The following is a 54308-nucleotide window of genomic DNA, read 5'->3' as shown; positions in this document are numbered from 1 at the left end:
GGCGGCGCTGAAGGACGCGGGCGTCGACTACGACGACGTCGTGCGGGTCCTGGAGGAGGAGGGCGTCGAGAAGTTCGAGGCGTCCTGGAAGGAGCTGCTGGGCTCGATCGAGGGCGAGCTGAAGGACAAGAGCGCGTGACGTCGGTGGTGACCGCCGGGGGGATCTCGGTCACCATCCGCGGCACCGTCGTCGACGAGAGCGAGACGGTCCTGGACCGTCTCGCCTCCGACGGGGTGCCGAGCTCGCTCTCGTCCCGAAACGCCAAGCTGTGGGGCCCGGACGCGGCCCCGCTGGCCGCCCGCCGGCTGGGCTGGCTCGGCCTGCCGGAGATGTCGCGGTCGCTGCCGGACCGGATCGCCGGGCCGGCGGAGGAGTTCCGCGACGCGGGGCTGGACCGGATCGTGGTCGCGGGGACGGGCGGCGCCGCGATCGCCGCGGAGGCGATCCACCGGACCGCGGCCCGCACCGGGCCGGACGCCGAGCTGGTCGTGCTGGACACCACCGACCCGCACGAGGTGTCGGCGGTGCTCGCGGGCGACCTCGGCAGGACGCTGGTGGTCGTCGCGGGCGACGACGTCGGGACGCGGTCGCTGCGCCGCGTCTTCGGCCGGGCGTTCTCCGAGGCCGGGCTGGACCGGGCCGAGCTGGCCCGCCGGTTCGTGGCCGTGGCCGAGCCGGGGTCGGAGCTGGAGCGCGCCGCCCGCGAGGTCGGCCACCACGTCGTGCAGGCCGAGACCGACGTCGACGGCCGGTTCGGCGCGCTCGGCGTCGCGGCGCTGGCGCCCGCCGCGCTCGCGGGCACCGACCTCCTGGCGCTGCTGGACGAGGCGGACCGGCTCGCCGGCGTGCTGCGCCAGCCCTACGACAACCCGGCGCTGGCGCTCGGCGCCGCGCTCGGCTCGTCGGCGCTCGGCGGCCGCGACAAGCTGGTGATCGCCGACCACGGCTCAGGCCTGCACGGCTTCGCCGGCTGGGCGGAGCAGCTGGTGGCGGGGGCGCTCGGCAAGGACGGCCGGGGGCTGCTGCCGGTCGTGGTGGAGGGCGTGGAGTCCCCCGGGTTCGAGCTGACCGGCGACCTGCGCCGGCTGATCCTCGGCCGCCGCCCGGACGAGCCAGGACCGGGCCGCGAGGCGGGGGTGAGCGTGGCGGGCCCGCTCGGCGCGCAGTTCCTGCTGTGGGAGTACGCGGTGGCGGTGGCCGCGCGGGTCATCGGCGTCGATCCGTTCGCGGAGCCGGACACCGGCGAGTCGCGGGACAGCACCGCGGCGCTGCTGCGCTCGGAGGAGGGCGCGGCCCCGACGGTGGTGCGCCGGCCGCCCGCGCTGGTGTCGGACGCGGTGGAGGTGCACGCGCCGGAGGAGTCGCTGCGCGGCGCGAAGACGCTGGGTGAGGCGCTGGAGACGGTTCTTGAGGACGTCCCGGACCGCGGCTACCTCGCCGTCCTGGCCTACCTGGATCGCGCTGGGGACGCGGCGGCGGCCGGGCTGCGGCCGCTGCTGGCGGCGCGCGGCGCGCGGCTGCGCAGGAATCCGGTGCCGGTCACGTTCGGGTGGGGCCCGCGGTACCTGCACGCGACAGGCCAGTACCACAAGGGCGGCCCGCCCAATGGAACGTTTCTGCAGGTCACGGGCTCGGTTACGGCCGATGTGCCGGTGCCCGGACGGCCCTTCACGCTCGGCGAGCTGCAGCTGGCGCAGGCGTTCGGGGACCAGCGGGTGCTGCGCTCGCTCGGCCGCCCGGTGGTCCGGCTGCATCTGCGGGACCGCGCCGAGGGACTCGCGCAGCTGACCGAGGCGCTCAGCTGACCCGAGCGCTCACCTGATCTTCCGCGTCCGGTTCGCAACCGGTGGCAGAAGATCGAGGGAGATGGTCGCGGATGCCCTTTCTCTCCTGAAACGATAGGGGGCAGGAGGGAAGCGTGTCCGGATTCGACGTACTGACGCGCGGCGACGTGCTCGACTCGGCGCTGCAGGCGAGGGACTACCTCGTCGGCTGCGGCGTGCCGGGCGCGCTGGCCGCGAAGGACCCGCGGCTGTGGGGGCGGCGCGCGGTCGACCACAGCAGGCTCGGCTGGCTGGACCTGCCGTTCGCCTCGCGCGGGCTGCTGAAGCAGGTGGACGGGCTCGTCGCCGAGGCGCGCTACTCCGGCCTGGACCACATCGTGCTGATCGGGGTGGGCGCGGAGAGCCTCGCCGCCCAGGCGATCGTCGAGGCGCACGCGCCCGCCCTCGCCGGCGGGGGCGGCGCCCCGGCCGGCCCCGGCGGCGGGCTGACGGTGCTGGACGGCAGCGACACCGCCGCGCTGGCGTTCGCGCTCGAGCGGCTGGACCGGACGCTGGTCGTGCTGGCCAGCAAGGCGGGCGTGTCGCTGGAGGGCGACGCCTACCGGCGGATCTTCGCGGGCGCGTTCCGCGAGCGGGGGCTGTCGGAGCGCGAGATCGCGGGCCGCTTCCTGGTGATCACCGACCACGGCAGCCCGCTGCACGACTTCGCCCGCCAGTGCGGCTACCGGATCGGGCTCACCGACCCGTACCTGCCGGGGCACTTCGGCGCGCTGTCGGCGTACGGGCTGGTCCCGGCGGTGCTGGCGGGCGCCGACGCGGAGCGGCTGCTGGAGGAGGCGGCGTCGCTGATGCCGTCGCTGGCCAAGGACGAGGACAACCCGGGGCTGCTGCTCGGCGCCGTCCTCGGCGGCTGCGCCCAGCAGGGGCCGGCCGGGGTCATCCGCGACAAGGTGGTGCTGCGCGAGCCCGGCGGGTCCGGCGCGCTCAGCTCCTGGATCGCGCAGCTGCTCGCGGTCGGCACCGGCAAGCGGGGCCGCGGCGTGCTCGCGCTGGAGCCGCCCGGCGGCAGGGGCGGCTTCCCCGACCTGCACGGGATCTCGATCAACCCGCGGTCGGCGGCGCAGGAGGAGGCCGACACCTCGGTGTGGGCGCCGCTCGGCGCGCAGTTCGTGCTGTGGGAGTACGCGACGGCCGTCGCCGGGTGGCTGCTCGGCGTGAACCCGTTCGAGGCGGGAAGCGCGGCCGTCCAGGAGGCGGAGGACGACGCGGCGACGCTGCTGCGCTCGGCGGGCGGCGGGCCGCTGCCCGCCGGGCGTCCGGTGTACGTCGAGGACGACATCGAGGTGCACGCCGACTTCGCGTGGCCGCCGGGCGCCGACCTCGGGACGGTGCTGGGCGGGCTGATCGCCTCGGTGCCCGCCGACGGCTACCTGTCGGTGCTGACGTACCTGTCGGGCGACTTCTCGGGCCGCTACCTGGCGCCGTCGCTGTCGCGCGCGGCCGGGCGGCCGGTCGTGTACGGGCCGGGCCCGGCGTACCCGCACGCCACCGGCCCGATCCACAAGGACGGGCCCGGCAACGGCGCGTTCCTGGTGATCACGGGCGATCCGGCGCCGGGCGACGTGCTGGCGGCGCATCCGGTGCCCGGGCGGCCGTACGGGCTGGCGAAGCTGCAGCTGGCGCGGGCGCTCGGCGAGGTCCGGGCGCTGCGGCAGCGGCGGCTGCCGGTGGTGCGGCTGCACCTGCGCAACCCGGTCGAGGGCGCGGGCCGGCTGATCGAGGCCGTCCGGGCGGTTGCGGGGGCGGGTCCGCGGCCGTGAGCTTCACCGCGGTCGTCTCCGGGGAGACGGCCATCACCGCCCGGGGGCCGGTCAGGGCGGCCGCCGAGCGGCTGCCGGGGCGCCCGGCGGGCGGGAATGATCGGCCGGATGCGGGCGTATACCAGCAAGTGACGGGGAACGCCGACCGCGACGTCGCCGTCCCCGGCCGGCACCACCGGCTCGGCGTGCGCCGGCTCGCGCGGGCGCTCGGTGACGCGCGCGCCGCGCGCTCGGACGGCCGCCCGGTCGTCCGGCCGCACCTGCGGAGCCGCTGGGCGGGCCTCGCCCGGGGGCTCGACTCCGCCCGGGGCGGCTAGGACGCCGGCGCCGCCGCGGCGCTCCGGCGGCCCGGAGAGCGCCAGCGCGTCCGGGAGGGGCGAGACTGTCAGTACACGGGGTCGACACACAGGATGCGTGGTCTGATCGGATGCGAGTAGAAGTGAGGGTAGGCATCGTGCGAGAAGAGGGGGCCGCAACGTGACCGACGCAGCCAATCCGCTCCGGGACCCGCGCGACAAGCGCCTGCCGCGGGTGGCCGGGCCGTGCGTGCTCGTGCTGTTCGGCGTCACTGGGGACCTGTCGCGCAAGAAGCTGCTCCCGGCGATCTACGACCTGGCGAACCGGGGGCTGCTGCCGCCGGGCTTCTCGCTGGTCGGTTTCGCGCGCCGCGACTGGGAGAACGAGGACTTCCGGCAGATCGCCTACGAGTCGGTGAAGGCGCACGCGCGGACCCCGTTCCGCGAGGACGTGTGGACGCACCTGTCGGAGGGCATGCACTTCGTGCCCGGCGAGTTCGGCGACCCGGGCGCCTTCGACGCGCTGTCGATGGCGGTGAAGGAGCTGGACGAGAGCCGCGGGACCGGCGGCAACTACGCGTTCTACCTGTCGATCCCGCCGAAGTTCTTCCCGCAGGTGGTCGAGCAGCTGCAGCGCAGCGGGCTGGCCGACCGCGCGGACGGCGCCTGGCGGCGGGTGGTGATCGAGAAGCCGTTCGGCCGGGACCTGAAGACGGCGCTGGAGCTGAACGACACGGTGCACCGCGTGTTCCCCGAGGAGTCGATCTTCCGGATCGACCACTACCTCGGCAAGGAGACGGTGCAGAACATCCTGGCGCTGCGGTTCGCCAACGCGATGTTCGAGCCGATCTGGAACCGCTCCTACATCGACCACGTGCAGATCACGATGGCCGAGGACATCGGCATCGGCGGCCGGGCGGGCTACTACGACGGGATCGGCGCGGCCCGCGACGTCATCCAGAACCACCTGCTGCAGCTGCTGGCGCTGACGGCGATGGAGGAGCCGACGTCGTTCAGCGCCCAGGCCGTCCGGCTCGAGAAGGCGAAGATCCTGTCGTCGGTGCGGGTGCCGGGCGACCTGACCACCTCCACCGCGCGCGGGCAGTACGCGGCGGGCTGGCAGGGCGGCGTGAGCGTCAAGGGGTACCTGGAGGAGGACGGCATCCCGGCCGACTCCCGCACGGAGACCTACGCGGCGGTCAAGCTGGAGATCGACAACCGCCGGTGGGCGGGCGTGCCGTTCTACCTGCGCACCGGCAAGCGGCTCAGCCGCCGGGTGACGGAGGTGGCGATGGTGTTCCAGCAGGCGCCGCACCTGCCGTTCTCGCACACCGACACCGAGGAGCTCGGGCAGAACGCGCTGGTGATGCGGGTGCAGCCGGACGAGGGCATCACGGTGCGGTTCGGCTCGAAGGTGCCCGGCACCTCGATGGAGATCCGCGACGTGAACATGGACTTCGCCTACGGCGAGTCGTTCACCGAGGCGTCCCCGGAGGCCTACGAGCGGCTGCTGCTGGACGTGCTGATCGGCGACCCGCCGCTGTTCCCGCGGCAGGAGGAGGTCGAGCTGTCCTGGCGGATCCTCGACCCGATCGAGGAGTACTGGGCGAGCCGCGGCGGCGTCGACCAGTACACGTCCGGCGGCTACGGGCCCGACAGCGCCGACGAGCTGATGGCGCGCGACGGCCGCTCCTGGAGGAGGCTCTGATGAACATCGACCTCACCGGCACCACGACGCGCAAGATCCAGGACGCGCTGACCCAGTCGCGGCACCTGATGGGCGGCCCGGCGGTCGGCATGGTGCTGACGCTGATCATCGTGACGGACGAGTCGGCGCAGTACGACGCGGTCCGCGCGGCGACGGAGGCGGCCCGCGAGCACCCGTGCCGGGTGCTGACGGTGATCTCCCGCGACCCGCGCGGCAACTCCTCGCGGCTGGACGCCGAGATCCGGATGGGCGAGACCGGCCCGGGCGAGACGGTGCTGCTGCGCATGTACGGGCCGCTGGCCGAGCACGCCGACTCGGTGGTGGTGCCGCTGCTGATGCCGGACACGCCGGTGGTGATCTGGTGGCCGGGCGGCAAGGTGCCGAAGTCGCCGTCCAAGAGCGCGCTGGGCAAGCTCGCGACGCGGCGGATCACCGACGCCTACGCGGCCCGCGACCGGCTCGGCACGCTCGCGCAGCTGGCCGGGAACTACAGCCCGGGCGACACCGACTTCACCTGGACCCGGCTGACGTCGTGGCGGTCGCTGCTGGCCGCCTCGCTCGACCAGGAGCACGACGAGATCGTCTCCGGCGAGGTGATGGCCGAGCCGGACAGCCCGAGCGCGGAGCTGCTGGCGGCGTGGCTGTCGATCCGGCTCGGCGTCGCGGTGGGGCGGACGGTGTCGGAGGGCCCGGGGATCACCGGGGTCCGGCTGACGACGACCGGCGGCGACATCGTGATCGACCGGCCGGACGGGCGGGTCGCGACGCTGTGCCGGCCCGGCCAGCCGGACCGGCAGGTGGCGCTGATGCGCCGCCCCATGTCGGAGCTGCTGGCCGAGGAGCTGCGGCGGCTCGACCCGGACGAGGTGTACCGCGAGGCGGCGGCCCGCTTCGCCAAGGACCTCGCGGGCGGGGCCTCGGACGAGGGCGTCGCCGGCGATCCGCTGTCGGGCACGCAGGAGGCGGCCGCGACGAGGAAGGCGGAGAAGGAGGCCGCGAAGGAGGGGCTCCCCGCGGCGCCGGCGAAGGCGGGCGGGAAGAAGCCGTCCCGGGGCAAGCCGTCGGGGGACGCGTGACTCCCCCGGTGGTCCTGGTCCACCGCGACCAGGACCTGCTGGCCGAGGCGGCGGCGGCGCGGCTGGTGACGCGGATCGTGGACGCGCAGGCCGCGCGCGGCTCGGCGTCGGTGGTGCTGACCGGCGGCGGCGTCGGCACGGCGGTGCTGGCGGCGCTGGCCGCGACGGGCGCGCGGGACGCGATCGACTGGCGCCGGCTGGACGTGTGGTGGGGCGACGAGCGGTTCCTGCCGACCGGCGATCCCGAGCGCAACGAGACCGGCGCTCGCGCGGCGCTGCTGGACCATGTGGACGTCGATCCGGCGCGGGTGCACCCGATGCCGGCCTCGGACGGCCCGGACGGCGACGATGTGGAGGCCGCCGCCGAGCGGTACGCCGCCGAACTGCGCGCCGCCGCCCGTCCCGAGGACCACGGCCCCGTCCCCTCGTTCGACGTGCTGATGCTCGGCGTCGGGCCGGACGCGCACGTCGCGTCGCTGTTCCCGGAGATGCCCGCCGTCCGCGACGAGCGGCCGGTGGTGGCGGTGCACGGCGCGCCGAAGCCGCCGCCGACCCGGATCTCGCTGACGTTCCCGTCGCTGTGCGCCGCGCACGAGGTGTGGGTGCTGGCGTCCGGGGAGGCGAAGGCGAAGGCGGTGCGGCTGGGCCTGTCGGGCGCGGGGCCGGTGCGGGTGCCGTGCGCGGGCGCGCGCGGACGGCAGGGCACGCTGTTCCTGCTGGACCGCGAGGCCGCGGCGGAGCTTCCGCCGGAATTCGGGCGGACCGCCTCCCCCTGAGGCGTTGACCACGTAGAGGCCGGTGCCGTGCGGTGGAACGCCGCGCGGCACCGGCCTTCTCGACTTGGCGGGGCCATTGCCCGCCTGTGAGAAAGGTGGGAGCTTCCCTCGCATCGGCATGCCTCGCCGCGAGCTGCGCATAACCTGGCTCTGAGGTTCCGCGTGGCGAACGTGAGGAGTTCGGTGATGCGCAAGGGTCGGGCCGCGACGGCGGGTGCGGCGATCATCGGGGCTTTCGCCATCTCCGTCGCGGGGTGCTCGTCCGGTGGCGGCGGCGACAAGGCCGGCGGTCCGGACCGCGGCGGCGACAGCGAGAAGACCGCGAAGCTGGCCGTCACCCCGGCGACCGGCGCCAAGCAGGTGGCGCCCGACCAGCCCGTCATGGTGAAGGCCGTCGCGGGCAAGCTGACGAGCGTGACGCTCACCTACGGCAAGAACCAGAAGGCCGAGGGCACGCTGGCGCCGGACGGCAAGTCGTGGAAGTCGGCGTGGACGCTGCGGCCGTCCACGACGTACACGGTCACCGCGCAGGGTTCCATCGACGGCGGCCGTCCGGCCACGGTCACCTCGACCTTCACCACCCTCACGCCCGCCAAGAAGCTCGAGACGGGCATGTCGCCGCTGGACGGCGAGACCGTCGGCGTCGGGATGCCGGTGCAGCTGCTGCTGTCCAGGCCGGTGAGCACCAAGGCCGGCAAGCAGGCCGTGGAGAAGGCCCTCGAAGTGCGGATGTCCACGCCCGTGCAGGGCGCCTGGTACTGGATCAGCGACAAGGAGGTCGACTTCCGGCCCCGGGACTACTGGCCGTCCGGCGAGAAGGTGAAGGTCGTCGCGCACCTCGCCGGGCTGAAGGCGGGCGAGGGCCTCTACGGCATGAAGGACCGGACGCTGAACTTCACCGTCGGCCCGAAGCACATCACCACGATCAGCGACGACACGCACCGCGCGAAGGTCACCGAGAACGGCCGGCTGGTGCGGACGATGAAGGTCAGCCTCGGCAAGCCGGGCCACGACAGCTACAGCGGCACGATGATCGCGCAGGAGAAGGCGGCGCACATCGTCATGGACTCGGCGACGACCGGCGACCCCGGCGAGTACCGGATCCCGACGAGCTGGAACGTGCGGCTGACCTACAGCGGGACGTTCGTGCACTCGGCGCCGTGGTCGACGGGCGAGCAGGGCGTCTCCGACGTCAGCCACGGCTGCGTGAACGCCTCCCCGACCGACGCGAAGTGGTTCTTCAACTTCACCAACCGGGGCGACATCGTCAAGGTGACGGGGACGTCGCGGAAGCTGCGGTTCGGCAACGGGCCGACTCCGTGGGTGAAGTCGTGGAACGAGTGGCTGCAGGGCAGCGCGCTCGGCGCGCCCGTCACGGGCGCCCCGTTGAAGTGACCGGCCGCGCTGGCACACTGGTGCCATGCAGAAGCTCTCGCTCGACGCGCAGGTACGGGACCACCTCAAGCGGGCCGCCGCGGCGGCCACGGGACGCAGCGCCGAGACCGTCTACGGCGGCCACGAGCACGTCCTGCGGCAGACCCTGATCGCGCTGACCGCCGGCACGTCGCTGACCGAGCACGAGAGCCCCGGCGAGGCGACGCTGCTCGTCCTGCACGGGCGGGTGCGGCTGACGAGCGGCGGCGACGCGTGGGACGGCATGTCCGGCGACATGCTGATCATCCCGCCGGCGCGGCACGCGCTGGAGGCGGTCGAGGACGCCGCCGTGCTGCTGACCGTCGCGAAGCACTGACGGCCCGCGCGGGCGGGCCGTCCGGCCGGGGTCAGCCGGCGGCGAGGACGGCGACGCCGAGCGCGACCAGCAGGACCACCTTTACGCCCTCCAGCGCCACGTAGTACAGGTGGCCGCGGGAGCGGGGCTGGTCGTCCTCGCCCGCGAGCACCCGGTCCGACCGCTTGTTCAGGCGCGGGCGGACGACGCCGAGCTGCACCGCGAGCAGCACCACCAGCACGGCGGTGAGCACGGTGACGGCGACCGGCGGGCCGCCTGCGGCGACCGCGGCGACCACCGCGACGGCCAGCACGATCTCGGCGAGGTTGAGGGCGCGGAAGACCAGGCGCCCGATGCCGAGCCCGATCGGTATGGTCACGCCGGGCGCGCGGAACTTCAGCGGCGCCTCGAGGAACGAGATTCCGAGCACCATCCCGAGCCAGAGGAAGGTCAGGGCTCCTGCCGTGGCGGCGGCGGTCGCGTTCATGGTCGTCGAATACCTTTCGCGGGGAGTCGGAGGGTCAGCGGCGCCGGCGAACGCTCAGGTGCGCCGGAGGCGGGCGACGCAGGCGGCGGGCTCGGCGAACGGTTCGAGCCCTTCGGCCTCGACCGGCGCGTCCAGCTCGGCCAGCGCGCCCCGCATGATGCCGAGGTGGACGTCGCAGACCAGCGGCCCGTACTCCTCGGCCAGTTCCAGGAACGGGCAGTGCCGCAGCCGGACGGCGTCGCCGGCCGGATCGGGCGCGAAGTCGAGGTCGGCGAGCAGGCCGGTGAGCCGCGCGACCGCGTCGCCGGCGCCGATCCGGGTGAAGGGCGGCGGCCGGTCGACCAGGAAGCGGCCCCATTCGCGGCCGGCGCGCTCGGCCTCCGCGCGCCCGCCGGGCCCGGCCGCGAGCCGGCTGAGCAGGATCTGCGCGAGCAGCCGGTAGGCGCGGGAGCCGCCGCGGTCCATGCCGGGCCGGGCCGTGTAGACGGTGCGGGGCCGGCCGGGGCCCGCCGGCCGCTCGAGGGTCCGCTCGGCGGCGCCGTCCGCCACCAGGGCGTCCAGGTGGAAGCGCGCGGTGTTGGGGTGGACGCCGAGCCGCTCGGCGACGTCGGCGACGCCGAGCGGGGCGCCCGCGTCGCGCAGGGCGTCGAGGATCTCGCGGCGCCGGTGGCGTTCAGGGGCCATGGCGCTCATCCTTCCCCCGGCTTCGGCTGCGCCGCGATCAGGGGGTGGTCCCGGTCGAGCGCGCCGAGCTTGGACGCGCCACCGGGCGAGCCGAGGTCGTCGAAGAACTCGGCGTTGGCCGCCGTGTAGGCCGTCCACCGGTCCGGGACGTCGTCCTCGTAGTAGATCGCCTCGACGGGGCACACCGGCTCGCAGGCGCCGCAGTCGACGCACTCGTCCGGATGGATGTAGAGCGACCGGGCGCCCTCGTAGATGCAGTCGACCGGGCATTCGTCGACGCAGGCCCGGTCCTTGACGTCCACGCACGGCTCGGCGATCACGTAGGTCACGGCGCTGCCCCCTTCAGAGTTTTTACAAATAGTACATGTAATAATCGTGGCAGACGAGAGAGGGGCACCGATGTCCGACGTGTTCATCCAGGCCACCGAGACCGACCCGGCCGTCCGCGCGGCCACCGAGCTGCGGGCCGTGCACCGGCGGCTGCTCGACCGGCTCGCCGCGCTCGCCGAGCACGAACCCGGCCAGGACCACGCGGTCCTGGCCGGGTTCCTGGACGGCGAGCTGCGCCGCCACCTCGCCGCCGCCGATGAGGCGCTCTACGCGCCCGCGTCCGGCGCGCCGGAGACGCGGCTGCTCGTCCGGGCGCTGCGCGCCACCACCGCCGAGATCGAGGCGCTCGCGGGCGCGGTCGCCTCCGCCGCCGACCCGGTGCGCGCCGCCCGCGGCCTCGCCGCCGTCCTCGCCGTGCACTTCACCGTGGAGGAGGCGGTGCTGCTGCCGGCGCTCGCCGCGCTCCCCGGCGCCGACCTCGGCCTGCTGGCCGGCGACCTGTGCACGCTGCTGGACGGCGGGCGGCTGGAGCGGCCGGACGAGATCGACGTCCGGGAGATCCCGCGCGGGCAGCGGCATCCGCGGATCTTCGCCCGGTTCGCGCGGCTCGCGCCCGGCGAGTCGTTCGCGCTGGTCAACAACCACGACCCGAAGCACCTGCGGCGCGAGTTCGAGCTGGCGCACCCGGCCGCGTTCACCTGGGACTACGAGGAGTCCGGGCCGGAGCTGTGGCGGGTGCGCATCGGCCGTCCCGCCGGCTGACGCCGCATCCTCCCGCCTGGCACCCTGTCACCGCTCGCTCCCGTAGCGCGATTCGGCGCCGGTGAGCAGGAACGCGAGCTCCTCGTCCAGGTCCTTCGTCGGCTCGACGGCCCGGCCATGGCCTCCTTATGTTGCGGGTGCTGACGTAGGGCAGCTCCGCGCCGTTCGTCCTCGCGCAGCGGGCCGCCAGGTCCCGCGCGAACGCGACCGAGCGGCGGAACGAGCGGCGGCTCTCCCCCGCCGACCTGACCCAGGTGGCGCTGGCCTGTCGGCCTCGGACACGCACACCCCCGTTTCCGCCCTCTCATTTATAGGTGTATCAACCAAAACGAGGAGCCTCACATGTCATCCCCCAGACCGCCGCCCCGCGCGGCACCGCAATGCCCGTAACGCCCGCAACGAACGCACCGGACGCCCCCGCCCCGTACCCGCGCCGCTGGTACACGCTCGGCGTGTGCGGCATCTCCCCGGCCGCCGCTGATCCGGCGGGACCGTCGACCAAAGTCGAGGCCCGCACCGACCCCGGACCGCTCCGGGGCCGGCGCGGGCTCGCTAGCGTTGGCGGCATGGACTCCGCCGGCCCCTCCCCCGCGACCGGCACGTCCGGCCTCGCCGCCCGGCTCGACCTGCGGCGCCCGTGGCGGGACTGGCTCGGCGACCTGGGCGTCACCGCGGGGGCGGCGGCGCTGGGCCTGCTGCTGCTCCAGGGGACGCTGAACGACCCGACGCCCGGCCAGCGGATCGTGGTACCGCTGGACCTGTCGGCGGGCGCGGTCTCCCTGGTGTTCCTCCTGCTGTTCCGGCGGCGCTTCCCGGTGGCCGTCGCGGTGACGATGGTGTTCGCGCAGTGGACGGCCACGTCCACGCTGGGCACGACCGCCGCCGCCATGTACTCGCTGGCGATGTTGCGCCCCTGGCGGACGCTCCTGCCGATCGCCGCCGCGAACATGGCGCTGATCGCCGCGCTCTTCTGGCTCACCTCGCCCTGGGACCAGTTCCGCGAGGGCATCGTGATCCTCGGCCTGCTCTACGGAGTGCTGATCACGACGGGGATGCTGGTCCGGTCCCGGCGGCAGCTCATCGCCTCCATGGAGGAGCGGGCGCGCGCCGCCGAGGAGGGGCAGCGGCTCCGTGTGGAGGAGGCGCGTCTGCTGGAGCGCGAGCGGATCGCGCGGGAGATGCACGACGTCCTCGCGCACCGCATCTCGCTGCTGGCGGTGCACGCGGGGGCGCTGGAGTTCCGCCCGGACGCGCCCGCCGACCAGCGCGCCGCCGCCGGGGTCATCCGGCAGAGCGCCTACGAGGCGATGGAGGACCTCCGCGAGGTCATCGGGGTGCTGCGCGGCGGCCCCGGCGGCGCGGAGGCCGACCGCCCGCAGCCCGCGCTCACCGACGTCCCCGCCCTGGTGCGGGAGGCGTCGGGCGCCGGAGGCGAGGTGGTCCTGGACGACCGGGTGCCCGACCCGGCGGGGGTGCCGGTCCGGGTCGGGCGGCACGCCTACCGGATCGTCCAGGAGGGGCTGACCAACGCGCGCAAGCACGCGCCGGGCGAGCGGGTCCGGGTGATGCTCGACGCGCCCGGCGGGACGGCGCTGACCATCGAGATCGTGAACCCGATCCCGCCGGGGCCGCCGCCGGCGGCGCTGCCCGGCGCCGGCGCGGGGCTGGTGGGGCTCGGCGAGCGGGTCGCGCTGCTCGGCGGCACGCTGGAGCACGGCCGGACCGGGGACGGCCGGTTCCGGCTGCGCGCCCGCCTCCCCCTTCCCGGCTGAGCCGCCGCGCATGTCGCCGCAGGCCGGACGCATGGCGGCCGGAAGTTGCGGGCATGGCCGTGGACATGGCTTCTGACTCCGTGCATCCCGTCCTGGAGGAACTCGACCGTGAGGAGTGCCTGCGGCTCATCGCGCCGGGCGGCATCGGCCGGATCGCCTTCGAGGACGGCGAGGGGCCGACGATGGTCCCGGTGAACTACGCCGTCGACGGCGAGTCGGTGGTGTTCCGCACCTCACTGGAAGGGCGGCTGAACCGGAGCCTGCTGACCGCCGTGCCGGGCGGGCAGGTGCGGACCGCGTTCGAGGTCGACGCGTTCGAGGACGGCACGCACGAGGGGTGGAGCGTGCTGGTGCGCGGGGGCGCCCGCCCTCTGGAGGGCGAGGAGAGGGAGCGCGCCGTGCGGGTCGATCCGTGGCCGGGCGGCGAGCGGGAGGCGTGGTTCTGCCTGACCGCGAGGGAGGTCAGCGGCCGGCGGCTGCGGCGGACGTAGCCGCGGTGCGGCGGCTCTAGGGTTGGGGGATGGACTCGTCTCCCATCCGGGTGCTGATCGTGGACGACGACGCGCTCGTCCGGTCCGGTCTGTCGATGATGCTCGCGGGCGCCGGCGACCTGGAGGTGGTCGGGGACGTCGCGGACGGCGCCGAGGCGGTGCCCGCGGTGAACGCGCACCGCCCGGACGTGGTGCTGATGGACATCCGGATGCCGAGGGTGGACGGGCTCGCCGCCACCGAGCTGCTGCGGGCGCGCCGCGATCCTCCGGAGATCATCCTGCTGACGACGTTCGACACCGACGACCACATCCTGCGGGCGATGCGCGCGGGCGCGAGCGGGTTCCTGCTGAAGCACACCCCGCCCCCGGAGATCATCCAGGCGATCCGGCAGGTCGCGGCCGGCGAGCCGATGCTGTCGCCCGCGGTGCTGCGGCGGATGATGTCGTTCGTCGCCGACGCGGGGGCCGATCCGCGCAAGGCCCGCGCCCGCGAGCTGCTGGAGCGGCTGAGCGACGGCGAGCGGGCGGTCGCGGTGCGGGTCGGGCAGGGCAAGACCAACAGCGAGATCGGCCGGGAGCTGTCGCTGAGCGTCGCGACGGTGAAGGCGTACGTGTCGCGGCTGCTGACGAAGCTGGAGCTGAACAATCGGGTGCAGGTCGCGCTGCTGGTCAACGACGCCGACCTCGAGGTGAGGTAGTCACTCGCGGGGACCGAGGCGGACGTCCGGCAGCAGCACCGCCGCCGCCAGGCCGGCCGCCAGCAGCGGCAGCCCGGCGAGGAAGAGGTTCGGAGAACGCCTGCGCGAACGCCTCGGCGACGCCGTGCCGGACCGGCCCGGGGAGCGTGCCGAGCACCTCGGGCCGGACCGCGTCGCGGAAGGCGGGCACCTTCCCGGCCGGGACGCGGCGTCCGATCTCCTCGGCGAACCGGCTCGCGACGATGCCGCCGAACACGGCCATCCCGGCGGCGGTGCCGAGCATCCGGGACGCGAACACGCCGGAACTGGCCGGGCCGAGGTCGCGCTTCGGCGCCGCGTTCTGTGCGATCAGCATGACGACCTGCTGCGACAGCCCGGCCCCCAAGCCGAGGACGGTCATGTAGAGCCCGGCGGTGAAACGAGGCCGGTGCGCACGTCCATGGTGGCGAGCAGGGCGACGCCGGCGGCGCTGATCGCCGTGCCGGCGGCGGGCAGCCGGTGGTAGCGGCCGGTCCGCAGGCGAGCCGGTCCAGCCCGCCGAGGTCGCCGACGATCGTCGGCAGCGCGGTGCTGAGGACCGTCGCGTCCAGGGACGACATCAGCCCGGCGAGCATCAGCCCGCCGAACACCAGGACCCGGTGCCGGTGGCTCATGCCGACCGGCGCTTCGGTGACCGTCATGTGCACCTCTCATATATATGCTGAAAGCAACTAGATGCTATGCACACAGATATGAGAGACGCAACCGGACTACACTGGCCGGCATGACCGACGAGGCACTGCACGCCGTCGAGCGGAACATGGTCAAGCTGCGCCGCGGCATGTCCCGCCAGCGGCTCGGCAGGGCGGCGATCCGGGACCACAACCTGCCCGTGGACGTGCAGGTGCTGCACGTCGTGGACGTCGTCGACGAGGGCCCCGACGGCCCCGGCCAGGAGATGAGCGTCGGCCTGGTCGCCACCCGCCTCGGCGTCGACGCCTCGCGGGGCAGCCGCATCGTCGCCGAGGCCGTCAAGGCCGGGTACGTGCGCCGCGTCGCGTCCCAGGAGGACGGCCGCCGCATCCACCTGGAGCTGACGCCGGCGGGCCGGTCCGTCGTCGAGGCGACCCGCCGCACCCGCCAGGAGCACTTCGCCAAGGCCATGCGCGACTGGAGCGACGCCGAGCGCGCCGAGTTCGCGCGCCTCCTCGCCCGCTTCGTCGACGGCTACGAAGGCTGATCGCGGCGACGATTTGGCCGGTCCATGACCTTGCGGGAAACGGTTCGCTACCGTGCGTGACTAATGTCGGGAGTATGAGCTCCGACGCCGACCTGGATCGGATCATCGACGCCGCCACCCGGCTGTTCGCCGAGCTCGGGTTCGACGGGACGACGCTGCGCCTGATCGCGGACGGGGCGGGCGTCGACCCCGCCACGGTCGACCGGCTGACCGGCGGCAAGACCGAGCTGTACCGGCAGGTGATGCGCCGGGCCACCGACGCCGAGAAGAAGGCGGTCGGGGGCGCCGCGAACGGGTTCACCCCCACCCGGCAGGGCGTCGAGCGCCTGCTGGACCAGTACGTCGACTTCTACTCCGCGCACCCCGAGTATCTGGGGCTGTGGCTGCACCGGCGGACCGGCGACGCCGCCGACACCGCCGACCTGGAGGAGGTGTACGTCCGGCCGCGGCTCGGCGGGATCGTCGAGGCGCTGCGGGAGGTGGTCCCCGGCGACGTCGACCTCGACCTGACGGTCTGGACGATCCCCTGGGTCATCTCCGGTTTCCTCAGCCAGCGCGCGCTCGGCACGCGCGTGGACGAGGAGACCGACACCAGCGGGCCCTACCGGAACATCTCACCGGACGAGCTGGAGCGTTTCCGCAACCACCTGCACATGCTCCTCCAACGGATGCTCATGCTGCCCGACGCCCCTGACGGGTGATGTTCAGGGCCGGGTGGCCTCAGGGCAGGACGACCGGTTCGAGCCGGGGCCGTTTCGCGGTGCGGCCGTCGCCCGACGAGCGTCCGCGCAGCCGCCGGAGGACCCATGGGCCCATGAACCTGCCCGCCCACGCGGCCTCCGCGCCCGCCCGGCGCCATGCCGGCACGGGCGGCAGCGGCGGGAGCGGATCGGACCAGGACGCGCCGTCGCCCGGCAGCCCGAGAGCGTGCGCGGCCGCCGCGGCGATGCGCGCGTGCCCGAGCGGGCTCGCGTGGATGCGGTCGGGGCTCCACAGCCGCGGGTCTGTCGTCACGGAACGCGGGAAGGTGTCCACCACCAGGGCGCCGTGGTGGCCGGCGGCGGCCCGGATGCGCTCGTTGAGGTCGATCACCCGCGGCCGCAGGCGCCGCACCAGCGGCGCGATCTTGGCGACGTCGGGGAAGGTGAAGGTGACCACCCGGGCACCGGATCCGGTGAACGCCGCCAGCATCGCCTCCAGCTCGGCGGCCACGGCCCGCGCGTCGAAGCCGGGCCGGACCAGGTCGTTCATCCCCGCCATGACGGTGACGAGGTCCGGTTCCAGGGCGAGCGCGGCGTCGGTCTGCTCCGCCCTTACGCCCGCGGCGAGCCGCCCGCGCACCGCGAGGTTGGCGTACCGGAAGCCGGCGTCCCGCGCCGCGAGCAGCTCGGCCAGCCGGTCCGCCCAGCCCCGGTAGCCGGTCAGCTCGTCGCCGTCGTTGAGGCCCTCGGTCTGGCTGTCCCCGACCGCGACGTACCTGAGGTACGCCATCAGCCGACCCGCTGCCTCAGCACGGTCAGCGCCCACTCGCCCCACCGCTCGTTCTCGCGCTCGAACGCCAGGCCGCGCATCAGCGTCAGGTAGGGGCCGACGCGTTCGGCGTGCGCGAGGAACTCCTCCTCGGTGCGGCCGCCCAGCAGCCTCACCTGCAGCCGCTCGAAGCGGGCGATCTTCGCCCGCGCCCACTCCACCCGCTCCTCAAGGGCGGCCCGCACGCCCTCGGCGTCCCCGGCGTCGACGGCCTGCACCATGACCATCATCTCGTCGCGGATCGCGCCCGGCCGCGGCGGTCCGGCGGTGAACTCCCGCAGCTCGCGCCGTCCCGCCTCGGTCAGCGAGAACAGCCGCTTGTTCGGCCGCCGCTCCTGCTCGACGACCCGCGCCTGGACGAGGCCGTCCTCGCGCATCCGGTCGAGCTCCCGGTACAGCTGCTGCGGGGTGGCCATCCAGAAGTTGGCCACCGACGCGTCGAACCCCTTGGCCAGGTCGTACCCCGACGCCTCGCCCTCCAGCAGCGCGGCCATCACCGCGTGACGCAACGACATGCCCCGACGATAACCCCGAGTGATTACTCAAATTATTGAGTACCATCCGATGTGATCATCGCCACGCTCATCCACTCGCGCCGGTCGGGGTGCGGGTGGCGGTGACCGCGACGGTGGCGTAGGGCATGGTGAAGGCGCCGCCGAGTGCGTCGACGGCGGCGCCGACCTCGTTCAGCACCTCCGCTACCTGATCGGAGGGCAGCCCGGTGAGGGTCCCCTGGGTCGGCATCTGGTCCAGCCACTCGTCGCGGGTGTAGGTGCGCTCCCACTCGAACCGCCACTGCTCGGGGGCGGTGAACCCGCCGGCCTCCTCGATCCCGGCGGCGGACTTGTCGAGGATCGGCTGGTAGGCGTCCAGCCCCTGCCTGGCCACCCGGCTCACCGCCCGCATGTTGAACGGCGAGTCCGGCGCCACGCGCTGGTAGGCCGCGGCGAACGCGTCGATGACCTCGGCCCGCAACTGGAACGCGTGCCAGAAGACGGCGAGGCGGCCGGCGGGGCGCAGGACCCGGGCCGCCTTCGCGGCGCCGGCGACCGGGTCCACCCAGTGCCAGGCCGTGCCGGCGACGGCGGCGTCGAACGTCCGCCCGGCCGGGTCCCAGTCCTCGATGGTCGCGATCTCGACCTCGACGCCGGTGCGCCGCGCGAAGCCGGCCATCCGCGCGTCCGGCTCGACGCCGAGGACACGGCATCCGGCCGCCTGGAACTGCCGCGCCTCGATGCCGGTGCCGCAGCCGATGTCGAGGACGTCGCGGCCGGGGCTGCCCGCGACGATCCGCTCGATCAGCGCCTCGGGGTACGGCGGGCGGGTCCGGTCGTAGCGCTCGGTGTCGGCGCCGAAGGATTCGGCCACGTCCCGGTGCCGGTGGGGGGCGGGCGCGGGGGCTTGGTCCGGCGGTAGAGTGGTCATGTGCCCACTATAAATGGGCGGTCGCCCACTACGTCAACGGCGCACGGAGGGAGAGGTGCACTGTGCCGACCGGAGTGGCCCTGCGGGACGCGCGGCAGCAGCTGTTCGACGCCGCCGAGCGCGTCCTGCTCCGCGCCGGGCCGAACGCGCTGACCAGCCGGGCCGTCACCGCCGAGGCCGGGTGCGCCAAGGGCGTCCTGCACCGGCACTTCAGCGACTTCGACACCTTCCTCGCCGAGCTCGTCGAGGACCGCATCGCCCGCGTCGAGGCGCAGGAGGCCGCGCTGTGCGGGTCGGCCGGGACCGGGACCGTCACCGGCAACCTCGCCGAGGCCCTGACCACCGTGTTCGAGTCGGTCGCGGTGGCCATCGTCGCGCTCATCACCTCGCGGGACGAGCTGCGCGCCAAGCTCCGCGCGACCAGGCCGACCGGGGTCCCGCTGGCGTCCGAGGCGACCGCCATGATCGCCCGCTACCTCGCCGCCGAACGCGACCTCGGCCGCATCGCCGCCGGCGCCGACATCGACACCCTCGCCCCTATGCTGGTCGGCGCGGGGCACCTGGTGTTCGCCGACCGGACCGGCCCCCGCCCGGACGCCGAGGCCGTCCGCAGGGTCGTCACCACCACCCTCGCCGGCGTCACCGGCGAGCCGCGCGGCGCAGCAGCACCGGAGTGAGGACGAGCAGCGCGGCGGCCAGCGCCGCGATCGCCAGCATGGCGCCGCGCAGGCCCACGGCATCGGCCCACAGCCCAACGTAGACCGGCCCCAGGAGGAACCCGAGGTAGGACGTCGTCGAGACGATGGAGGTCGCGCGGCCGCGGTGGGACTCCTCGACGCCGCGGGACGCGACGCCGAGCAGGGTCGGGAACAGCACCGCCGTCCCGGCGGCGGCCACCGCGAGCCCCGCCCCGGCGACGAGCAGCGTGGGCGCCACCGCGATGAGGGCCGCGCCCGCCGCGGCGGCCGCCGCGCCGCCAAGGAGGACGGCACGGGCACGGACGGCTCCGAGCCCGCCGACGGCGAACCGAGTGACCGCGACCGCGCCCGCGAACACCGCGGGCGCGACGGCGCTCAGCCCGGCGCCCGAATGGAGCTCGTCGTGGGCGAAGACCGCGCTCCAGCTCTGATGGGCGTTCTCCCCGGCGAACCCGAGCGCGCCCAGCGTCCCGATGAGCACGAACGGAACCACCCGGCCCCGCCCTTGCGGGACATGCTCGGGCGCTCGGTCGACGGTCTCCGCGCCCAAGGCTCTGACCAGGGCGGCGCCGGCCGCCACGGAGGCGACGGCCACGGCGGCGAACGGGACCGCGACCGGTAGCGACGCGAACGCCCCGGTGGCCAGGCTCGCGAGGACGACGAGACCGGAGAAGACGCCGTGGGCGCGGGTGATGACGGGACGCCCGGCGATCTTCTCAGCGCGTCCCGCGACCGCGTTCATGGCCACGTCCGCGGCCCCGCTCGCCGCGCCGACGACGGCCAGCCCGGTGCACAGGGCCGCCAGGTTCACCGCGGTCAGCACCATCGCGGTGCCGGCGCAGCCGAGCGCGGCGATGGCCGCGCCCGCCACCCGCGGCCCCCACCGGTCGAGCGCCCGGCCCATCAGCAGCATCGCCGGGAGGGCGCCCGCGCCGACGAACAGCAGCGCGAAGCCGAGCCGGCCGTCGTCGAGGCCGGCCTGCTGTCGCACCCGCGGCACCGAGGCGCCCCACACTCCCCAGAAGGCGCCGAACGCCGCGAAGGCCACGATCGCCGAAGCGATCAGGCGGCGCGGCGACCGAACGGGCATATCCGACATATGTGTAACGATACACAGCCTCGCTAGGCTGGTCGCCATGGAATCGTCCGCGGGTTCGAAGCGGGTGACGCTCGCGCAGGTGGCCGAGCTCGCCGGCGTGTCGGTGATGACCGCCTCGTACGCCTACAACCGGCCGGAGCGCGTGTCGGACCGGGCCCGCTCCAAGGTGCTCGACGCGGCGGCCCGGCTGGGATACGCCGGCCCCGACCCGAGCGCCCGGTCGCTGCGCCGCGGCAGCACCCGCACGCTCGGCGTCGTCATGGGAGAGCACCTGAGCTACGCCTTCGAGGACCCGGAGGCGGCGTCCTTCCTGGCGGGCATCGCCGACGTCTGCGCCGACCGCGGGTACGGCATGACGATCCTGCCGATCACGGGCGCCGCCGACGACGGCAAGCGGATCACCGAGGCCGCCGTCGACGGGTTCGTCGTCTGGACCACCTCCGACGACGACCCGGTCCTGTCCGCCGTCCAGGCCGTGAAGCGTCCCGCGGTGGTGCACGGAGGTCCGGCGGTCCCCGGGATCGCGCTGGTCGGCATCGACGACCGCGCGGCGGCCCGCGCGGTGGGCGCTCTCGCCTTCGCGGGCGCGGAACGCCCGGCGGTGGTGAGCTTCCCGCTCTCCCGGGACCGGATCAGCACGATCACCACGGGCATCGATCCGGCGGACGTGCTGTTCCCGGTGACCCGCGAGCGGCTGGAGGGCTACCGGCAGGCGGCCCAGGACACCGGCATCGCCTGGCGCGAGGTGACGGTCGCGGTGTGCTCGCGCAATGACACGGCCGAGGCCGAACGGCTCGCGGCGGCCCTGCTGGCCTCCCCCGATCCGCCCGACGCGATCGCCGCGATGAGCGACCAGCAGGCGGCGGGGGTCGTGCACGCCGTCCGCGCCGCAGGCCGCACCGTCCCCGGCGACGTGGCGGTGACCGGCTGGGACGACGCGGCGGTGGCGGCCCTCCTGGGGCTGACGACCGTCGCGCAATCACTCCGCGACCAGGGCGCCACCTGCGCGCGCGCAGCCCTGGGCGACGAACCGACGTCTCTGACCGCGCCGTGGTCCATCGTCCGCCGAACCAGCACCCGCCCCGACCAGGAGGCGGCGGCGTCCCCCTGACGAACCGCTACCGCCTCGCGGTCAGACCACGTCCGCTAAGCGTCGTACCGGCCACGCTTGACGTCCCCAAGGGACACCGCCCACTCCCCCGCACTGAAAGCCAGCACAGGCCCCAACGGATCCTTCGAGTCTCGTTTAGCGATCATGTGCCGCCGCCCTGCGACCTCCACGCACTGTGTCGCATCGCCCCCGCTGTGGCTGCTCTTCCGCCACTGGATCCGCTCGCTCATACTTCTGACGCTACTCGTTCGATCATCGCGGGAATCCTCTTGAGAAAGCGGCATTCCCTGCAGTAGCTCGAACGTCCGCTTGTGGTGATCGACGTCGGATGGCTCATCCACATACCGGCTTCGGGTCAGACTGTCGATGGCCACGACTTCCGCCAAGGCATCTGGTCCGATCCCGAGTATCGTGAACGCGCCGTCCACGCCACGTCTGGGCCGACTTCCCGTCATTGCGCGGTGGGGGCTCGCCATGATCGCGCGGACGGGCCCTTGGCCATGTCGGTGAAGTAGCTGTCATGGTGGACGAAGAAGGCGGCCCGTTCCTCGTCGCTCATTCCGGCGAGGTCGCCGACGCCTTCGAAGTAGCCTTCCCGGGCCGCGCCGGGCGAGAACAGCATCAGGAATTCGACGGGCTCGCCGGACTCGTTCCCGAAGGAGTGCAGGCCGCGCGGGGGCATGTAGAGGAAGTCGCCCGCCGACGCGTTCGACCACCGGTCGCCGTCGTAGACGCGCAGCGTTCCGGCCACGACGTAGAACGACTCGGAGATCGTTCTGTGGAAGTGGGTGCTGGTCCCGGCAGCCTCGGGCCCCATCCGGACCCGGTACAGGCCGAACTCGCCGCCAGTCGACGCCTTGGTGGCGAGGTAGCCGGTCCGCGCGCCGGACGGCGCGACGAGGTCGGCCGGGGTCCCGGCGGGGCGGAACAGCGCACTGACCTCCCCTTCTTCCTCGTGGTACCGAACCGGCGGATAGTCGTCGTCCAGCCAGGCCATATCGTTCCCCGTCTACCGGAGGGATCGGCAAGGAGACCGCGCGGGCGGGCGGGTGGGCGGCGAGGAGGTGCCGCCAGCCCTGGAACCCGTCCGCGAAGCGCTCCTCGGCGAGCGCAACGGGATTGGTTTCTGTAAGGCGGTTCACAACGACCCGCCCAGAAGTTGGTGGCGGGGTTCATTCCGCGACGGGCGGGCGTAGGCGACAGTTTCCGGCAACCACCCCGAGGCCGGAGGTCCTTCCATGAGCACGCTCAGCCGCCGTTCGTTCCTGCAGATGTCCGCCGGGAGCGGGCTGGCCGTCGCGTTGGGCGGCTCGCTGGGGCGCCCGGCCTCCGCGGCCGAGAGGACGGACTACCAGGCGATCGTGGTCGGGTCCGGGTTCGGCGGCTCCATCAGCGCCTGCCGTCTCGGACAGGCCGGCGTGGACACCCTCGTCCTGGAACGCGGCCAGGAATGGGTGACGGACCCGCAGAAGGCCGTGTTCGGGTCGCAGCTGAACTACAGCGAGAAGATGTTCTGGTTCCGCGACTACGCGGACTGGCCGATGGTGCTGCCGTTCCCGATGACGCCGTACGCGGGCGTCATGGAGGTCTCGAACGAGAAGAACCTCAACATCGCGTGCGGGGCGGGGCTCGGCGGCGGGTCGCTGGTGTACACGTGCGCGACGGTGGCGCCGCCGCGGAAGTACTTCGAGAAGCTGTTCCCGGCGGACATCACCTATCAGGAGATGGCGTCGAAGTGGTACCCGAAAGTGCAGTCGGTGCTGAAGCCGAGCGTGATGCCGGACGACATCTACGGGTCGGCGCCGTTCACGCATTCGCGGGTGTGGGACCAGCACGCCGCGAGGGCCGGGTACGCGTCCGAGAAGCTGATGTCGATGTTCAACTGGGACGTCGTCCGGAAGGAGCTCGCCGGGACGGTGCGCCCGTCCGCCATCGCGGGCGAGACGGACTTCGGGTGCAGTGACGGCGCCAAGAACAGCCTGACGGTGAACTACATCCCGGCGGCAAAGGCCACCGGGAAGGTGCAGTTCCAGACGATGAGCGAGGTCACGTCGATCGGGATCGGGACGGACGGAAGGTACCGGCTGGCCGTCCGGCATCTCGACACGGCGGGCAAGACGCTCGACACCGTCGAGTACACCTGCGACATGCTCTTCCTGTGCGCCGGGACGCTCAACACCAACCGGCTGCTGGTCGCGGCGCGGGAGACGGGCGCGCTGCCCGACCTCGACGCGTCCGTGGGGACGGGGTTCGGCGACAACGGCGACCAATACGTGGGGTACAGCTACACGGGGCAGGCGGGGCCGAGCCAGGGGTCGCCGAGCGCGTCCACGTTCTTCGTGGACGGGGAGTTCGAGCTGCCGATGCGGGTGGAGAGCTGGCAGCTCATCGAGGCGCAGGGGCTGCCGATCGTGCAGACGCTGGTGATGACCGCCGATCTGGAGAACCGCGCGACGTTCGGTTACGACAAGGCCAGCAAGTCGGTGAAGCTGTCCGATTTCGCGGGCAAGGCGGACGCGGCGGCGAAGTCGGCGACGGACTGGGTGAACAAGGTCATGCACGCCAACTCCGACGCCATCCCGATCTCGGTGACGTGGCCGGCGACGCTGACGGCGCATCCGCTCGGCGGCTGCGTGCTCGGGAAGTCGTCCGACCTGTACGGGCGGGTGAAGGGCTACAAGGGCCTGTACGCGCTGGACGGGTCGATGGTCCCGGGCAGCGTCGGCGGCGCGAATCCGTCGTTCACGATCGCCGCGCTCGCCGAGCGCGGCATCGCCGACATCATCGCCAAGGCCGGCTGACGCCGCCCGGGCGCCCGGTCAGGCGTTCGGCGGCAGCGCGGTGCCGGCGCCGCGGCGGCGGACGGCCACGGTCTCGGCGCGGCGGTGCTCCGGCATGCTGGGCGTGCCGGCGCCCTCCACCTCGAAGCCGAGGTCCTCGATCATCTCCAGGTCCGCCTTGCCGGCCTGGCCCTCGCTGGTCAGGTAGTCGCCGAGGAAGATCGAGTTGACGATGTGCAGGGCGAGCGGCTGCAGGCTGCGCAGGTGGATCTCGCGGCCGCCGGCGAGCCGGACCTCGGCGTCCGGATGGACGAACCGGACCATCGCGAGGATGCGCAGGCAGCGCTGCGGGGTGAGGGCCCACCGCTCGGCGAGCGGGGTGCCGTCGAAGGGGATGAGGAAGTTGACGGGGACCGAGTCCACGTCGAGGTCGCGGAGCGCGAACGCGACGTCGACGAGGTCCTCGTCGGTCTCCCCCATCCCGGCGATGAGGCCGGAGCACGGGGACAGGCCGGCGTCCTTCGACTTCTGCACGGTGTCCTGCCGGTCGCTGAAGTCGTGGGTGGTGCAGATGTCGCCGTACACGCCCTCAGAGGTGTTGAGGTTGTGGTTGTAGGCGTCGGCGCCGGCCTCGGCGAGCCGCTCGCCCTGGCCGTCGCGGAGCAGGCCGAGGCAAGCGCAGATCTCCACGTCGCCGCGCTCCTTGATCGCCGCGATGGTGTCGGCGACGCGCTCGACGTCGCGGTCGGACGGGCCGCGGCCGCTGGCGACCAGGCAGACGCGCTTGGCGCCCGCCGCCATCCCCGCGGCGGCGGCGTCGGCGGCCTCCTCGGGCTTCAGCCAGCTGTACTTGAGGACGTCGGCCTGCGAGCCGAGCCGCTGCGAGCAGTACGAGCAGTCCTCGGGGCACAGCCCGGACTTGAGGTTGACCAGGTAGTTCAGCTTGACCCGGCGGCCGAACCAGTGCCGGCGGACGCGGCCGGCGGCGGCCACCACGTCGAGGATGTCGTCGTCGGACGTCGCCAGCACCGCCAGCGCCTCGTCCCGCGTCGGCGGCTCGCGCCGCAGTCCCTTGCCGGCCAGGGTCTCGAGAAGGCTCATGCGGACGATCCTTGCAGAAGGCCCTCGAGGCGGTCTTGAGCAGGTCCGACAAACCGGACCGCTCAGGCTTTGTACCGCAGGACGGAGCAGAGCGCGTCCAGCGCGGCCGGGTACCCGGACTGGAGCGGGGTGCTGTATCCGACGACGAGGCCGGGCGGGCGCCCGTCCGGCCGCTGCCAGAACTCGCCGAGCGGCTGCAGCGCGAGGCCGCGCGCCGCCGCCCGCGCCATGATCTCGTGCTCGCCCGGGCCGCCGTCCGGAAGCAGGAGGAGGGCGTGCAGCCCGGCCGCGACGCCCAGCACCCGGACGTGCGGCGCCCGGCTCCGCAGCGCCTCGACCAGCGCGTCCCGGCGGCGCCGGTAGCGCAGCCGGGCGGCGCGCACGTGCCGGTCGTAGGCGTGCCCGGTGATCAGGTCGGCGAGGACGAGCTGCCCGAGCGACGGTGTGTGCGCGTCGGCGAGGCGCTTGGCCTCCGCGACCGGTTCGACCAGGGCGGCGGGCAGCACCAGCCAGCCGAGCCGCAGCGCCGGGGCGAGGGTCTTGGACGCGGTGCCCGCGTAGACGACGTGGCCGGGCGCGGTGGACCCGGGCGAGCAGGCCGAGGCTCTGCGCATACACCACGGGTTCCTCGCCGACGAGACCCTCGACTGGCTGGACGGCGTGCTCGGCGACCGGCGCGAGGCACCGGCGTTCGTCTGCTTCCACCATCCGCCGGTCACGCTCGGCGTCCCGTACGTGGACGAAATCCGGCTGTTCGGCGAGGACCGGCTCGCCGCCGTCCTCGGCAGGCACCCGCAGGTGGTGGCGGTGCTGTGCGGGCACGCGCACACGGCGGCGGCCACCACCTTCGCCGGACGGCCGCTGCTGGTGGCGCCGGGCGTCGTCTCCACGATCCGGCTCCCCGGGCAAAACGGCGCCGTCGCCGACCACGCGGCGCCGCCCGGCGTCGCGCTCCACACGCTGGACGACGAGCGGCGCCTCACGACGCACTGCCGGGCGGTCACCGGTGGGTCGTCCACGTCCGCGTGATCTCCTCGGCGGCGCCGCGGACGAGCGCCCGGTACCGCTCCACGGCCTCCGGGGTGAAGCGGTGCCGGGGGCCGCAGACGCTGATCGAGCCGTGCACCTCGCCGTCCGGGCCGAACAGCGGCGCGGCGACCGACCCGGCGTCGGCCTGCCGCTCCCCCAGCGAGACGCCGACGCCGTCGCGGGCCGTCTCGGCGAGCTGCGCGCGCAGCGCCGCCACGTCGGTGACGGTCCCGGGCGTCAGCGCGGTCAGGGGCCGCGCCAGCAGGGCCTCGCGGCGATCCTCGGGCAGGAAGGCGAGGATCACCTTGCCCGAGGAGCCCGCGTGCAGCGGGAACCGGCGGCCGACCTCGACGGTCATCTTCACCTCGTGCGGGCTCTCGAACTGGTCGAGGTAGACCCGCTCGTCGGCGACCAGGCCGGACAACGTCGTCGTCTCGCCGGTCTCGTCGCGCAGCCGGCGCAGCACCGGCGCGGCGGCGTTGCGGACGTTGAACCGGCGCAGCGCGCTGACGCCGAGCGCGACGGCGGCGGGCCCGAGCCGGTACCCGCCGGGGTCGGCCTCCAGCATCTCCCGCGACACCAGCGACTGCAGGATGCGGTGGACGACGGCCTTGGAGATGCCGAGCTCCCGGCTGATCGCGCTGACGCCGAGGTACTGCGGCCCCCCGGCGAACAGCAGCAGCACGTCGGCGACCCGGCCGGCCACCTCGGTGCCGGACGACGGCCGTTCCGCGGTCTGGTTGGTCACCCGATGATCCTAGGGAGCCGTCAGCGGCCGCGCCGCAGGTACTTGCCGACCGGGTCGCCGAGCACCTTCCCGCCGGAGTACACGTGGTTGCCGCGCACGAAGGTGTCGGTGACCTTCGCGGTCATCGGGAAGCCCTCGAACGGGGTGTACTCCTGCGTGGACTCGGAGTCGGCGGCGCGGACCGTCCAGGACACGTCCGGGTCGACCAGCGCGATGTCGGCGTCGTAGCCCTCGGCGATGGCGCCCTTGGTGAGCAGGCCGTAGCGGCGGGCCGGGTTCCAGGAGGTCAGCTGCGCGACGCGCTGCAGCGGCAGCCCGCGCTTGATCCCCTCGCCGACCAGGCCGGGCAGCAGGTACTCGGCGCCGCCGAACCCCGACTTGGCGAGGAAGATGTCGTCGCGGTCGGCGCCGAACTTCATCTCGTCGCGGCAGCAGGCGTGGTCGCTGACGACCCAGTCGACCTCGCCGGCCAGGACGTGCCGCCACAGCGCCTCGACGTCCTCGCGGTCGCGCAACGGCGGGTTGACCTTGCCGCCCAGGCCGTGCGCGGTGTCGACGTCGGCGAGCAGGTGCCCGATGGTGACCTCGCGGCGGAAGTCGATGTGCGGGAACGCCGACGCCATGGTCAGCGCCGCCGACAGCGCCTTCTCCGACGACAGGTGCAGCAGGTTGATGTTCGGCAGGCCCGTCTCGTGCGCCAGGTACGACGCGATGGTGACGGCCAGGCCCTCCGAGTGCGGCGGGCGCGACGCGCTGTAGGCGCGCAGGCCGGTCAGCTCGCCCTCCTGCTCGACCATCTTGGTGTACGCCGTCATGATCTCGGCGGTCTCGCAGTGCAGCGACAGCGAGATGTGGTCGGCGTAGTCGGACAGCTGCTCGCGGGCCTTCTGGATCCCGCGCATGACGAACTCGAAGTGCGCGATGTCGTACCGCTCGTCCGGCGGCGTCATCAGGAACTCGCTCTGGCTGGTGGAGCGGCCGTGCAGCCCGTGGCTGCCGTAGAACATGAAGATCTTGAACGAGGTGACGCCGTGCTCCTCGACGAGGTAGGGGATCTCGCCGATGTGCTCGGCCATCATCGGCGCCAGGTGGAACGCGTAGTCGACGTAGGCGTTGCCGCTGGCGGCGCTCAGCACCTCGGGGAAGAACTCGCGGTACGGGCCGCCCTTGTTCAGGTAGTACTGCCCGGTCCGCATGTAGGTCAGCGAGGTGGTGACGCCGCCCTGCGCGCTGGCGCGGCTCTCCGAACGGGTGTCGGCGGCCAGCTCGTTGTAGATGCCCCAATGCTGGTGGGCGTCGACGACGCCCGGGAACGCCAGCTTGCCACCGCCGTCGACCACCTTCGCCGCGTCGTCATCGGGAAGGTCGGCCGCAAGGCGGACGATGGTGCCGTCGTTGACGGCGATGTCGAGGCGCTCGGGCTCGGCGCCCTCGGGGGCGTCGGGACGGACCACCCGCACGTTCTTCAGCAGCAGCTCGGTCGTGGCCAATTCATCTCTCCTCAGTGTCGTGGGGTGGTCGCTGGAAAATGGTCAGGTGCGGCGGCGGGCGACGTCGCCGGCGGCCAGGTAGGCGAGCCCGAAGGCGGGCAGCAGCCCGTTGCCGGGCAGGTAGCCGTCGGCGCCGTGGCCGGAGATCCCGGCCGCCGCGCCGCCCGCCGCGTACAGGCCGGGAATGGGGCGGTCGTCGTGGTCGACGACGGCGGCGTCCTCGTTGACGATCAGCCCGCCCTGGGTGTGGAACAGCGCCGGGACGACCCGGACGGCCGCGTACGGCGCGGCGAGCGGGCGCTCCCAGTTGGTGCGGCCGTGCTCGTCGGCGCGCTCGCCGCGCGCGACGGCGGCGGCGGTCTCCAGCTCGGCGGCGAGGGCGCCGGCGGGCAGGCCGGTGGCCTTGGCGAGGCCGTCGGCGTCGTCGGCCCAGACCAGCACGCCCGACTCGACGGTGTCGCGGAAGTCCTTGAACGGCTCGCACTGGTGGAAGATCGTCTCGTCCAGGACGATCCAGCCGGTCGCGCCGGGCCGGGCGGCCAGCTCGGCGGCGTACTCGGAGTAGCCGCGGGTCTCGTCGCCGAACCGGCGCCCCTCCAGATCCACCATGATCGCGCCGTGGATGATCGTCGCCCAGCCGACGAGGGTGCCCGCGCCGGCGGCGACGGCGCCGTGGCCCTGGTAGGCGTCGAGGTAGCCGGTGGCGGCGCCGAGGCCGCCGCCGATCCGCAGCGCGTCGCCGAGCGACTGGTCGCTGCCCTGGTAGAGGGCGTCGGCGATCTCCGGGAGGTGGCGGCGGACGAGGTCCCGGTCGGCGCCGAACCCGTTGGTGGCCAGCAGCACGGCCCGGGTCGGGATCTCCTCCTCGGTGCCGTCGGGGTACCGGACGACGGCCGCGCGGACGGCGCCGTCCCCGCCGGTCACCACGTTGGTCAGCTTCGCGGGGACGAGCAGGTCGATGCCCGGGTGCGCGCGGGCGCGGCGGGCCAGGTGGTCGATCACGCCGGAGCCGTGCCGTCCGGGGACGGAGTGGCAGCGCGTGACGGAGTGGCCCGGATAGTTGAAGTCGGTGACCAGGTCGAGCGGCAGCTCCACCGCGTCGGCGAGCCACTCGACCAGCGGCGCGCTCACCCGCGCGAGCGTGCGGGCGAGGCGGGCGTCGGCCTTGCCCTTGGTCTTGGCCATGATGTCGTCGACGAACCGGTCCGGCGAGTCGTCCACGCCCTGCTCGGCCTGCCAGCGCGAGCCCGCGCCGGGGAACATCGCGGTGGACATCGACGTGTTGTTGCCGCGCCGGAAGTGCTCGCTGGACTCCACGACGACCACGCTCAACCCCAGCTCGGCGGCGCGCAGCGCCCCGGCGAGGCCGCCACCGGCGCCCGCCACGACGAGATCGATGTCGCTCATGCGCACCTCCTGCGCTCCTCGGTAAGAACGCCGGTCACGCTCTCGCTTTGCCCGGTCATGACGCCCTCCCGGCGACGAGGACCCGCAACGCGAGCGCGGTCGGGTCGACGACCTCCGCCCGGAACCGGCCCTCCTCGACGTCCACGGCGGAGCAGCCGTTGATCACGGCGGCGGCGCCCTGCGCGGCGAGCGCGTCGACGGCCGCGCCGAGCGCGGCGTTCCACGACTCGCCCTCGGCGACGGCGTCGAACGGCAGGTCCAGCACGGCGATGCCGGCGACGTAGGCGTCCAGCCCGTAGGCCTTGAGGCGGCGGCCCAGCTCCGCGCCGATCGCCTCGTTCCGCACCACGGCACCGAAACGGACATTCTTCGCAGCAAGCGCCATGCTACTCAGCTTCAGCAGTCCGTTGACCGGAACGCGCTGGTCAGCGGGCCCGTCCGGGACGGACGGGTCGAGCACGCAGTCGGGGAAGACCACGTCCCAGTCCCCGTCGGCGGCGGCCACCGCGGCGGCGACCTCGCGCTCGGAGACCCGGATCGACTCCTCGTCGTCCAGCGATCCCGGGGCGCCCGGCCCGACGTCGCGCAGCTCGATCGCCAGGCCGGGCGGGGCTAGCCGGTCGTAGCGGGCCTGCCGCCGCGTGATCTCCTCGGGCGGCAGGTGGATCGGCGTCACGGACAGTGCGCGCATCAGCTCGGCTCCTTCTCGGCGGTGTCGCCGGCCAGCCCGCGCAGCGCGCCGCCGACGCGGGGCAGTGCGGGCAGGTCGCGGGCGACCGCGGCGGCGCGGTCGACCAGGGCGGCGCGGCCCGGCAGCCACGCCTTGAGCATCCGGACCACGTCCGGTCCGGTGAGCGGCTCGTGGTCGGCGTCGCCGACCGGGTTCGGCTGCTCGCGGGTGAGGGACGTGCCGTCGTCCAGCTCGATCGTCACGCGGGCGGCGCGCTCGGCGGGCAGCCGCGCGGTCAGGTCGTCGGCGGCGGCCAGGCGGACGCGGCGGGCGAGGGCGCGCAGCCCCGGGTCGCCGAGCCGGGCGGCGCCGGAGGCGCCCGGCCCGACCTCGCCGTCCAGCAGCGCGGTCGCGACGACGAACGGGGTGGAGAACATCGCCGACAGCCGGTTGTCCCACTCGGGCGACCCGAGCCCGGAGCCGAGCGCGTGCGTCTCGACGAGGATCCGGGTGATCCTCGACGGGTCGACGTCCGCGCGCAGCGGCAGCACCGCGTCGGCGGCCGGATGAGTGAACGAGCACGACGCGTGCCGCTTGAAGTAGCCGCGCGTGATGTCCCAGCGCTCGCCGAGCCCGCCGGTCAGCCCGGCGGGCTCGAACGCGCCGAGCAGGTCGCCGAGCGAGCCGCCCGCCGTGCCGGTGCAGCGGGCGATCCCGGCGGCGGCCATCCGCGCCGCGACCAGCCCGGACATGTTGGACGCGCCCATCCACGCGTCACGGACCGGGTTCCCGTCCGTGGCGGACGAGAAGTGGCCCGCGACCGGCAGCCCGGCGCCGGTGTCGATCGCGGCGGCGGTCGCCTCGGGGCCGAGGCCGAGCAGCCGGGCGCAGCCGGCGGCGGCGCCCGCGACGCCCCAGCTGCCGTGCGGGTGCGCGCCCGGCCGCAGCGCCGTCGCCCGCCCGAACCGGGACGCGACCTCGTAGGCGACGAGCAGCGCCGCCGCCGTGTCCGGGCCCGTCGCGTCCCGCTCGGACGCCAGCGCCAGCACCGCCGGGAACCCGTGCGCCGCCGGATGGCCCTTGGCGTACTTGTTGCCCTCGTCCAGCTCCAGCGAGACCAGCGCCATCGCGTTCAGCCAGGCGGCGGCGTCCGCAGTGGCGGTCCGGCCCGCGCCGATCAGCGGGGCGGGGCCGTCCGGAGCGTTCCACGCCGACCGCAGCGCGGCCTGCTCGTCCAGCGCCGCGCCGAGCGCCGTCACACCGAAGGTGTCCAGCAGGACCAGCGACAGCCGGTCGAGCACGGGGCGCGGCACGTCCGCCGCGTCCAGCCCGGCGGCCCACTCCCCCAGCCTCTCGGCGGCCTTCTTCGCTTCCTTGTTCACAATCCCAGGTAGGCCTTCCTGACCGCGGCGGATCCGGCCAGCTCGGCGCCCGTCCCGTGCAGCACGGCCGAGCCGCTCTCCAGCACGTAGGCGCGGTCGGCGATGCCGAGCGCCTGCTTGGCGTTCTGCTCGACGAGCAGCACCGACACGCCGGTGTCGCGGATCGCCTTGACCGCGTCGAGCACCGCCCAGGTGAGCTTGGGCGACAGGCCGGTGGACGGCTCGTCCAGCATCAGCAGCTTCGGCCGGGCCATCAGCGCGCGGCCGATCGCGAGCATCTGCTGCTGCCCGCCGGAGAACGTCTGCGCGATCGTGGAGCGGCGCTCGGCGAGCACGGGGAACAGCGCGAAGACCTCGCGCATGTCCTTGTCGATCTCCGCGACCGGCCGCGTCCAGGCGCCCATCCGCAGGTTCTCCTCGACGGTGAGCGTGCCGAACAGCGCCCGGTCCTCGGGGACGTGGACGAGGCCGTCGCGGACGAGCTGGTCAGGACGGCGCCCGGCGGTGGACGCGCCGCCGAACGTGATCGTCCCGGACGTCGCCCGCAGCTGCCCGCAGATGGCGCGCAGCGTGGTCGTCTTGCCCGCGCCGTTCGCGCCGACGAGCGCGACGATCTCGCCCTCGCCGACGCGCAGGTCGATCTCGTGCAGGATCTGCATCCGGCCGTAGCCGGCGCAGAGCTTGTCAATCCTCAGCATCGCCGGGCTCCTCTCCGAGGTAGGCCTCGATCACGCGCGGGTCGGAGGTGACCTGCTCGGCGGAGCCGGCGGCCAGCACCCGCCCCTGGTCGAGGACGAGCACCCGGTCCGACAGCCGCATGACGGCCGCCATGATGTGCTCGATGAACAGCAGCGTCGTGCCGTCCTCCTCGCGCAGCGCGGCGAGCAGGTCGAGGACGGGTTCGCGCTCGGCGGGGACGAGGCCGGCGAGCACCTCGTCCAGCAGCAGCACCTTCGGCCGCATCGCCAGGGCGCGGGCCAGCTCGAGGCGCTTCAGCCCGGCGGTCGGCAGCTCGGTCGCGGGACGGTGCGCCCACGGGCCGAGGCCGACGCGCTCCACCACGTCCATCGCCTCGCCGCGCAGCCTGCGCAGCGGCTGCCGGCGGTGCTGCGCGGCCAGGCCGACGTTCTCCAGGACGCTCATGCTCCCGAACGGCCGCATGAGCTGGAACGTGCGGACCATGCCGGCGCGGGCGATCCGGTGCGGGGCGGCGCCGGTGACGTCCTTGCGGCCGAACACGACCCGGCCGGTGTCGGGCGCGATCGCGCCGCTGATCACGTTGAACAGGGTGGTCTTCCCGGCGCCGTTCGGGCCGATGATCCCGAGGATCTCCCCCGGCTCCACCGCGAACCCGACCTCCGACAGGGCGCGCAGCCCCCGGAAGTCCTTGCCGACGCCGTCGACGTCCAGCAGCTTCACCGCCGCCACCTCGCTTGGATCGTGCCGACGATGCCCTTCGGCAGCACCCGGACGATGAGGATCAGCAGGACCGCGTACAGCGCGACGTCCAGGCCGCTGCGGCCCTGCAGGAAGTTCAGGAAGTCGGGCGGCGTGCGCAGCAGCGTCGCCGTCAGGTCCGACAGCGACCCGAGGATGATCGCGCCGACCACCGGGCCCCAGATCGTGCCGATGCCGCCGATCACCACGGTCGCGATCGCCTGGATCGACACCGAGGAGCCGAACGCCAGGTCCGGGTTCACGAACAGGTAGTACTGCGTGTAGAAGGCGCCGGCGACCGCGGTGATCGCCGCGGACAGCGCGACGGTGATCAGCTTGTAGCGCATCACCGGGGTGCCGAGCGCGGCGGCGGCCACCTCGTCGTCGCGGATCGCGGTGACGTATCGGCCCGTCCGCGAGTGCAGGAACAGGATGCTGACCAGCGCGGCGATCCCGGCGAGCGCGAGCGCCACCCAGAAGTAGGCGGGCGAGTCCGCGGCGAACTGGATCTTCCAGAGCGAGGAGCCCTGGATCAGCGGGACGCTGAACCCGACGGCCTTGTTGGTGAAGTCGGTGGTGGTGGCGATCAGCCGGAGCATCTCGGCGAACGCGAACGTCGCGAGCGCGAAGTAGGCGCCGCGCAGCTTGTAGCGGAACGCGAAGTAGCCGATGACCACGGCGACGACGGCGGCGACCGCCATCCCCGCGAGCATCCCGATCCACGGCGACACGTCGTGCTTCACCAGCAGGTACGCGCTGGTGTAGGCGCCGAGGCCGAAGAACGCGGCGTGCCCGAAGCTGAACATCCCGCCGAACCCGCTCATCACGTTCCAGCCGACGGCCATCAGCAGGAAGATCAGGATGCGGACCGCGACCGCGCCCATCGCGGGCGGCAGCACCAGCGGCAGCGGGATCGCGACGACCAGCAGCACCGCGAGGACGATCAGCTGCCGGTTCTGCGGGCGCAGCGGCGGTGCCTTGACCGGGCGGGCCGCGCCGCCCGCCTCGCGCCCGCCGGCGATGGTGAGGTCCGTCATACCTGCTCCCTGCGGGGGGACGACCCCCCGCACCCCCCGGTTCGCTCCGCTCATGACTTCCTCCCGAACAGGCCCTCGGGCCGCAGGAACAGCACGACCAGGAACACGACGAACACCCCGAGCAGCGAGCTCTGCCCGCCCATGTAGATGGTGGTGAGCTGCTCCACCAGGCCGATCAGGAGCCCGCCGACCAGCGCGCCCGCGACGTTGCCCATGCCGCCGAGCACCACCACCACGAACGCGGTGATGTTGAACTGGTCGCCGAGCGTCGGCGTCACGGTGACCAGCGGCGCGGCCAAGACGGCGGCGGCGCCGGCGCAGGCCGTCCCGATCGCGAAGGTAAGGGTGTGGACGCGGCGGACGTTCACGCCGACCAGTTCGGCGCCCTGCCCGTTCGCGGCGACCGCGCGGATCGCGGTGCCGAACCGGGTGCGGCGCAGCAGGTAGAACAGCACCGCGCCGATCAGGATCGCGCCGATGAACGCGTACAGCCGGCCGCCCGTCACCACCGCGCCGAACAGCGAGAACTGGAAGTCGCCGGGCAGCGCGACGGTCTTGGGCTCGGCGCCGAAGAACATCAGCAGGCCGTTCTCCAGCAGCAGCGACAGCCCGAGGGTGATCAGCAGCTGGTTCTCCAGCGTCGCGCCGCCGGAGCCGCTGAGCAGGCCGCGGTGCACGAACGCGCCGATCAGGAACAGCGCGGGCACCGCGATGACGAGGGTGAGGTAGGGGTGCAGGCCCGTGCCCTGCACCACCCCGAAGGCGATGAACATCGCGACGGCCAGCAGGGCGCCGTGCGCGAAGTTGACGATGTCCAGCACGCCGAAGATCAGCGTGAGGCCCATCGCGATCAGCCCGTAGAGGCCGCCGGTCAGCAGGCCGGTCACCACCGACTGCCAGACGACCAGGCCGCTGCCGGAGCGGATCAGCGCGACCGCGATGGCGATCGCGACCAGGCCGCCGGTCAGGGCGGCGCGCTTGAGGACGGGGCCGCGCAGGGCCGCCGCTCTGATGTTCGCAGTTGTGTCGCTCATGGCCGCCACGTCACCGAGTAGTTGGGCTGGGATTCGGCCTTGTCCTGGGGATAGACCTGCTTGATCTGCCCGTTCTGCACCTGCATCAGGACGGGCAGCGCGTTCTTGTTGTCGCCGTTGGGCGCGAAGGAGATCGGCCCGGTGCCGACCGTCAGCGGCTGCACCTGCGACCCGGCGATCGCGGCGCGGACCTTCTCCGGGTCGGTGCTCGCCGCCCGCTCCACGCCCTGCGCGATCACCTGGACGGCGTCGTAGGCGAGGACGGCGCCGGTCCGCATCGGCGCGCCGTACCGCTTCTGGTACTCGGCGCGCAGCTTCACCGTCGCGGGGTTCTTCGCGTCGTAGTGGTAGTTGGTGCTGAAGTAGCGCTCGCCGAGCGCGCCGACGTCGCTGACGAACTTCGGCTGGTCGAACGCGCCGTCCGAGACGCCCCAGACCGCGTTCAGATTCGGCTTGACCGCGTTGATCGCCTTGGCGGCGAGGAGCCCGTCGCGGTAGTAGCCCGCGACGGCCAGCACGTCCGCGCCGGACGCCTTGACCTGGGTGATCTGCGCGGTGAGGTCGGACGCGGTGACCGCGTCGTAGCTGATGTTCGGGCCGACCTGGATGCCGAGCTTCTTCGCGGCCTTGGCGAACGCCTCGGCGGCGCCGGTGCCGAAGTCGGTCTGCTCGTGCAGGAACGCGACCTTCCTGACGGGCTTGCCCGCCTTCTCCGAGACCTCCTTGAGGTAGCGGGCCGCCGCGCCCGCGATCGCCGCGCTGCCCGGTTGCACCCGGAACGAGTACTTGTAGCCGTGCGAGAAGATCGCGTCCGAGGCGGTGACGTCCATGACGAACGGGACGCGGTTGCGCTCGGCGACCACGGACACGTTCGTGCTGACCGCGCTCTGGTAGGTGCCGACGAGGCCGACCGCGCCTTCGGAGATGAGGCGCTGGGCCTCGCTCTGGCCGACCTCCGCCTTGCCCTGGGTGTCGCCGGTTTCCAGCTTCACCTTGCGGCCGCCCAGTGACCTGATGCCGCCGGCGGCGTTGATGGCCTCGACCGCCATCTGCGCGCCGCGCCGCATCTGCTGGCCGTCGACCGCGTTCGCGCCGCTGACCGGGTGCAGGGCGCCGATCTTCACCGGGCCGCTGTCGCGCCCGGCCCCGGCCCCGGCGGCGCCGGAGGGCGCCGAGCCGCCGCAGCCGGCGGTGGCGGCCAGCAGGGCCGCGCACGCGCCGAGCCCGGCGACGAGCTTTCGAGCCGACATTCACCTCTCCTGCCCGCCCGGCGCAGGCTCTCCGCGATCGTTCCGCTAAGAGGAACGCCGGGCCACTGATGCGTCATGGTGGCATCCATCACGTGATCCGGTCAATATCTAGGTGAAACTTGACGGAACTCGACAGCCGGTGCCAACTTGAAGACGGCCGGCCCGGACACGGCGCCGGAACACGGACGTAACATTGTTCCGCTTAGAGAAACGATCAGACCGAAGGCGGTACCGCCCATGCCCGACGCCCTGTCCGGAGTCCGCGTGCTCGACGCGGCGACCTTGTTCGCCGGGCCGCTGGCGGCCACGCTGCTCGCCGACTTCGGGGCCGAGGTCATCAAGATCGAGCACCCGAAGGGCGACCCGGTGCGCAGCCACGGCGCCCGCCGCGACGGGGTCGGGCTGTGGTGGAAGATGCTCGGCCGCAACAAGAAGGCGATCACCCTCTACCTCGGCTCCCCGGAGGGCCAGGAGCTCTTCCGTCGGCTCGCCGCCGACGCCGACGTGGTGATCGAGAACTTCCGGCCCGGCACCCTGGAGCGCTGGGGCCTCGGCTACGACGAGCTGAAGAAGATCAACCCCGGGCTGGTGCTGGCCCGCGTCACCGGGTTCGGGCAGACCGGCCCCTACGCGCGGCGGCCCGGGTTCGGCACGCTCGCCGAGGCGATGAGCGGGTTCGCCGCGATCACCGGCGAGCCGGACGGGCCGCCCACCCTGCCGCCGTTCGGCCTCGCCGACGGGATCGCCGCGCTGACCACCGCGTTCGCGGTCATGACAGCGCTGCGTGCGCGCGAGGCGACCGGCGAGGGCCAGGTCATCGACCTGGCGATCATCGAGCCGATCCTCACCCTGCTCGGCCCGCAGATCATCACCTACGACCAGCTCGGCGAGCTGCAGGCCCGCACCGGTAACCGGTCGCACAACAACGCGCCGCGCAACACCTACCGGACCCGCGACGGCGGCTGGGTCGCGATCTCCACCAGCGCGCAGTCCATCGCCGAGCGGGTCATGCGGCTGGTCGGCCGGCCCGAGTTCATCGACGAGCCGTGGTTCGGCACCGGCGCCGAACGCGCCGAGCACGCCGACGAGCTGGACGAGGCCGTCGGCTCGTGGATCGCGCGGCGCGACCGCGACGAGGTCGTCAGGGCGTTCGAGGAGGCCGAGGCCGCCGTCGCGCCGATCTACACCGCCGCCGACGTGATGACCGACCCGCAGTTCGCGGCGCTCGGCACCATCGCCACCGTCCCCGACGACGAGCTCGGCCCGGTGAAGATGCAGAACGTGCTGTTCCGGCTGTCGCGGACGCCCGGGCACATCGACTCGGCCGGGCCGCCGCTCGGCGCGCACACCGCCGAGATCCTCGGCCGCTACGGGGTAGGCGAGGCGGAGCTGGACGAACTGCGCGCCAAGGGGGTGGTCAGGTGACCGGCCCGGAGCATCCGCACCGGACCTGGCTGTACGTCCCCGGCGACCGCCGCGACCGCATCGGCAAGGCGCTGGACTCGGCCGCCGACGCGGTGATCCTCGACCTGGAGGACGCCGTCGCGACCGGCGCCAAGGAGACCGCGCGCCGCACCGTCGCCGCCGTCCTGGCCGAGGGACGCCGCGCCTACGTGCGGATCAACGCGCCCGGCACCCCCGACGGCACCGCCGACATCGGGCTGCTGGCGTCCGCGCCCGGCGCGCTCGCCGGGGTCCGGATCCCCAAGTGCGAGGACCCGGACGCGCTGCGCCGCGTCGCCGACGCGCTCGGCGTGCCGGTGTTCCCCGTCCTGGAGTCGGCGCTCGGCGTGGAGAACGCGCTCGCCCTCGCCACCGCGCACCCGCTCGTCGCCGGGATCTCGCTCGGCGAGGCCGACCTGTCCGCCGACCTGCGGGTGACCGGCGGCGACGCGCTGGCCTGGCCGCGCTCGCGGGTGGTCGTCGCCGCCCGCGCCGCCGGGCTGCCGTCCCCGCCGCAGAGCGTGTGGACCGCCGTCCGCGACCTGGACGGCCTGCGCGCCGACACCGCCGCGGGGCACCGGGCCGGGTTCTTCGGCCGGTCGGTGATCCACCCCGCGCAGATCCCCGTCGTCCACGAGGCGTGCGCGCCCGACCCCGGCGACGTCGCCTGGGCGCGCGACCTCATGGACCGGCTCACCGCGCGCGACGGCACGGCCGGCGCCGCCGCCTGGATCGACTCCGCCGGCCGGTTCGTGGACAAGGCGGTCGTCGAGCGCGCCCGCTGGATCCTCGCCGTCGCCGCGTCCGCCCACCGCCCTGCCGCGCCCCAGGAAGCCGCCCCGCAGAAAGCCGCACCGCAGAAAGCCGCACCGCAGAAAGAAGGCTCCCCGTCATGACCACGCAGGATCCGCTGCTCGCGGCGGTCGCCCGCGGCGTCCGCCTGATCGAGCTCGGCCAGCCGTTCTTCACCGGCATGCCCTGCTCCCCCAACCATCCCGGGTTCCGGATGACGCTGATCCGCCGGCACGGCGACATGCGGCGCCCGGACGGCGGCTCGGCCGCCAACGAGATCATCGTGACCGGCGGGCACGTCGGCACTCACATCGACGCGCTCTCGCACGTCAGCCACGACGGCGCGCTGCACGGCGGGGTCGACGCCGCCGAGGCGCAGCGCGGCGGGGCGTTCACCAGCCACGGCGCCGAGAACCTGCCGGGGCTGCTGCGCCGCGGCGTTTTGCTCGACGTCGCCGCCGTGCACGGCGTCGCGACGCTGCAGCCCGGCTACGGGGTGACCGCCGAGGACCTGGACCTCGCCGCGAAGCGCGCCGGGGCCGAGCCCGGCGAGGGCGACGTCGCGCTGATCCGCACCGGCTGGTCGCGCAACTTCGGCGACACCGCCGCCTACCTCGGCAAGGAGACCGGCGTGCCCGGCGCGACGCCGGACGCGGCCCGCTGGCTGGCGGACCGCGGGATCGTCGCGACCGGCGCCGACACCACCGCCTACGAGCAGATTCCGGCGGGCGCAGGCCACGCGGTGCTGCCCGTCCACCGGATCCTGCTGGTCGAGTCGGGGATCTTCATCATGGAGCACCTGAACCTGGAGGCGCTCGCCGAGTCCGGGCTGCACGAGTTCGCGTTCGTGCTCGCCCCGCTGCGGATCACCGGCGGCACCGGCTCCCCCGTCCGCCCGCTCGCGGCGGTGTCGGCATGACCGCGCCCACGCCGGTGCAGCGGCTCGCCGCGCTCGCCGCCGACGCGCGCGCGGACGGGCTGCCCGCCGACCTGCGCGCCGACGCCGCGCGCCGCGTCCTCGACGCCCTCGGCAACAGCCTCGGCGCGACCGGCGAGGCCCCGGCCCGCGCGGTCGGCGAGCTGGTCGCCGAATGGGGCGGCGCGGGACGCGCCACCGCGATCGGCACCGGCGCCCGGCTGCCCGAGCCCAGCGCCGCGCTGCTCAACGGCACCCTCGCCCACTCGCTGGACTTCGACGACACGCACCTGCCGTCGGTGCTGCACCCGTCCGCGTCGGTCGTGCCCGCGTCGCTCGCCGCCGCCGAGGCGCGCGGCGCCACCGGCGCGGCGCTGCTGGACGCGGTGGGCGTCGGCGTGGAGATCACCGTCCGGCTCGGCATGGCCGGGTACGACCGGGAGCTGGGCAACTCGGTGTTCTTCGAGCGCGGCCAGCACGCCACCGCGATCTGCGGCGCCGTCGGGGCGGCGGCGTCGGCCGCGATGCTGTCCGGCCTGGACGCGGGCGGGATCGCCGACGCGATGGGGATCGCCGCCAGCATGGGCTCGGGAATTTTGGAGGCCAACCGGACCGGCGGGACCGTCAAGCGGATCCACTGCGGCTGGGCCGCGCACGCCGCCGTCACCGCCGCCGGCCTCGCCCGCACCGGCATCACCGGCCCGCCGACCGTGTTCGAGGGACGGTTCGGGTTCCTGCAGGCATGGTGCGGCGACCAGGTCGACCTGGACGCGCTCACCGACCGGCTCGGCGAGCACTGGGAACTGCCCGGGATCTTCTTCAAGCCCTACCCGTGCAACCACTTCACCCACGCGGGCATCGACGCCGCGCTGCGGCTTCGCGCGCGCGGGCTCGACCCGTCCGACGTCGAGGGCATCGAGCTGGGCGCGCCGACGGCCGTCCTGCGGACGATCGGCGAGCCCCGCGAAGACAAGGTCCGTCCGAAGTCCGGCTACCACGCCGCGTTCTCCGGGCCGTACACGGTCGCGGCGGCGCTGCTCGGCGGCGGCGGGCTCGGCGTCTTCCACGAGGACTTCACCGACGAGGCTGCGGCGGACCCGGAACGGCTCGCGCTGGCCGCCAAGGTCCGGTGCGTGCCGGACGCCCGCTGCGACGAGATCTTCCCGCACCAGTTCCCGGCCGTCCTGCGGGTGGCGACCCGCGGCGGCGCCGTCCTTGAGGAGCGCGTGGACGCCAACCGCGGCGGACCCGGCAACCCGCTGTCCGCCGAGGAGCTGGCGACCAAGTTCCGCCTCAACGCCGCCCGCCGGGTCTCCGCCGAGCAGGCCGACCGGATCACCGACCTGGCCTACGGCCTGGCCGGCCTGGAGGACCTGAGCGCCCTCACCGCCCTCCTCGCCTGACCCGCCCGACGTTCACTTGCGGCGAGTCGTCGTCATGGCAGCGCCCATAACGACGACTCGCCGCAAGTCGACGGTCAGGTGTGCTCCATGATGAAGGTCGCGGCGGTGCCGGGGGCGAGGGCGCGGAAGACGTGCGGGGCGTCGCCGGGGTAGGCGACGTAGTCGCCCGGGGCCAGTTCGACCGGGTCGTCCGCCGGGCCGGCCAGGGCGCGGCCCGCGCTGAGGACAACGTGCTCGGTCGTCCCGGGCGAATGAGGGTCCGACAGGTGCGGCTCCCCCGGCTCCGCCGTGACGCGGTAGACGTCGCGGCGGGCGTTCGGCGGGCTCGACGCCAGCAGCGTCGCGGTGTAGTCCGCCTGCCGAGAGCGCGTCGCCGGGCCCTCCCCGGCGCGGACGACCCGCACGCCCGCCCTCGGCGGGTCGACGAGCCGGCTGAACGGGACGCCGAGGGCGTCGCCGAGCGCCCACAGCGTCTCGACGCTCGGGTTGCCGGTGCCCGCCTCCAGCTGGGACAGCGTTGACTTGGCGAGGCCGGCGCGCCGGGCCAGCTCCGTCTGGGTGAGCCCGGCACGGGCGCGCTCGCGCCGGATCGAGGCGGCGATCTGCGCGATCAGGTCGAGGTTCCCCACGTGTTCGCTCCAGACGTCCGAGTGTTCAATTTGACGAACAGTCCTGCCGTTGTTCATTCTAGTGGACAGATGTTCGGCACATCGGACTGGAGCGATCATGGAGCATCTCGGCATCCTCGCCCACAGCGCGGAGGGCGCCGCGCTGTGCTTCCGCGCCTTCTGCCATGAGGGCTTCCGCGAGCTCGGCCCCGACGACCATCCCGACGTCACGCTCGACCTGATCGCGCTCGCGCGCAGCATGCCGTCCTGGGACGCGGGCGACCACGACGCCGTCCGCGCGATCCTCGCCGAGAGCGTCCGGCGCCTCGCCGCCGCCGGGGCGACGTTCTTCGCCTGCCCCGACAACACCGCCCACCTGGCCCTGGAGCGTCCCGGCGACGACCTGGCGCTCCCCGGGCTGCACATCGCCCGGGTCGTCGCCGACCGGGCCGCCCGCGACGGGCGCGCCCGCGTCGGCGTCCTCGGCACCCGCTACACCATGGACGGTCCGGTCTACCCGCGCGAGTTCGCCGCCCGCGGCATCGAGGCCGTGGTGCCGGACGCCGCCGACCGCGCCCGCGTACACGAGATCATCTTCGGCGAGCTGGTGAACGGCGTCGTCACCGAGGAGTCGCGCCGCGAGTACGTGCGGATCATCGAGCGGCTCGCCGGGCGCGGCTGCGACGCCGTCGCGCTCGTCTGCACCGAGATCCCGCTGCTGGTGACCCCGGAGGCGGCGCCGCTGCCGACGCTGGACTCGACGCGCCTGCTCGCGCGCGCCGCCTTCGAGGCCGCGGTGGGCCGCCGCCCGGTGCCGTCCTGGCGCGGCGGGCCGGCCGTCACCGGCTGAGGCGGCGGGCCAGCCGCGGGAGCAGCCGGAGGGCGTTGCCCCGGTCCACGGCGGCGTGCGCCCTCCGGTCCAGGGACGGGTCGCGGTCGAGGAGCGCCGTCGTCCCGTCCGCCTCGGGACGGGCGACCTGCGGCCAGTCGGTGCCGAACAGCAGGCGCCCGGCTCCCGCGGCGGCCATCACCCGCCGCCTGCTCGGGCCTGCCGTCCGCTCGTCGTTCTGGACGCGCATGCGTCTCTCCCCGCTCTCACCGAAGCCGCCCAAAGTAGGAGTATGCGAGAACGTCTCGACTGAGACTATATCGCCGGCGCTTAAAATCGCTGGCGTGCAGACCGAACCTCCTGACCGGGCCGCCGTCGGCGACCCGCGCGCCGACGACACCGCCCTGGGCCTGCTGCTCGCCTCGGCCCACCGCGCCGCGCGCGGCGCGCTCGGCGACGAGCTGCGGCCGCTCGGCATCGAGACCCGGCACCACGCCGTGCTGGCGGCGCTCGACCGGCTCGGCCCCACCAGCCAGCGGCGCCTCGGCGCGCTCCTCGGCCTCGACAAGTCCGCCGTCGTCCGGGTCATGGACGAGCTGGAGCGCCTCGGCCTGGCGGAGCGCAAGCGCGACGCCCACGACCGCCGCGCCTACGCGATCGAGCTGACGGACGAGGGGCGGCGGCGCGCCCGGGCCTCCGCGCGGACGGCGGCGGCCGTGGGCGCCCGGCTCTTCGGCGCGCTCGGCCCCGGCGACCGCGCCCGGCTCGTCGAGCTGCTGACCGGGATCACCGAACGCGCCGCCGGCATCTCGACCGGCGGCGGCGCATCGACCGGCGCCGACACTTCGGCCGGCGGCGAAACGGCTTCTCCCTAGATTCGGGGGCATGGCGAACACCGGCCCGGTCATCACCCGGTACGAGGGCACGCCCGACGACGTGGAGGCCGTCCGATGAACCATCCGCAGACGTTCCGGGACCTGCACCACGGCGACGGCCCGCTGCTGCTGCCCAACGCATGGGACTTCGCGAGCGGCGCGGCGCTGGCGCAGGCGGGGTTCCCCGCGGTCGGGACGACCAGCCTCGGCGTCGCCGCCGCGGCCGGGAAGACCGACGCGACCGGCGACGCGCGCGACGAGACCCTCGTGCTGGCGCGCGACCTCGCCCGGCTGCCCGTCCCGGTGACCGTCGACATCGAGGGCGGCTTCTCCACACGGGTCGCGGACGTCGCCGAACTCGCGACCGAGCTGGCCTCCTACGGGATCGCGGGCCTCAACCTGGAGGACGGGCGCTCCGACGGGACGCTCGCCCCGCTCGACCACCAGACCACCGTCATCGCGGCGGTGAAGCGGGCGGCTCCGCAGCTGTTCCTCAACGCCCGCACCGACACGTTCTGGCTCGCGGGCGGCGAACCCGACATGGCCGAGACGCTGCGGCGGGTGCGGGCGTTCGCCGAGGCGGGCGCGGACGGCGTGTTCGTCCCCGGCATCGCCGCCGACGGCGACGTCCGCGCCGTCGTCGAGGCCGTCGACCTGCCGCTGAACGCGCTGTTCATGCCGGGGAAGACCGAGGTCGGGCGGCTCGCCGGCCTCGGCGTCCGCCGCATCAGCACCGGATCCCTGCTGTTCCGCAAGGCGCTCCAAGCCGCGGTCGGGTCCGCCCTGGAGGTCGCCGGCACTACCACCGAGGCTCCCGCCTTCTCCTACGGCGACGTCCAGGCCCTGGTCTCGCGGTGAGGGGGCCGGGCAGCCGAGGGCCCGGCTCGGGACAACGGATTCTAAGGAACGGCGTCGATCCCACGACGGGATCCGAGCCAACCGGACCGGTCGGCGGCATAGTAGGCCGCGCCGTCGGGCCCGTCCGGGCCGCCGCGCCACGGCCGCATCCCGAGGCTCGCGGCGACCTCGGCGGACACCGCGCTGTCCGGGTCGAACTCGGCGGTGACGCGGCGCAGCCCGACCACCCCGAACGCGTAGTCGAGCACCGCCCGCGACGCCTCCGCCGCCAGCCCCTGCCCCCACCGGTCCGGTTCGAGGCTGTAGAGGATCTCCACGTCCACCCCCCGGTCGAACGGGCCCTCGTGGCCGCGCAGCCCGGCCACCCCGATCAGCGGCGCGCCCGGCCGCGGCTCCGCCCGCCCGAGCCCCCGGCGCAGCGGCCGCAGCGCCCACAGCCCGTAGCCCTCGGTGGCGAAGTCCCGCTCGCTGGTCTCGATGATCTCGGTGACCTGGACCGGCGAGATCGACGCGCCGTCGAACAGGTGCCGCCGGACGACCGGGCCGGTCCAGTGCGTCAGCAGCGCATGGTGGTCGACCATGCCGATGGGGTGCAGGGCAAGGCGTCTGGTCTGCAGCGTCTCGGTCATGCTCGCCTCACTCGCCGTGCGCCGCGCCGTCCGCGGCATCGGGCCCCGGCCAGGACGGGGCGGGCTCGCCGTCGGGCACGCCGACCCGGAACACCCGCAGCTGCGTGGCCAGCGCGGTGTAGTAGCCGACGAGGGTGACGAGCTCGACGAGCGCGGGCCGGCCCAGGGTCGCGACCGCCTCGGCGTAGACGGCGTCCGCGAGGTCGCGCTCGGCGACCAGCTGCCGGGCGGCCTCGTGGACGAGGCGTTCGCGGGCGTCGGCGAGCATCGGGGCGCGGCCCTCCCGCAGCGCGTCGAGCTCGTCCTCGCGCAGGCCGGCGCGGCGGCCGAGCCGCTCGTGCGCGTACCACTCGTAGTCCGAGCGCAGGCAGGCGGCGACGACCAGGGTCGCGATCTCCCGCTCGCGCTTGGTGAACGCGGTGCGGAACCGCAGCGCGGCGCCGAGGTCCTGCAGCGGCATCCCGACGGCCGGGCTGTACAGCATCGCGTTGAACGGGCCGAGGAGGCGGCCCTCACCGTCCATGAAGCCCAGCGCGCGGGCCTTCGCCCGGGAGTCCGCCGGGTCGCCGCCGGCCGCGCGGGGGCCGCCGGTCAGGGCGTCGTACACGGCCTGCTGCTCGGCGCCGAGCGAGCCGGGCGACAGCAGGGGCAGGCGGGCCGCGAGCGGCCCGCCGCGGGGTAGGTCGTTGACGTGCTCACCGCTCACGGGGTCGATCACCCACCGCACGCTAGGCCGTCGCGGCGGGCGTCTCAAGCCCTCGTCCGGAATGTGAAACCGCGCGCTCACGGTGACGTAGCGCCCGCGTAACAGCCCTCGGCCAGAGTGGCCGCGTCCGCACCGGACACCGTCCGGGCCCGGATCGCCCGCGACCGGGCCGGCGGCCCGCGAAGGGAACGTTCCATGCCGTTGCTCCGCATCCGCACCGAGATCGAGGACCGGCCGGGCCGGCTGGCCCTGCTCACCGCCGCGCTGGCCGGCCGCGGCGCCAACATCCTCGCCCTGTCCGTCCAGGTGGACACGGGCGGCGTCGTGGACGAGTTCCTCGTGGACGTCCCGCGCGGCGCCGCCGGGCCGCGCGAGCTGGCCGAGACGCTCGCCGCGGCGGGCGGCGCGCGCACGGCAGTCCGCCCCGCCCGGCCGCACGAGCTGGTGGACGAGCCGACGCGGGCGCTGGTGCTGGCGTCCCGGCTGCGCGCCGAACCGCACGCGGTGCCGGAGATCCTCGCGGAGCTGCTGCGCGCCGACGAGTCCGCGTGGGCGCGGCTCGCCGACCGCGAGGGCGAGGGCGACGACCGCGTCCTGACCGTCCCGCTGGGGCACGGCCGGGCCGTCCGGCTCCGGCGGTACGGCATGCCGTTCACCGCGACGGAGGCCGCGCGCGCCGACGCACTCGTCCGCGCGGCGCTGCCCGCCGAGCCGCCGCGCCCGGCGTCCCGCGGCCTGCCGCTGCGCGACGGCACGCGCGTGACCGTCCGCCCGATCGAGCCGCGCGACGCCGGCGCGGTCCGCGAGCTGCACGAGCGCTGCTCGCTGGACAGCCGCCGGATGCGCTACTTCAGCCCGAAGCCGTACCCGCCGCCGCGGGCGATCGAGCGGTTCTGCGACCCGGCGCACGGCCTGACGCTCGTCGCCGAGGGCCCGGACGGGTCGCTGCTCGCGCTCGCGCACCTGATCCACGTGCTCGACCCCGGCGTCGCGGAGCTGGCGTTCCTGGTCGAGGACCGCTGGCAGGGCCGCGGCCTCGGCCGCGCGCTCGCCGAGCTGCTGCTGCGGCTGGCCCGCGAGCGGGGCCTGGTGGAGCTGCGCGCGACGGCGCTGAGCGAGAACGTGCGGATGCGGCGGCTGCTGACCTCGCTCGGCGGCCGGACGCGGCGCACCGAGGAGCCGTGCATCGTGGAGATCAGGCTGCGCGCGGACGGCCGCCCCGCCGGCGGCGCGCTGGCAGGATGGCGGAGTGACCGGCATCTATGACGACCCCTGGGCCTACGAGCTGGCCTGCTCGTTCCGCGACGTGGGCGCCGAGACCGGCGTGCTGCTCGGCTGGTGCGCCGAGCACCGCCCGGACACGGCGGGCCCGGTCCGGACGGTGCTGGAGCTGGCGGCCGGGCCCGCCGAGCACGCCCGCGAGCTGGCCCGCCGCGGCCTGGCCGCGACCGCGCTCGACCTGAACCCGCGGATGTGCGCGTACGCGGCCCGCGAGGCCGGGCGGGCGGGGGTCGCGGTCGAGGTCGTCCAGGACGACATGACGGCGTTCGACCTGCGCCGCCGGTTCGACCTGGTGCTGACCATGCTGGACTCCACGTCCCACCTGATGACGCTGGACGCGTTCGTCGCGCACCTGCGGCGGGTCGCCACGCACCTGGCGCCCGGCGGCCTGTACGTGATCGAGATGTCGCACCCGCGCGACCGGCTGTCGGACGACCCGAGCGTCAGCACCGGCTGGACGGTCGAGCGCGACGGCGTGCGCGCGACCGTGCGGTGGGGCGAGCCGACCGACCTGCTCGACCCGGTCACCCAGATCGCCGACGACCACGTGACCATGACGATCGAGGCGGACGGCGCGACCCGCGTCATCTCGGACGTCGTGCCCTACCGGTTCTGGACCGCGACCGAACTGGACGCGGCGATCCGGCTCGCCGGCGGCCTGGAGGTCGCCGCCCGGTACGGCGACTTCGGGACCGGCGCGGACGCGGTCGCCCTCACCGATCCCGAGGCCTGGCGCATGATCACGATCCTGCGGCCGGCTGATCAGGGGGTGGGCGCCCACCCCGGCATCGGGTAGCCGGCGAGCAGCTCGCGGACCTCGCCCGCGACCCGCTCGACGACCGTCTCGTCCGCCCGGGCGGCGGCCCGCACGACCTCGTCGATCCAGGCCGCGACCTGCGGCATCCGCGCCTCGTCCAGCCCGCGGGTGGTGATCGCGCCGGTGCCGAGCCGCAGCCCCGAGGGGTCGAACGGCTTGCGCGGGTCGAATGGGACGGCGTTGTAGTTCAGCTCGATGCCGGCGCGGTCGAGGGCCTGCGCGGCGGGCTTGCCCGCGACGCCCTTGTTCGTCAGGTCGATGAGGATCAGGTGGTTGTCGGTGCCGCCGGAGACCAGGTCGTAGCCGCGCTCGGCCAGCGCCGCCGCGAGCGCCTTCGCGTTCGCGACGACCTGGTGGGCGTAGCGGGAGAAGTCCGGCGCGGCGGCCTCCTTCAGCGCGACGGCGATCGCGGCGGTGGTGTGGTTGTGCGGGCCGCCCTGCAGGCCGGGGAAGACGGCCTTGTCGACCGCCTTCGCGTGCTCGGCCGTCGACATGACCATCGCGCCGCGCGGGCCGCGCAGCGTCTTGTGCGTGGTCGTGGTGATCACGTCGGCGTGGCCCACCGGGGACGGGTGCGCGCCGCCCGCGACCAGGCCCGCGATGTGCGCGATGTCGGCGGCGAGGACCGCGCCGGCCTCGCGGGCGATCTCGGCGAACGCCGGGAAGTCGATGGTGCGGGGCACCGCCGTCCCGCCGCACCAGATCAGCTTCGGCCGCTCCTTCAGCGCCAGGTCGCGGACCTCGTCCATGTCGACGCGGCCGGTGTCGGCGCGCACCTCGTACCGGACGGGCGTGAACCACTTGCCGGTGGCCGACACCGACCAGCCGTGCGTCAGGTGCCCGCCCATCGGCAGCGACAGGCCCATCACCGGGTCGCCGGGGTCGAGGAACGCCAGGTAGACGGCGAGGTTGGCGGGCGAGCCGGAGTACGGCTGGACGTTGGCGTGCTCGACGCCGAACAGCCCCTTCGCCCGGCCGATGGCCGCCAGCTCGATCGGGTCGACGTTCTGCTGGCCCTCGTAGTACCGCTTGCCCGCGTAACCCTCGGAGTACTTGTTGGTCAGGACGGAGCCGGTGGCCTCCAGCACCGCGGGCGACACGTAGTTCTCCGAGGCGATCAGCCGGATCTTCTCGAACTGGCGGCGGGCCTCCGCCTCGACCAGCCCGGCGATCTCGGGGTCCGCGGCCTGCAGATGAGGGACGGCGGGTTCGTGCACGACTACCTCCGCGCTGCTCGCGCCGGAACGCGCTGCGGGCGCCCCGGCCAGGGGACCCGTACACCCAGGCGCGCGGCGTGCGGACTAGTTTCGCTCCCCGGTGGTCGTCTCCACCTTGACTGCGCCAGTCGCGTACGCGCCATCATAGCGAGCCGCCTCGGACGTCTCTCGTCCTCGCCGTGCGCGGCGGGCCCGGGACGTCCGGGACGTCCGGGCCGGGAGCGACACCACGACCAGCCCGCCGAGCAGCAGCACCGCCCCGGCCGCGACGCGCCCGGACATCCGCTCCCCCAGCACGGCCACGGCCAGCACGGCGGCCACGAGCGGCTCGGCCAGGCTCAGCGTCCCGGCCGTCGCCGCGCTCACCCGGTGCAGGCCCGTGACGAAGGACATGTACGCGGCGGCGGTCGCGGCGATGCCGAGCCAGGCCACCAGGCCCGCCGACCGCGGCGCCGCGAGGGCCGGCAGGTCCGCGAGCGTCCAGGGCAGCAGCACCGATCCGCCGGCGAGCAGCGTCACCGACACCGCCGCCGCCATCCCCGTCGCGCCGGCGCCCGGCCCGCTGCGGCCGGTCAGGACCTTCGCCGCCACCGTGTACACGCCGAAGCACGTCCCGGCGACCAGGCTGAGCGCGACGCCGAGCAGGTCGGCGCGGGCGTCCGGGCCCGGTGCCGCCAGCAGCGCGACACCGCCGATCGCGCAGGCCGTGCCCGCCCACCAGCGGCCGCTCAGCCGCGTCCGGAGCACCAGCCGCTCGCACAGCCCGGTCGAGACGGGCGCGAGCCCGAACACCACGGCGGTCGCGACCGCGGCGCCCGTCCGGCCGACCGCGCTGAAGAACGACGCCTGGAAGATCCCCGTGGCGGCGGACGCGGCGGCCACCGGCGGCCAGGTGCGCCGCGACAGCGCGCGGAACGCCCGCGGGTCGACCGCGAGCACCAACGCGGCGAGGACCACCCCGCCGGAGAGGATCCGGGCGCCGCCGACCGCGACCGGGCTCGCGGCGGAACCGGCCAGCACCTGCGCCGGTCCCACGGTGCCCCACAGGACGCCTGCCGCCAGGACCAGCAGTGCGGCGGACGGATTGTTTCGTCGGTCCATGCCCCCGAAGCTAGGCACGAATGCGGCGCCAGGCCTCGTGAGCCGTCATTCGTTCGGAATGCTCCGCCTGCCCCGCCGGTTCTTCGGCGAAGCGGCGCCGAACGTCCGCTCAGGCGTACGGCGTTCGCCCATCGCGCGCCTCAGCCGCCGGAAGTTCGCCCTGCTCCTTCGGCTGGACGTAGTCGTACACCACGAGGGTGCGCACGTCCACGAACTCCTTGCGGCGGGCCAGCCGGTCGAGCACGAAGTCCCGCAGGTACGTGGTGCTGGGCACCGCCACGTGGACGAACAGGTCCTCGTTGCCCGTCACGACGAAGACGCCCACGGCCTCGGGCATCGCGGCCATGCTGTCGCGGGCCGACTCGATCGCCTCGCGCGACTGCGGCCGGATCCGGATGGAGATCAGCGCCTGCACGCCGCGGCCGAGCCGCTCGAAGTCGACCGCCGCGTGGAAGCCGGTGATGACGCCGCGCGAGCGCAGCGCCCGCGTCCGCTCCAGCGCCGTGGACGGGGCGACCCCCACCGCGTCGGCCAGTTCCCGGTTCGTCTGCCGCCCGTCCCGCTGCAACCGCCGCAGGATCGCCTGATCGACCGCGTCCATGGGGCTCCTCCCGAATTCCCGGCCGGACGCCGAACTCCCGCGCGGGAATCACGTCCGTACGTCCCGTATCCCGAAGATTATTCGATGCGGAGCGTCGCCGCGGCGGCCAGCAGCGCTATCGCGCCGACGCCGAGCATGGCCGCGGTGGCGCCGGCCGCTCCGAGGTCGAAGAGCCGGCCGATCGCCAGGTCGGCCGCGAAGGCGAGAATGCGAAGCAGAGGCAGCCGCGACGTCCAATACGGATATCCCTCGCGGTCCCATATCCATTCGGATATCGAGCCTGATGAGCCGCTCGAACCACGGCTTCGACCACGGGACCGGCGATCGCGCCGATGCCGGTGGAAAGCCTGTGGCCCGGCCCCCTCGACGGGGACCGGGCCACGGCTCGGTGCCGATGCGGCGGAGGGGTCAGCTCCGGCCGGCGGCCTCCAGGGCCTTCTTCACCGCGGCGCGCTTCTCGCGCAGCTTGGCCAGCGCCTCCTCGAGGATGGCCTCGCCGTCCTCGTCGCTGCGCCGCTCCTTCACGTACGCCAGATGCGTCTTGTAGGGCTCGGTCTTCGGCGGCGCCGGCGGGTTCTCCGCGTCCTGCCCGGCCGGGAACCCGCAGCGCGGGCAGTCCCACGTCTCGGGGACCGCGACGTCGGTCGCGAAGCTGGGGCGGGTCTCGTGCCGGTTGGCGCAGTAGAAGGTCACCCAGACGCGGGGGGCTGCGTCGCCGCGCTCCGCCTCTCCCATTGGACCGGCCCCGACGCGGCTGCCCCGAATCGCGTTGCCACTACCCACGGACTACTCCTCGCTTTGTGTGCCGCCGCCGCCAGGGACCTCCGAGGACGGCGCGGCGCTCGAACGTGTTGGACGGGCGGCTCAGCCGACGCCCTTGTGCTTGAACAGCAGCCCGAGCACGATGATCGAGGCGAACCAGACCACCCCGACGCCGATCGTCAGCCGGTCCAGGTTGCGCTCCACCACCGACGAGCCGCCGAGCGACGACGAGATGCCGCCACCGAACATGTCGGACAGTCCCCCGCCCTTGCCCTTGTGCATCAGGACGAGGACCACCATCAGCAGGCTCGTGACGATGAGCACGATGGACGATGCGATGATCACAGTTCTTCAGCGCCTTCTCTGGCCGGCCCCGCGGTGCGGGGCCTCGTCTGTCGGGACGGAGGATCGAGCCGGGCGGTTTACCCGTCAGCTACGAAGGGTACGACGAACTACCCGCTGGTTCGGCAAGAACCCCCATGTCACGCGGAATTGATCAGTTTTGATCAGGCCGGGAGATCCCGGTACCGGCAGATCTTGACGAACTCGCCCGGGTCGAGGCTGGCACCACCGACCAACGCGCCGTCCACGTCGGGCTGCGCCATCAGCCTGGCGATGTTGTCGCCCTTCACCGAGCCGCCGTACAGGATACGCACCTGATCGGCCACTCCGCCGTCGTACAGCTCGGCGAGCCGGGTGCGGATCGCCCCGCAGACCTCCTGCGCGTCCTGCGGCGTGGCGACCTCGCCGGTGCCGATCGCCCAGACCGGCTCGTAGGCGATCACCGTGCGCCGCACCTGCTCGGCGGTGATCTTCTCCAGCGCGCCGTCCAGCTGCGTCACGCAGTGCGCGACGTGCTCGCCGGCCCGCCGGACGTGCAGCCCCTCGCCGATGCATACGATCGGGCTCATCTCCGCGCCGAGGACCGCCTTGGCCTTGGCGTTGACGAGCGCGTCGTCCTCCCCGTGGTACTCGCGCCGCTCGGAGTGCCCCACGATCACATAGGAGCAGCCGAGCTTCGCCAGCATCGACGCGGCGATCTCGCCGGTGTAGGCGCCCGAGGCGTGCTGCGAGACATCCTGGGCGCCGTACCGGATGGCGTAGTTGTCGGCCGCGATCACCGTCTGCACCGTGCGCAGGTCGGTGAACGGCGGGCACACGACGACGTCGACGGCCTCGAAGTCGGGCTCCTTCAGCGCGAACGCCATCTTCTGGACGAGCAGCAGCGCGTCCAGGTGGTTCTTGTTCATCTTCCAGTTGCCCGCCATCAGCGGCTTGCGGGCGGGGGTCGCGGCGGCCATCGGTCAGTCCTCCAGTGCCTGCAGGCCGGGCAGCGCCTTGCCCTCGAGGTATTCGAGGCTGGCGCCGCCGCCGGTCGAGATGTGCGAGAACGCGGCCTCGTCGAAGCCGAGCCGCCGGACGGCCGCGGCCGAGTCGCCGCCGCCGACGACGGTGAACGCGCCGGAGTCGATCAGGCCCTGCGCGACGGCGCGGGTGCCGTGCGCGTACGGCTCCATCTCGAACACGCCCATCGGGCCGTTCCAGAACACCGTCTTCGCGCCGGCGAGGCGCGAGGCGAACAGCTTGCCGGACTCGGGGCCGATGTCCAGGCCGAGCCGGTCGGCGGGGATCGCGTCGGCGGCGACCACGTCGTGGGCGGCGTCCGCGGCGAATTCGGTCGCGGCGACGACGTCCACCGGCAGCACGAACTCCACGCCGGTCTCCTCGGCGCGCCGCAGGTACTCGCGGACGGTGCCGAGCTGGTCCTCCTCGAGCAGGCTCCTCCCGACCTCGTGGCCCTGCGCCTTGAGGAAGGTGAAGACCATGCCGCCGCCGATCAGGATGCGGTCGGCCTTGCCGAGCAGGTTGTCGATCACGCCGAGCTTGTCGGAGACCTTGGAGCCGCCGAGAACCACCGCGTAGGGCCGCTCGACCCGCTCGGTGAGCTTCTCCAGCACCGAGACCTCGGTGGCGATCAGGTCGCCGGCGGCGTGCGGGAGCCGCTTCGGCACGTCGTAGACGCTCGCGTGCCGGCGGTGCACGGCGCCGAACCCGTCGCCGACGTAGACGTCGGCGAGGGCGGCGAGCCGGTCGGCGAACGCGCCGCGCTCGGCGTCGTCCTTGCTGGTCTCGCCCGGCTCGAAGCGCAGGTTCTCCAGCAGCGCGACGTCGCCGTCGCCGAGCCCGCCGACCGCGGCGTGCGCGGACGCGCCCACCACGTCGTCGGCGAACACCACGCGAACGCCGAGCAGCTCACCGAGCCGGCCGGCCGCGGGCGCGAGCGAGAACTCCGGCCTGACCTCGCCCTTCGGGCGGCCGAGGTGGGCGCAGACGATGACCTTGGCGCCCTTGGCGAGCAGCGTCTCGATCGTGGGCAGGCTGGCCCGGATCCGCCCGTCGTCGGTGATCGCGCCGTCCTGCAGCGGGACGTTCAGGTCCGCGCGGACCAGCACCTTCCGGCCGGCGACGTCCAGATCGTCAATGGTGCGCATCGGGATGCGGTGTCCTTCCGGATACGGCCCCGGGGGGGGGGGGGGGGGGGGGGGGGGCGCCGCGGGGGGGGGGGGGGGGGGGGGGGGGGGGGGGGGGGGGGCCGGGCGCAGCCCCCC

At 74.0% G+C, this 54308-nt stretch carries 60 protein-coding genes, 1 pseudogene and 1 riboswitch (1 of these 62 only partly in view); of the genes and pseudogenes, 28 read left to right on the top strand and 33 right to left on the bottom strand.

Annotated features, from left to right (window positions below):
- From tal to F8568_RS08180, 9 genes are all read left to right on the top strand, one after another.
- On the top strand, nt 1–139 hold the 3' portion of the coding sequence (tal, locus tag F8568_RS08220; protein WP_151592893.1) for a transaldolase. The gene continues 971 nt to the left of window position 1, outside the view; the window shows 139 of its 1110 coding nt (coding positions 972–1110); the start codon falls outside the window, past its left edge; its stop codon occupies nt 137–139.
- The gene (locus F8568_RS08215) at nt 136–1806 is read left to right on the top strand and encodes a glucose-6-phosphate isomerase (protein WP_151592892.1); all 1671 of its coding nucleotides are present in this window, start codon (nt 136–138) and stop codon (nt 1804–1806) included. Before tal ends, F8568_RS08215 begins: the two co-directional genes overlap by 4 nt.
- Nucleotides 1807–1919: 113 nt before the next feature.
- Entirely contained in the window at nt 1920–3605 is a 1686-nt protein-coding gene (locus F8568_RS08210) for a phosphoheptose isomerase (RefSeq protein ID WP_151592891.1), read from the top strand.
- Nucleotides 3602–3922, top strand: coding sequence for a hypothetical protein (locus F8568_RS08205; RefSeq protein WP_151592890.1), 321 nt, complete (start codon nt 3602–3604; stop codon nt 3920–3922). The genes F8568_RS08210 and F8568_RS08205 overlap by 4 nt, the downstream gene beginning before the upstream one ends.
- 160 nt (nt 3923–4082) lie before the next feature.
- A complete protein-coding gene (gene zwf / locus F8568_RS08200; RefSeq protein ID WP_151592889.1) occupies nt 4083–5609 on the top strand; it encodes a glucose-6-phosphate dehydrogenase in 1527 nt (508 codons plus the stop codon).
- Nucleotides 5609–6685 (top strand): glucose-6-phosphate dehydrogenase assembly protein OpcA, encoded by a 1077-nt coding sequence (locus tag F8568_RS08195; protein WP_151592888.1) that lies wholly within the window; start codon nt 5609–5611, stop codon nt 6683–6685. The genes zwf and F8568_RS08195 overlap by 1 nt, the downstream gene beginning before the upstream one ends.
- Nucleotides 6682–7461 carry a 6-phosphogluconolactonase gene (gene pgl / locus F8568_RS08190; protein ID WP_151592887.1) on the top strand — a complete coding sequence of 260 codons (780 nt, stop codon included), beginning with the start codon at nt 6682–6684 and terminating at the stop codon, nt 7459–7461. Before F8568_RS08195 ends, pgl begins: the two co-directional genes overlap by 4 nt.
- 186 nt (nt 7462–7647) lie before the next feature.
- The gene (locus tag F8568_RS08185) at nt 7648–8856 is read left to right on the top strand and encodes a L,D-transpeptidase (protein ID WP_151592886.1); all 1209 of its coding nucleotides are present in this window, start codon (nt 7648–7650) and stop codon (nt 8854–8856) included.
- Nucleotides 8857–8881: 25 nt separating this feature from the next.
- Nucleotides 8882–9211: a cupin domain-containing protein gene (locus F8568_RS08180; RefSeq protein ID WP_151592885.1), complete on the top strand. Its 330-nt coding sequence runs from the start codon at nt 8882–8884 to the stop codon at nt 9209–9211.
- Between the two features lie 31 nt (nt 9212–9242).
- Here the strand turns inward: F8568_RS08180 and F8568_RS08175 are convergent, their stop codons facing one another.
- From F8568_RS08175 to fdxA, 3 genes are read right to left on the bottom strand one after another with little or no spacing between them, the layout of a single operon-like run.
- A complete protein-coding gene (locus F8568_RS08175) occupies nt 9243–9677 on the bottom strand; it encodes a hypothetical protein (RefSeq protein ID WP_151592884.1) in 435 nt (144 codons plus the stop codon).
- A 54-nt stretch (nt 9678–9731) separates the two neighbouring features.
- Nucleotides 9732–10361, bottom strand: coding sequence for a helix-turn-helix transcriptional regulator (locus F8568_RS08170; RefSeq protein WP_202124660.1), 630 nt, complete (start codon nt 10359–10361; stop codon nt 9732–9734).
- 5 nt (nt 10362–10366) lie between these two features.
- Nucleotides 10367–10690, bottom strand: a complete 324-nt coding sequence (gene fdxA, locus F8568_RS08165) for a ferredoxin (protein ID WP_151592882.1) — start codon at nt 10688–10690, stop codon at nt 10367–10369.
- 70 nt (nt 10691–10760) lie between these two features.
- On the opposite strand from fdxA, the gene F8568_RS08160 reads away from it, so the two are divergent.
- The 4 genes from F8568_RS08160 to F8568_RS08145 all read left to right on the top strand — a co-directional run bounded on the left by F8568_RS08160 (nt 10761) and on the right by F8568_RS08145 (nt 14414).
- Complete coding sequence (locus F8568_RS08160) at nt 10761–11453, top strand: DUF2249 domain-containing protein (protein WP_151592881.1); 693 nt, start codon at nt 10761–10763, stop codon at nt 11451–11453.
- Nucleotides 11454–12019: 566 nt separating this feature from the next.
- Nucleotides 12020–13225 (top strand): sensor histidine kinase, encoded by a 1206-nt coding sequence (locus F8568_RS08155; protein ID WP_160573545.1) that lies wholly within the window; start codon nt 12020–12022, stop codon nt 13223–13225.
- Nucleotides 13226–13290: 65 nt separating this feature from the next.
- Nucleotides 13291–13716: a pyridoxamine 5'-phosphate oxidase family protein gene (locus F8568_RS08150; protein WP_151592879.1), complete on the top strand. Its 426-nt coding sequence runs from the start codon at nt 13291–13293 to the stop codon at nt 13714–13716.
- Between the two features lie 29 nt (nt 13717–13745).
- Nucleotides 13746–14414, top strand: coding sequence for a response regulator transcription factor (locus F8568_RS08145; protein WP_151592878.1), 669 nt, complete (start codon nt 13746–13748; stop codon nt 14412–14414).
- On the opposite strand, the gene F8568_RS08140 is transcribed toward F8568_RS08145, so the two are convergent.
- Nucleotides 14386–14799, bottom strand: a complete 414-nt coding sequence (locus tag F8568_RS08140) for a hypothetical protein (protein WP_151592877.1) — start codon at nt 14797–14799, stop codon at nt 14386–14388. The genes F8568_RS08145 and F8568_RS08140 overlap by 29 nt on opposite strands.
- 378 nt (nt 14800–15177) lie before the next feature.
- Between F8568_RS08140 and F8568_RS08135 the strand changes: the two genes are divergently transcribed.
- Both F8568_RS08135 and F8568_RS08130 read left to right on the top strand, forming a co-directional pair.
- Nucleotides 15178–15633, top strand: a complete 456-nt coding sequence (locus F8568_RS08135; RefSeq protein ID WP_151592876.1) for a MarR family winged helix-turn-helix transcriptional regulator — start codon at nt 15178–15180, stop codon at nt 15631–15633.
- A 74-nt stretch (nt 15634–15707) separates the two neighbouring features.
- Nucleotides 15708–16334 carry a TetR/AcrR family transcriptional regulator gene (locus tag F8568_RS08130; RefSeq protein WP_151592875.1) on the top strand — a complete coding sequence of 209 codons (627 nt, stop codon included), beginning with the start codon at nt 15708–15710 and terminating at the stop codon, nt 16332–16334.
- A gap of 19 nt (nt 16335–16353) precedes the next feature.
- On the opposite strand, the gene F8568_RS08125 is transcribed toward F8568_RS08130, so the two are convergent.
- The 3 genes from F8568_RS08125 to F8568_RS08115 all read right to left on the bottom strand — a co-directional run bounded on the left by F8568_RS08125 (nt 16354) and on the right by F8568_RS08115 (nt 18588).
- On the bottom strand, nt 16354–17124 hold the full coding sequence (locus tag F8568_RS08125) for an SGNH/GDSL hydrolase family protein (protein ID WP_151592874.1): 771 nt from the start codon (nt 17122–17124) through the stop codon (nt 16354–16356).
- Nucleotides 17124–17678 (bottom strand): PadR family transcriptional regulator, encoded by a 555-nt coding sequence (locus tag F8568_RS08120; RefSeq protein ID WP_151592873.1) that lies wholly within the window; start codon nt 17676–17678, stop codon nt 17124–17126. The genes F8568_RS08125 and F8568_RS08120 overlap by 1 nt, the downstream gene beginning before the upstream one ends.
- Before the next feature lie 67 nt (nt 17679–17745).
- Complete coding sequence (locus tag F8568_RS08115; RefSeq protein WP_151592872.1) at nt 17746–18588, bottom strand: class I SAM-dependent methyltransferase; 843 nt, start codon at nt 18586–18588, stop codon at nt 17746–17748.
- A 62-nt stretch (nt 18589–18650) separates the two neighbouring features.
- On the opposite strand from F8568_RS08115, the gene F8568_RS08110 reads away from it, so the two are divergent.
- On the top strand, nt 18651–19265 hold the full coding sequence (locus tag F8568_RS08110) for a TetR/AcrR family transcriptional regulator (protein ID WP_151592871.1): 615 nt from the start codon (nt 18651–18653) through the stop codon (nt 19263–19265).
- Here the strand turns inward: F8568_RS08110 and F8568_RS08105 are convergent.
- Nucleotides 19228–20385, bottom strand: coding sequence for an MFS transporter (locus tag F8568_RS08105; protein WP_236008526.1), 1158 nt, complete (start codon nt 20383–20385; stop codon nt 19228–19230). The genes F8568_RS08110 and F8568_RS08105 overlap by 38 nt on opposite strands.
- 37 nt (nt 20386–20422) lie before the next feature.
- On the opposite strand from F8568_RS08105, the gene F8568_RS08100 reads away from it, so the two are divergent.
- Nucleotides 20423–21496, top strand: coding sequence for a LacI family DNA-binding transcriptional regulator (locus F8568_RS08100; protein ID WP_151592870.1), 1074 nt, complete (start codon nt 20423–20425; stop codon nt 21494–21496).
- A gap of 35 nt (nt 21497–21531) precedes the next feature.
- Here the strand turns inward: F8568_RS08100 and F8568_RS50965 are convergent, their stop codons facing one another.
- Both F8568_RS50965 and F8568_RS08090 read right to left on the bottom strand, forming a co-directional pair.
- On the bottom strand, nt 21532–21951 hold the full coding sequence (locus F8568_RS50965) for a DUF397 domain-containing protein (protein ID WP_407924461.1): 420 nt from the start codon (nt 21949–21951) through the stop codon (nt 21532–21534).
- Nucleotides 21948–22493, bottom strand: coding sequence for a cupin domain-containing protein (locus tag F8568_RS08090; protein WP_151592869.1), 546 nt, complete (start codon nt 22491–22493; stop codon nt 21948–21950). Before F8568_RS08090 ends, F8568_RS50965 begins: the two co-directional genes overlap by 4 nt.
- 241 nt (nt 22494–22734) lie before the next feature.
- Between F8568_RS08090 and F8568_RS08085 the strand changes: the two genes are divergently transcribed.
- On the top strand, nt 22735–24297 hold the full coding sequence (locus F8568_RS08085; RefSeq protein ID WP_151592868.1) for a GMC oxidoreductase: 1563 nt from the start codon (nt 22735–22737) through the stop codon (nt 24295–24297).
- Nucleotides 24298–24315: 18 nt separating this feature from the next.
- On the opposite strand, the gene bioB is transcribed toward F8568_RS08085, so the two are convergent.
- Complete coding sequence (bioB, locus tag F8568_RS08080; RefSeq protein WP_151592867.1) at nt 24316–25377, bottom strand: biotin synthase BioB; 1062 nt, start codon at nt 25375–25377, stop codon at nt 24316–24318.
- Nucleotides 25378–25439: 62 nt separating this feature from the next.
- Nucleotides 25440–25991, bottom strand: a complete 552-nt coding sequence (locus tag F8568_RS08075) for an aminotransferase class I/II-fold pyridoxal phosphate-dependent enzyme (protein WP_151592866.1) — start codon at nt 25989–25991, stop codon at nt 25440–25442.
- Between F8568_RS08075 and F8568_RS08070 the strand changes: the two genes are divergently transcribed.
- Nucleotides 25957–26406, top strand: a complete 450-nt coding sequence (locus F8568_RS08070) for a metallophosphoesterase family protein (protein WP_151592865.1) — start codon at nt 25957–25959, stop codon at nt 26404–26406. The genes F8568_RS08075 and F8568_RS08070 overlap by 35 nt on opposite strands.
- Here F8568_RS08070 and F8568_RS50235 read toward each other — a convergent pair.
- From F8568_RS50235 to F8568_RS08020, 10 genes are read right to left on the bottom strand one after another with little or no spacing between them, the layout of a single operon-like run.
- On the bottom strand, nt 26378–27154 hold the full coding sequence (locus F8568_RS50235; RefSeq protein ID WP_151592864.1) for an IclR family transcriptional regulator: 777 nt from the start codon (nt 27152–27154) through the stop codon (nt 26378–26380). The genes F8568_RS08070 and F8568_RS50235 overlap by 29 nt on opposite strands.
- 20 nt (nt 27155–27174) lie before the next feature.
- Nucleotides 27175–28644, bottom strand: coding sequence for a dihydroorotase (locus tag F8568_RS08060; protein ID WP_151592863.1), 1470 nt, complete (start codon nt 28642–28644; stop codon nt 27175–27177).
- A 42-nt stretch (nt 28645–28686) separates the two neighbouring features.
- The gene (locus tag F8568_RS08055) at nt 28687–30051 is read right to left on the bottom strand and encodes an FAD-dependent oxidoreductase (protein WP_202124658.1); all 1365 of its coding nucleotides are present in this window, start codon (nt 30049–30051) and stop codon (nt 28687–28689) included.
- Nucleotides 30052–30106: 55 nt separating this feature from the next.
- Nucleotides 30107–30742 (bottom strand): aspartate/glutamate racemase family protein, encoded by a 636-nt coding sequence (locus F8568_RS08050; RefSeq protein ID WP_151592862.1) that lies wholly within the window; start codon nt 30740–30742, stop codon nt 30107–30109.
- Nucleotides 30742–32103 carry an MmgE/PrpD family protein gene (locus tag F8568_RS08045; RefSeq protein WP_202124657.1) on the bottom strand — a complete coding sequence of 454 codons (1362 nt, stop codon included), beginning with the start codon at nt 32101–32103 and terminating at the stop codon, nt 30742–30744. Before F8568_RS08045 ends, F8568_RS08050 begins: the two co-directional genes overlap by 1 nt.
- Complete coding sequence (locus tag F8568_RS08040; protein WP_151592861.1) at nt 32100–32801, bottom strand: ABC transporter ATP-binding protein; 702 nt, start codon at nt 32799–32801, stop codon at nt 32100–32102. The genes F8568_RS08045 and F8568_RS08040 overlap by 4 nt, the downstream gene beginning before the upstream one ends.
- The gene (locus F8568_RS08035) at nt 32788–33522 is read right to left on the bottom strand and encodes an ABC transporter ATP-binding protein (protein ID WP_202124656.1); all 735 of its coding nucleotides are present in this window, start codon (nt 33520–33522) and stop codon (nt 32788–32790) included. The genes F8568_RS08040 and F8568_RS08035 overlap by 14 nt, the downstream gene beginning before the upstream one ends.
- On the bottom strand, nt 33519–34577 hold the full coding sequence (locus F8568_RS08030) for a branched-chain amino acid ABC transporter permease (protein ID WP_151592859.1): 1059 nt from the start codon (nt 34575–34577) through the stop codon (nt 33519–33521). Before F8568_RS08030 ends, F8568_RS08035 begins: the two co-directional genes overlap by 4 nt.
- Nucleotides 34578–34627: 50 nt before the next feature.
- Nucleotides 34628–35611, bottom strand: a complete 984-nt coding sequence (locus F8568_RS08025; RefSeq protein WP_151592858.1) for a branched-chain amino acid ABC transporter permease — start codon at nt 35609–35611, stop codon at nt 34628–34630.
- Nucleotides 35608–36861: an ABC transporter substrate-binding protein gene (locus tag F8568_RS08020; protein WP_151592857.1), complete on the bottom strand. Its 1254-nt coding sequence runs from the start codon at nt 36859–36861 to the stop codon at nt 35608–35610. The genes F8568_RS08025 and F8568_RS08020 overlap by 4 nt, the downstream gene beginning before the upstream one ends.
- A 237-nt stretch (nt 36862–37098) precedes the next feature.
- On the opposite strand from F8568_RS08020, the gene F8568_RS08015 reads away from it, so the two are divergent.
- Genes F8568_RS08015 through F8568_RS08000 form a run of 4 tightly spaced genes read left to right on the top strand, consistent with a single transcriptional unit; the run spans nt 37099 to nt 41415 of the window.
- The gene (locus F8568_RS08015) at nt 37099–38286 is read left to right on the top strand and encodes a CaiB/BaiF CoA transferase family protein (RefSeq protein ID WP_151592856.1); all 1188 of its coding nucleotides are present in this window, start codon (nt 37099–37101) and stop codon (nt 38284–38286) included.
- Nucleotides 38283–39200, top strand: a complete 918-nt coding sequence (locus F8568_RS08010; RefSeq protein ID WP_151592855.1) for an HpcH/HpaI aldolase/citrate lyase family protein — start codon at nt 38283–38285, stop codon at nt 39198–39200. Before F8568_RS08015 ends, F8568_RS08010 begins: the two co-directional genes overlap by 4 nt.
- On the top strand, nt 39197–40015 hold the full coding sequence (locus F8568_RS08005) for a cyclase family protein (protein ID WP_151592854.1): 819 nt from the start codon (nt 39197–39199) through the stop codon (nt 40013–40015). The genes F8568_RS08010 and F8568_RS08005 overlap by 4 nt, the downstream gene beginning before the upstream one ends.
- A complete protein-coding gene (locus F8568_RS08000) occupies nt 40012–41415 on the top strand; it encodes an MmgE/PrpD family protein (RefSeq protein WP_202124655.1) in 1404 nt (467 codons plus the stop codon). Before F8568_RS08005 ends, F8568_RS08000 begins: the two co-directional genes overlap by 4 nt.
- A 74-nt stretch (nt 41416–41489) precedes the next feature.
- Here F8568_RS08000 and F8568_RS07995 read toward each other — a convergent pair whose 3' ends face one another.
- Nucleotides 41490–42044, bottom strand: a complete 555-nt coding sequence (locus tag F8568_RS07995) for a helix-turn-helix domain-containing protein (protein ID WP_328600773.1) — start codon at nt 42042–42044, stop codon at nt 41490–41492.
- 97 nt (nt 42045–42141) lie between these two features.
- Here F8568_RS07995 and F8568_RS07990 point away from each other — a divergent pair, with 97 nt between their 5' ends.
- A complete protein-coding gene (locus F8568_RS07990) occupies nt 42142–42873 on the top strand; it encodes an aspartate/glutamate racemase family protein (RefSeq protein ID WP_151592852.1) in 732 nt (243 codons plus the stop codon).
- Here the strand turns inward: F8568_RS07990 and F8568_RS07985 are convergent.
- On the bottom strand, nt 42863–43102 hold the full coding sequence (locus F8568_RS07985; RefSeq protein WP_160573544.1) for an amidohydrolase family protein: 240 nt from the start codon (nt 43100–43102) through the stop codon (nt 42863–42865). The two genes, F8568_RS07990 and F8568_RS07985, sit on opposite strands and share 11 nt — an antisense overlap.
- 94 nt (nt 43103–43196) lie before the next feature.
- Here F8568_RS07985 and F8568_RS07980 point away from each other — a divergent pair, with 94 nt between their 5' ends.
- Nucleotides 43197–43727, top strand: a complete 531-nt coding sequence (locus tag F8568_RS07980; protein WP_202124654.1) for a MarR family winged helix-turn-helix transcriptional regulator — start codon at nt 43197–43199, stop codon at nt 43725–43727.
- 75 nt (nt 43728–43802) lie between these two features.
- A complete protein-coding gene (locus F8568_RS07975) occupies nt 43803–44585 on the top strand; it encodes an isocitrate lyase/PEP mutase family protein (RefSeq protein ID WP_151592851.1) in 783 nt (260 codons plus the stop codon).
- A 41-nt stretch (nt 44586–44626) separates the two neighbouring features.
- Here F8568_RS07975 and F8568_RS07970 read toward each other — a convergent pair whose 3' ends face one another.
- Together F8568_RS07970 and F8568_RS07965 are read right to left on the bottom strand one after the other, a co-directional pair.
- Nucleotides 44627–45214, bottom strand: a complete 588-nt coding sequence (locus F8568_RS07970) for a GNAT family N-acetyltransferase (RefSeq protein ID WP_151592850.1) — start codon at nt 45212–45214, stop codon at nt 44627–44629.
- Nucleotides 45215–45221: 7 nt separating this feature from the next.
- The gene (locus F8568_RS07965) at nt 45222–45932 is read right to left on the bottom strand and encodes a carboxymuconolactone decarboxylase family protein (protein WP_151592849.1); all 711 of its coding nucleotides are present in this window, start codon (nt 45930–45932) and stop codon (nt 45222–45224) included.
- A 183-nt stretch (nt 45933–46115) separates the two neighbouring features.
- Here F8568_RS07965 and F8568_RS07960 point away from each other — a divergent pair, with 183 nt between their 5' ends.
- On the top strand, nt 46116–47186 hold the full coding sequence (locus tag F8568_RS07960; RefSeq protein ID WP_151592848.1) for a GNAT family N-acetyltransferase: 1071 nt from the start codon (nt 46116–46118) through the stop codon (nt 47184–47186).
- Nucleotides 47170–47997, top strand: a complete 828-nt coding sequence (locus F8568_RS07955) for a class I SAM-dependent methyltransferase (RefSeq protein ID WP_151592847.1) — start codon at nt 47170–47172, stop codon at nt 47995–47997. Before F8568_RS07960 ends, F8568_RS07955 begins: the two co-directional genes overlap by 17 nt.
- Here F8568_RS07955 and F8568_RS07950 read toward each other — a convergent pair.
- The 7 genes and pseudogenes from F8568_RS07950 to F8568_RS07920 all read right to left on the bottom strand — a co-directional run bounded on the left by F8568_RS07950 (nt 47964) and on the right by F8568_RS07920 (nt 54191).
- Nucleotides 47964–49235 (bottom strand): serine hydroxymethyltransferase, encoded by a 1272-nt coding sequence (locus F8568_RS07950; protein ID WP_151592846.1) that lies wholly within the window; start codon nt 49233–49235, stop codon nt 47964–47966. The genes F8568_RS07955 and F8568_RS07950 overlap by 34 nt on opposite strands.
- 55 nt (nt 49236–49290) lie before the next feature.
- Nucleotides 49291–49377, bottom strand: a riboswitch (ZMP/ZTP riboswitch).
- A gap of 92 nt (nt 49378–49469) precedes the next feature.
- A pseudogene (locus F8568_RS50960) lies at nt 49470–50336 on the bottom strand (DMT family transporter); the annotation flags it as partial.
- 109 nt (nt 50337–50445) lie between these two features.
- The gene (locus F8568_RS07940) at nt 50446–50937 is read right to left on the bottom strand and encodes an Lrp/AsnC family transcriptional regulator (protein ID WP_151592844.1); all 492 of its coding nucleotides are present in this window, start codon (nt 50935–50937) and stop codon (nt 50446–50448) included.
- A 408-nt stretch (nt 50938–51345) separates the two neighbouring features.
- Nucleotides 51346–51720: an RNA polymerase-binding protein RbpA gene (locus tag F8568_RS07935; RefSeq protein ID WP_151542680.1), complete on the bottom strand. Its 375-nt coding sequence runs from the start codon at nt 51718–51720 to the stop codon at nt 51346–51348.
- A gap of 81 nt (nt 51721–51801) precedes the next feature.
- A complete protein-coding gene (gene secG / locus F8568_RS07930; RefSeq protein ID WP_151542679.1) occupies nt 51802–52044 on the bottom strand; it encodes a preprotein translocase subunit SecG in 243 nt (80 codons plus the stop codon).
- Between the two features lie 161 nt (nt 52045–52205).
- Nucleotides 52206–53000, bottom strand: a complete 795-nt coding sequence (gene tpiA / locus F8568_RS07925) for a triose-phosphate isomerase (protein ID WP_151592843.1) — start codon at nt 52998–53000, stop codon at nt 52206–52208.
- Between the two features lie 3 nt (nt 53001–53003).
- Complete coding sequence (locus tag F8568_RS07920) at nt 53004–54191, bottom strand: phosphoglycerate kinase (RefSeq protein WP_151592842.1); 1188 nt, start codon at nt 54189–54191, stop codon at nt 53004–53006.
- Nucleotides 54192–54308 lie beyond the last annotated feature (117 nt).

The organism is Actinomadura physcomitrii (assembly GCF_008923205.2).
Classification (GTDB): domain Bacteria; phylum Actinomycetota; class Actinomycetes; order Streptosporangiales; family Streptosporangiaceae; genus Spirillospora; species Spirillospora physcomitrii.
The sequence above is the reverse complement of the archived record's forward strand: the minus strand, read 5'-3'. Positions and strand labels throughout refer to the sequence as shown.

What these genes read in the sequence shown, in the direction of transcription:
- F8568_RS08195 (WP_151592888.1), top strand. Translation starts at nt 5,609, where the DNA reads ATGAACATCGACCTCACCGGCACCACGACGCGCAAGATCCAGGACGCG.
- F8568_RS08185 (WP_151592886.1), top strand. Translation starts at nt 7,648, where the DNA reads ATGCGCAAGGGTCGGGCCGCGACGGCGGGTGCGGCGATCATCGGGGCT.
- F8568_RS08180 (WP_151592885.1), top strand. Translation starts at nt 8,882, where the DNA reads ATGCAGAAGCTCTCGCTCGACGCGCAGGTACGGGACCACCTCAAGCGG.
- F8568_RS08175 (WP_151592884.1), bottom strand. Translation starts at nt 9,677, where the DNA reads ATGAACGCGACCGCCGCCGCCACGGCAGGAGCCCTGACCTTCCTCTGG.
- F8568_RS08170 (WP_202124660.1), bottom strand. Translation starts at nt 10,361, where the DNA reads ATGGCCCCTGAACGCCACCGGCGCCGCGAGATCCTCGACGCCCTGCGC.
- F8568_RS08160 (WP_151592881.1), top strand. Translation starts at nt 10,761, where the DNA reads ATGTCCGACGTGTTCATCCAGGCCACCGAGACCGACCCGGCCGTCCGC.
- F8568_RS08155 (WP_160573545.1), top strand. Translation starts at nt 12,020, where the DNA reads ATGGACTCCGCCGGCCCCTCCCCCGCGACCGGCACGTCCGGCCTCGCC.
- F8568_RS08150 (WP_151592879.1), top strand. Translation starts at nt 13,291, where the DNA reads ATGGCTTCTGACTCCGTGCATCCCGTCCTGGAGGAACTCGACCGTGAG.
- F8568_RS08145 (WP_151592878.1), top strand. Translation starts at nt 13,746, where the DNA reads ATGGACTCGTCTCCCATCCGGGTGCTGATCGTGGACGACGACGCGCTC.
- F8568_RS08135 (WP_151592876.1), top strand. Translation starts at nt 15,178, where the DNA reads ATGACCGACGAGGCACTGCACGCCGTCGAGCGGAACATGGTCAAGCTG.
- F8568_RS08130 (WP_151592875.1), top strand. Translation starts at nt 15,708, where the DNA reads ATGAGCTCCGACGCCGACCTGGATCGGATCATCGACGCCGCCACCCGG.
- F8568_RS08125 (WP_151592874.1), bottom strand. Translation starts at nt 17,124, where the DNA reads ATGGCGTACCTCAGGTACGTCGCGGTCGGGGACAGCCAGACCGAGGGC.
- F8568_RS08120 (WP_151592873.1), bottom strand. Translation starts at nt 17,678, where the DNA reads ATGTCGTTGCGTCACGCGGTGATGGCCGCGCTGCTGGAGGGCGAGGCG.
- F8568_RS08115 (WP_151592872.1), bottom strand. Translation starts at nt 18,588, where the DNA reads ATGACCACTCTACCGCCGGACCAAGCCCCCGCGCCCGCCCCCCACCGG.
- F8568_RS08105 (WP_236008526.1), bottom strand. Translation starts at nt 20,385, where the DNA reads ATGTCGGATATGCCCGTTCGGTCGCCGCGCCGCCTGATCGCTTCGGCG.
- F8568_RS08100 (WP_151592870.1), top strand. Translation starts at nt 20,423, where the DNA reads ATGGAATCGTCCGCGGGTTCGAAGCGGGTGACGCTCGCGCAGGTGGCC.
- F8568_RS50965 (WP_407924461.1), bottom strand. Translation starts at nt 21,951, where the DNA reads ATGACGGGAAGTCGGCCCAGACGTGGCGTGGACGGCGCGTTCACGATA.
- F8568_RS08090 (WP_151592869.1), bottom strand. Translation starts at nt 22,493, where the DNA reads ATGGCCTGGCTGGACGACGACTATCCGCCGGTTCGGTACCACGAGGAA.
- F8568_RS08085 (WP_151592868.1), top strand. Translation starts at nt 22,735, where the DNA reads ATGAGCACGCTCAGCCGCCGTTCGTTCCTGCAGATGTCCGCCGGGAGC.
- bioB (WP_151592867.1), bottom strand. Translation starts at nt 25,377, where the DNA reads ATGAGCCTTCTCGAGACCCTGGCCGGCAAGGGACTGCGGCGCGAGCCG.
- F8568_RS08075 (WP_151592866.1), bottom strand. Translation starts at nt 25,991, where the DNA reads ATGCGCAGAGCCTCGGCCTGCTCGCCCGGGTCCACCGCGCCCGGCCAC.
- F8568_RS08055 (WP_202124658.1), bottom strand. Translation starts at nt 30,051, where the DNA reads ATGAGCGACATCGATCTCGTCGTGGCGGGCGCCGGTGGCGGCCTCGCC.
- F8568_RS08050 (WP_151592862.1), bottom strand. Translation starts at nt 30,742, where the DNA reads ATGCGCGCACTGTCCGTGACGCCGATCCACCTGCCGCCCGAGGAGATC.
- F8568_RS08040 (WP_151592861.1), bottom strand. Translation starts at nt 32,801, where the DNA reads ATGCTGAGGATTGACAAGCTCTGCGCCGGCTACGGCCGGATGCAGATC.
- F8568_RS08030 (WP_151592859.1), bottom strand. Translation starts at nt 34,577, where the DNA reads ATGACGGACCTCACCATCGCCGGCGGGCGCGAGGCGGGCGGCGCGGCC.
- F8568_RS08025 (WP_151592858.1), bottom strand. Translation starts at nt 35,611, where the DNA reads ATGAGCGACACAACTGCGAACATCAGAGCGGCGGCCCTGCGCGGCCCC.
- F8568_RS08020 (WP_151592857.1), bottom strand. Translation starts at nt 36,861, where the DNA reads ATGTCGGCTCGAAAGCTCGTCGCCGGGCTCGGCGCGTGCGCGGCCCTG.
- F8568_RS08015 (WP_151592856.1), top strand. Translation starts at nt 37,099, where the DNA reads ATGCCCGACGCCCTGTCCGGAGTCCGCGTGCTCGACGCGGCGACCTTG.
- F8568_RS08005 (WP_151592854.1), top strand. Translation starts at nt 39,197, where the DNA reads ATGACCACGCAGGATCCGCTGCTCGCGGCGGTCGCCCGCGGCGTCCGC.
- F8568_RS08000 (WP_202124655.1), top strand. Translation starts at nt 40,012, where the DNA reads ATGACCGCGCCCACGCCGGTGCAGCGGCTCGCCGCGCTCGCCGCCGAC.
- F8568_RS07990 (WP_151592852.1), top strand. Translation starts at nt 42,142, where the DNA reads ATGGAGCATCTCGGCATCCTCGCCCACAGCGCGGAGGGCGCCGCGCTG.
- F8568_RS07985 (WP_160573544.1), bottom strand. Translation starts at nt 43,102, where the DNA reads ATGCGCGTCCAGAACGACGAGCGGACGGCAGGCCCGAGCAGGCGGCGG.
- F8568_RS07975 (WP_151592851.1), top strand. Translation starts at nt 43,803, where the DNA reads ATGAACCATCCGCAGACGTTCCGGGACCTGCACCACGGCGACGGCCCG.
- F8568_RS07970 (WP_151592850.1), bottom strand. Translation starts at nt 45,214, where the DNA reads ATGACCGAGACGCTGCAGACCAGACGCCTTGCCCTGCACCCCATCGGC.
- F8568_RS07960 (WP_151592848.1), top strand. Translation starts at nt 46,116, where the DNA reads ATGCCGTTGCTCCGCATCCGCACCGAGATCGAGGACCGGCCGGGCCGG.
- F8568_RS07940 (WP_151592844.1), bottom strand. Translation starts at nt 50,937, where the DNA reads ATGGACGCGGTCGATCAGGCGATCCTGCGGCGGTTGCAGCGGGACGGG.
- tpiA (WP_151592843.1), bottom strand. Translation starts at nt 53,000, where the DNA reads ATGGCCGCCGCGACCCCCGCCCGCAAGCCGCTGATGGCGGGCAACTGG.
- F8568_RS07920 (WP_151592842.1), bottom strand. Translation starts at nt 54,191, where the DNA reads ATGCGCACCATTGACGATCTGGACGTCGCCGGCCGGAAGGTGCTGGTC.